We start from the raw sequence: 57,671 nt of genomic DNA, 5'->3' as shown, positions 1-57,671 counted from the left end.
TAATAGTTGCTGTATTTACAGCTTATCCATTATTTGAGGCTTTTAGATTAACTTTTATAAAAAATGGTGAATTCTCACTTGAAATATGGAAAAAGATATTAACTACAAATCAGTATTTAAAAGCTTTTTGGGGAAGTATTAAACTTGGTATCTCTACAGCAACACTTTCAACATTAATAGGATTCTTATTTGCATTTGTATTAACAAGAACAACAATAAAAGGAAAAAAGTTTTTCAGTACTATGGCAACGTTACCAGTGATTTCACCACCTTTTTCTTTAACTTTATCTATTTTATTATTATTTGGGAATAATGGCTTGATAACTAAAAAAATTTTACATCTTCAGAATTTTAGTATATATGGTTTATTAGGATTAACTCTGGTTCAAACAATGGGCATGTTTCCAATTGCTTATTTAACAATGGTCGGGATTTTGCACTCAATAGATTCAACTCTTGAAGATGCTTCTTTAGATTTAAATGCTTCTAAATTGAAAACATTTTTAAGTGTAACACTGCCTTTATCAATGCCGGGTATATTAAGCGCATGGTTATTGGTTTTTACCAATTCATTGGCAGATTTTGCTAATCCTTTAATTCTTTCTGGAAATTATAGAGTTTTATCAGTTGAAGCTTATTTGGAAGTTACAGGAATGAATAGATTAGGGAATGGAGCAGCATTATCAATTTTATTGTTATTACCAACAATAACAGCCTTTTTAGTTCAAAGATTCTGGGTTTCAAAAAAATCTTTTGTAACCGTAACGGGAAAACCATCACCAAGAATTACTGAATTGGTATCAAAACCGGTAAAAATAATACTGATAAGTTTGATTATATTTATAATAATATTTTTGATTTCTTTATATGGAACAATAGTAGCAGGCTGTTTTGTGAAAAATTGGGGTATAGATTATACTTTTACATTAGAAAATATAAAAGAAGCATTACAAAGAGGAAAAGATGCAATAACAGATACGGTTACTTTAGCTTCAATAGCAACCCCGTTTGCTGGTATTATAGCAATGATGACAGCATTAATTTTAGTAAGAAAAAAATTTATTGGGAAAAGAATATTTGAAATTTTAATAATGGCACCATTTGCAATTCCAGGAACATTAATAGGTATTAGTTATATTTTAGCTTTTAATAAACCACCTATAATTTTGGTTGGAACTGGTGCTATTATAGTGATAAATTATATTATAAGAGAACTTCCTGTGGGGGTTGAAGGAGGAATTGCAGCGTTAAGACAAATTGATCCATCAATAGAAGAAGCAGCACAGGATTTGGGTGCAGATGTTCCTACAGTTTTCAAAACTATAGTATTACCATTATTAAGACCAGCATTTATATCTAGTTTATCGTATACTTTTGTAAGATCTATGACAGCTGTAAGTGCTGTTATTTTCCTGATTTCAGCAAAATGGTATCATATTACTGTTTTGATTTATAATTTCTCAGAAAATTTAAGATTTGGTCTGGCAAGCGTATTGGCTACTACTTTAATAATAATAGTATTAGCAGCTTTTGGAATTATGAGATTATTGGTTAAAGAGAGTGAAACGCTGGAAAAAACAGTTTCTCAATGAGAGGTGAAACAATGACTAAAAAACAAGTATCCCTAAAATTAGAAAAAGTTACTAAAATATTTTATGATAAAAAATATAATACAAAAGTAATAGCGGTAAATAATTCTTCATTTGAAATAAAACCAGGAGAATTGGTTACATTGTTAGGACCATCTGGATGTGGAAAAACAACAACATTAAGGATGGTTGCAGGTTTTGAGCTTCCAACAAATGGGAAAATATATATAGGAAATGAGGATATAACTTTTTTGCCCCCAAACAAAAGAGATACTGCAACTGTTTTTCAAAGTTATGGGCTTTTTCCACATATGACAGTTTTTGATAATGTGGCCTATGGATTAAAACTAAAAAAAATGAATAAAGAAGAAATAAAAAAGAAAGTAATAGATACATTGGAAATGGTTGGGTTAAAAGAACTTGCAAATAGGGCGCCGTCTAAGTTATCAGGAGGTCAACAACAAAGAGTAGCTCTAGCGCGTTCAATTATAGTTGAACCATCAATATTACTTTTAGATGAACCATTATCGAATCTTGATGCTTTACTAAGAGAACAAATGAGAATAGAAATTAGAAAAATTCAAAAAAAACTTGGAATTACGGCAATATATGTTACACATGATAGAGTTGAAGCTATGAGTTTATCAGATAAAATAATTGTTATGAAAGAAGGTAAAATAATCCAAATAGGAACACCCAATGAAATATATGAAAACCCTAATTCTAAATTTGTTGCAGGTTTTGTTGGAAAAGTTGCTTTTTTTGAAGTAAAAATTGAAAATATAGAAAGAGAAAAGTGTATAGTAAAATTTAAAAATAAAAATTTAGAAATTCCTAAATATGAAAAAAATGTTTCTGTTGGAGAAAAAGCGATATTAATGGCAAGACCAGAATCTCTAATTTTGAAAGATAATGATGGTTTAATAAAAGGGAGAGTAAAAATAAATGTATATTTGGGAAATACAGTTGAATCATTTATAGATACAGAATTCGGTGAAATAATGGTTCAAATAGATAATCCGTCCTTAAAAAAAATATATGCAGAAGGAGAATCCGTGTACATTGATATTGTTCCAGAGTTGTGTAAAGTGTTAAAAAATTAAATATCCCTTCCTTGATATATATAGTTTATAAAAAAAGCCTCGCTTATTGCGAGGCTTAATTTTTTGAGTTTAATTTTCTTTGACTCTTTTGGCCATTTCTTTGGCTAGATTTCTTAATTTTTCATAATGTTCCTTATGTGCAGAGAATTGTACTTCGACAGGATCGCATACCATTTCCCATTTGTTTTTCTTTATATATTCAACTATACCTTTTACTCCACCACCACTCCAACCGTATGTACCAAACACTCCAAATACCCTATTTTTAATGCCCTTATGTTCTAAATTAATTAATAAGTTTTCCATTCTTGGAAAAATACCATTATTATATGTATTAGTTCCAAATAAAACACCTTTAAATCTCCATATTTCATTGATTATAAATGATTCATGTACTTCAGAAGAATTCATTATCCTAATATTTTTAATACCTTCATCAGATAAACATCTAGCTATATAATCAGCCATTTTTTCTGTATTTCCATACATCGATCCATATGCAATAACCACACCTTCTTCTGTCTCGTATTTGCTCCATTTATCATATAAAGATATAATTCTTCCTGGATTTGTTCTCCATACAGGGCCGTGAGTAGAAGCGATAATCTTTACATCTAATCCTGATAACTTTTTCATAGCTCTTTGAACCATAGGGCCAAATTTTCCAACTATATTAGAATAATATCTTCTTATTTCATTTTCATAATACTCTATATCAACCTCATCATCAAAAACGCCACCATCTAATGTGCCAAAACCACCAAATGCATCACCTGCGAATAAAATCTTTTCTGTTTCTTCATATGTCATCATGGTTTCTGGCCAGTGAACCATTGGAGTCATATAAAATTTTAATTTATGCTTTCCAAGATTTATTTCATCACCATCTTTAACTTCATATAAATTTGATTCAATACCATATAAAGCTTTTAAAAATTCAAAAGTTTTTTTATTACCAACAATTTTTATATCTGGATATGCTCTTAAAATATCGGAGATAGAACCTGAGTGGTCTGGTTCCATATGATTGATAACCAAATAATCTAACTTTTTACCTTCTAGAATATTATTAATTTTTTCAATAAACAAATGCGTTTTTGTAGCTTTTACAGTATCAAATAAAACATTTTTTTCATCTTTTATAATATATGAGTTATAAGTAACACCTTTTGGTAAAGGCCACATGTTTTCAAATAAATGAGTATCTCTATCATTTAATCCAACGTAAAAAATGGAATCTGTAATATTCAAAATATTATCCATATTAATCCCTCCTGATTTGAAATTATTTTAATTTTATTCTTTATATAATTATACTATATATTAAGAAAAAAAAAGTTTAATTTTAAGTGAAAATTTTAGTATATATTATATTATACCATATAAATAATTTTTTATATACTTGTGATTTTAGACACGAAAATTTTGAAAATCTGGTAATATAATTAAATTATTGAAAGATCATAAGAGGAGGATGATTATGAAAAATAAAAATAATATAATAAGGTTTATAATGTATATTTCTGAAATAATATTTTTCATAATATTTTTAATATTATTGAAAAATCAGGTATTAATAAAATGGATTTTTATTTTTCTTGCAGGTCTTTTATTATCTCCGCTATTTGGTAGATTATATTGTGGTTGGATATGTCCTATAAATACTATATTTAAACCTATAAATTTTGTTTATAGAAAAATGAAAATTGATAGATTACGAACACCGTCTTTTTTAAAGTCAAAAATAATTAGATTCATATTTTTATTTTCATTTATACTACTATTTATTATTACTAAAATACTAAAGATTAAATTAAATATTTTGTTATATGTCATAGGATTAGCTACACTGATAACTCTCTTTTTTGAAGAAGAATTATGGCATAAACATCTTTGCCCATATGGCTCGATGCTGAGTATTGCTTCGAAAAAATCATTAAAAAGATTGAATATTGATGAAAATAAATGTATAGGTTGTGGAATGTGTCAAAAAGTATGTCCTACTAATACTATAATTACACTTGATAATAAAAAAAGAAAAATACTATCCAGTGAATGTTTGATGTGTTTTGAATGCCAGAAGATATGTCCCACAAATGCAATAACATTAAAAAATACTATTAAAGTCCATGTTAAATAACATGGACTTTTTTGTTATATAATATTATATACGATGTCCAAAAAGTAAAGTCGCTCAAACCTTGATTGTTAATCCTCAAAAATAGCTCATTCTTGCCGGTCGTATCAGACTCACATCCGTGTTCGGCTTCACTCAATTTTGCATCCGTGCAAAATTGACCGGCTTCATTCGCTATTTTTTCGGACAATCTGCGAGTTTTCGCTTGCTTTACTAATTGGACACCCTATATTATATATTTAGAATAGGAGTGTGTGTAATGAAAATACATGAAAAATTAAAAAAATCATACGATATATTATCCAAACATTATGAATTTGATGTTGATACAAAAACATTTAATGCATATTATGAACGTCCTGCAATGATAAAAGCTATAGGAAAAATTAAAAATTTAAGAGTTTTAGATGCTGGTTGTGGAGCTGGTTATTATACTAAATGGTTGATTGATAATAATGCTAAAGAAGTAGTAGCAATAGATTTTTCAAAAAAAATGGTAGAAGCCACAAAAAGAAAAGTGGGAAATAAAGCACATGTACTTGAATTAGATTTGAATACCAAATTACCTTTTAATAATAATTATTTCGATATGATTATTTCTTCTCTAACCTTGCATTATGTTAAAGATTTAAATTTTACATTAAGCGAATTTAAAAGAGTTTTGAAAGAAAATGGAATACTTATATTTTCAATTAATCATCCAATTATGACATATTTATATTTTTCTTTAGAGAATTATTTTGAGGAAATTCTATTGGAAGATTTAATAAATAAAGTTCCTGTTTATTTTTATCATAGATCATTTGATACAATTTTTGATGCATTATATAATAATAATTTTTTTGTTGTAAATATGTATGAGCCAAAACCAACAAAAGATTTTTTAAAAATGGATGAGAAAAATTATAAAAAACTTATGAAAAAACCAAATTTTCTGATTATTAAAGCTATAAAAAGTAATGTTACAAAATAATTTAATTTTATATTTAACAAAAAATATGATATAATTGTTGTGGTAATTTTATAAATTACTATAAAAAATATTTAGTAAAAAATATTAAAAAGGAGGTAAAAATAAAGGGGATGGGAATATGGAAGAAATAAGAAAAAAGTTTAATTTTGTTTTTCAAAAAAATATTGAAGATTTAAAATTGAAAAAAATGAAAAAAATGAAAAAAGCAGACTCTATTTCAAACGATATTGTAATTTTTGCTGATAAGAATAACGTATCGTATTATGCATCAAGAGATGGGAAAATCTATATTTATTTTGACAGTGTTTATTATATTATTGATAATATAGAAGATATATAAGAGCTGTTAAAAACAGCTCTTATATATTTTTATAGCATCTTCCAATAAACAGTATTATTTTTTATAATATTTGTTATCTTTTTTTCTTCTTTTAAATAACTTAAAAAACCCATAATTGTTGTATTATATAAATAGTATAGAGTAGCATTGTTTATATTTAATCCGTAAGAATATAACATATAAGATATAATTTTTTCAGTACTTTTTTCCGTATTTAAAAAATTCAGTATCTTTTCTTCTATTTCTTCAATTCTTTTATAATTTTCCTTTGCTAAAGTGGAAATGTTATTAAGTAAAGTGCCATGAGATGGAATATAATAATCATAATTCATATTCTGCAAATTTAAGAGAGTTTGCTTAGCATTTTTTATATTTACATTAACAGGTATCTTGTGTTTTTCTAATAATTCTTCAGAAATTAAAGCATCTCCACAAAAAAGTACATTTTCAAAAGCAATACCTTTTTGGAATTCTGTGTGTCCATCAAGAGGTAATAAAGAAATTTTATTATTTTCTATAATAATATTTGAAAGAAGTTCATCAATAATATTAGTAACCTTTGAAGGTTTAGCTAATAAAAATTTATTTCTGAGTTCTTTAATAGGATATGCTCCCGAATATAGAAAATAGGGCATATATATAGGATTTTCTATCATACTTATCTCAGCTCTTGTTGAAAATATTTTTACTTCTGGTATATGCTTCTGAATATAATGATTTCCTCCAATATGATCCGCATGAATATGAGTATTAATAATATATTTTAGATTAAAGCCATTTTCTTTCAAAATTTTTATTATTCTTCTTCCTTTTGAATCATCACTTCCAGAGTCAACTATTAATACATCGTTTTCTTTATTAACTCTTATAACTCCAATATTTGTAGTATCATTGATATAATATACATTTTCTGTAATTTTTTGTAATTTCATACTTTCACCATCCCATAATTCTTTTTGTTCTATTTATTGGAAACTCACTATATACTATTCTAATCTATTAATATTAATGAAAAGTGTTTTTATGTTAATAAAAAGAAAAAGGAATAAAAATGAAAAAATGAAATTTTTCTTATGTTGAATAAATTGAACCAAATTCTAATGTAAAGTGTTTAAAAAAGTTGATTATATCTAATTAAATTTAAATATGATTAAAAATATCAGGAAATGTTTCGTTTATGAATTTTCATAAGATTGTAAAATATGTTATAATATAAAAACCAAAAATCTAAATAGGGGGTGTTTTTTATGAAAAGGATGTTTTTGATACTTTTTTTGATTGTTGCTATTTTCACTTTTTCTGCAGTGAAAAATGTTATTTATATGGTTGGCGATGGAATGGGATTAAATCAGGTTATGTTAGCGAGTTATCTTGAAGGAAGATTAATTAATTTTTTGAAAACGCAAAATCTTGGATTGGTTACGACATTTTCTGCAAATAGTAATGTAACAGATTCAGCAGCTGCAGGAACAGCGTTATTCTCTGGATTTAAAACAAATAATGGAATGATTGGAATGCTACCAGATGGCACAATTGTACCATCAATTGCTGAAATAGCTGCTAAAAAAGGTGTAAAAGTTGGGGTTATATCAACATCAAGAATTACCCATGCAACTCCAGGAGCAGTATATGGACATGTCACAACAAGAAAAGATGAAAATACCCTTGCAGAGCAATTAGTTAATAGTCCAATCACATTGGCTTTTGGTGGTGGATGGAGACATTTTGTAGCTAATGGAGGAAAAAGAAAGGACGGAAAAGATTTAATAAAAATAGCAAAGGAAAAAGGATTTGATTATATAACTACAAAAGAAGAGTTGTTAAATTATGATGGAAATAAAGTATTAGGTTTATTTAACTATAGTCATCTTCCAGCTGCTTCAGATAGAGTTAAAGAACCTATGTTAGCTGATATGACTAAAAAAGCTTTAGAAATTTTATCAAAAGATGGGAATCCGTTCTTTTTGATGGTTGAGGGTTCTCAAATAGATTGGGAAGGACATGGAAATGATCCATATGGCGTTTGGAAAGAAATTTTAGAATTTGAAAAAGCTTTTGATGTAGTTATGGAATTTGTTAAAAATAATCCGGATACTTTAGTTGTTATTACTGCTGATCATGAAACTGGTGGATTGGGACTTTCAACAGGTGGATATTATTTTGACGTTGAAATGGTAAGAAAATTTACAAAAAATACAGATTTCATTTCCAAAGAGGCTAAAGGAGACAAAAATAAAGTTAGAGAATTAGTAAAAAAATACTATGGTATTGAATTAACAGATGATGATATGGAATATTTCGATAGATTAATAAAAGAACAGGCTGGTTCATATTATGCATTTTCAAATGCTATTGGAAGAGTTGTTAGTAGAAAAGCACATATAGGTTGGACTACTTTTGATCATACAGGGGCACCTATTCCGGTGTATGCCTTTGGAGCTGGAGCAGAAAACTTTAATGGTTTTTATGATAATACTGAAATTCCAAGGATAATAGGAAGATTAGCAGGTTATTCATTAACTTATCCCGTTTATGAACTTCCAGTTAGTGGAGCACATTAATATAATAATGTATGTTTTATTGTTGTAAAAAATTCTATAATCTATAAATTTTATACTAAAAATTATAAAAAACCGGCATCTTTAGTTATAACAGATGCCGGTTTTAATTAACTTACGTTAATTAACTTACGTTTTCTGTAACCTGTATTTTTTCTGCTTCCTCAAACATCTTTCTTATCTCATCTATCCTTCGTTTTAATATTAGGTTTCCGCTGGTTAATTCCTTTTCAATCTTTTTTATTGACTGACTTATTGTAGAATGATTTTTTCCTATAAAACTTGAAATATCCTTTACTTTCATTTTTCCATAATTCTTAAGCATAAATGCGAGAATTTGTCTTGCTTCAGATATTTCCTTTTTTCTTGTAGAACTGAATAATTTTTCTCGAGTTAAATTATATTCCTTGATAACAGCTTCTAAAATAAGATTTTTCTTTAAAACTTTTAAAGTTTCTTTTGTTTGAGGAATACTTTTTTTATGAGCCTTTAAAGAACTATATAATTTTTTCACTGTTTCAATATTTACTTTTTCTCCTGTAACTTTACTGTGGAAAAATAGATTTAAAATTAATCCTCTCAACCTTCTAAGGTTATTGTCTATATTTTCAACTAAATATGTAACAACATCATCTGTTAAATAAACTGAACTCATCTCTGCCATTTTTTTAGCTATTTTTAGTTTAGTTTTTTTGTCAGGTTCATCAACATTTACAACTAACCCCATTTCAAACCTGCTTATTAATCGTGGATGAAATGTCGCCAATTCTTCAGGTGTTCTATCAGAACAGATAATTATTTGTTTTCCAAGATTAAAAAGAGTGTTAAAAGTATGAAAAAGTTCACCTTGTGCCATATCTTTGCCAATTAAGAATTGGACATCGTCAATTAATAATATATCAATCTTTTTTCTATATCTCTCTCTAAAATCATCCATTTTTTCATCTCTTAAGGATTTCATTAAATCATTCATAAATTCTTCAGCTGTTACATACATTACTTTTAAGTCAGGCGATGTTTCCATTAAGTGATTACCAATTGCATGTAAAAGATGTGTTTTTCCTAATGCAACATCTCCGTATATAAACAGAGGATTGTATTTTCCTGGATTATTGGCAACCTCTAAAGCAGAATAATAAGCTACACGATTTGCCTCTCCTATAACAAAATTATCAAAAGTATATTCAGAATTAAAATCAGAGAGTTTTAACGGTCTATTTTTTATTAATGGACCAGATTTTTTCTTAGTTGATTTATCAGCCGGGATAAATGTAAATTCAGCTGATATTCTTCTTGAAAGAATATCAGATAAAGTGTTGGAAACTAAAGCTCCATACTTTCTTGCTACAAAATCTTTAACAAACAGGTTTCCTATTCCTATAATTACTTTTTTATCCTGTATTTCCAATATTTGGGCAGAGGTAAACCATTGTTCCCAGGTATCATGATTTATCTTGGATTTTAGCATTTCTAATAATTCTTCGTTTGTCACATCAATTACCCCCTGACCAAAATTAAAAAGAATGTATAGAAAAAATTTTATCTTAAAAAATGTTTAGCATTATATAGGATATCAGATTTAACATATATAATCAAGAAAAAATTTTATGAACTTTGTTGAGATTTGAAACTTAGTGAATAAAGGAATTTAATTAACATAATATGCTATAAAAGTGTATTTTAGAAAATTCCTAAATTTAACCATTTTAATATTTTTTTACTTTCATTAAGAAATATGTCTATTAAATAAGCTTTTTTTCTCATTTTTGTGAATAGGTTAAAAAAGAAAAAGTTCATAAAATTAAAGAAATTTTTTAACAAATAAACTAATAATTTCTTCTAAAAATTGGGTATCCTCTACTGTAAATGGTTCTAATTTATGACTGTCTATATCCAGCTCTCCAAAAACATTTCCGTTTTTATCAATTATTGGAACGACAATTTCGGATTTTGTTTTATCGCTACAGGATAAATAATTTGTTTCCTTTGTTACGTCTTGAACTACAAATGTATTTTTTGTAGATGCTGCCTGACCGCATATTCCGCTACCAAAAGGTATTTTAATATGTTCAGTAGGTTCTCCTAAGTAGCTACCAAGTATCAATAAATTTTTATCTTTATCATCAGTTAAATAAAATCCAACCCAATTATAATAATCAACATTTTCATATAAAGTTTTGACAATTTTTTCCATTACTTTATCTATATTGTTATTGTCATATATGTATTTCTCTATTTGAGATAATAATTTGGCAAATAAAGCTTTTTTTGAATTGACAGGATTTTCATTTATAAATTTTAATATTGCATTTTCAACGGTTTTTCTGATATCAATATTATTTAAAAAATGGTAGAATGCATCTATTAATATTACAGTGCCATAGTATGTCTCAATATAATAAAGAGGTTTTAGTCCGAGTAGTCCTGTTATATAGACAACAAAGTCACCTCTTTTAAGTTGGAAATATTCAGAATTTCTTGAAAGTTTCATAACAATATCTTTTTTTATTTGCAAAAAGTTATTCTCCCAGTATTGTTTGAACATATCAAGATCTTTTCGTTTAATTTCACCAAGATACTTTTTAATTTTTTTATTATTTAGATTTTCTAATTTTTCATATTCTCCTATAATTTTTGGTTTATTCTGTTTGTATTCTCTCCAACCATCAAACCAAAAAATTTTGTCTTTATTTAATATTTTCAAAAATTCTGGTGTAAAGTCCTGTAATATACTTCTCATAAAAAACACCTCCTGATTTTAGTTATTTTTTTTATTTTACCATTTATTTCTTACAGATTTTTTTAAATTATATTTGAATAATAATGTTAAAAATAGTATAATAATATAGAATATAAAAATATGGAGGGATAGAATGACAATAGCAAAAAAACTATATGATATGGCTTTGAAAAACATTGATGATGAAATTATTGAAGATTTTGTGATTGGTATTGGAGAAACTGCGGTTAAATTAAGTGATGGTAGAACAGGATTTGTCGCTACAAATAAAGAAGACACTCTCGGAAAATGTGAAGAATTTTACAAATGTATGGGGTTAGATGGAATGCCTGAAAGTAAAGCAGAAGTTGGTATGAAAGTAAAAGATTTATTAAAAGTAGGCTTGTTTTCTGGAGATCCTCTTTTGAGATCTGTATCTTATGCTGCGGTAAATGCGATTTTTAATAAAAATCCAGAAAGATTTATTGAAGGCGATACGTTGAAATTGATGGAATTTAATAAAAAAGATATAGTAGGAATTGTTGGAGAAATTACACCGTTTGTTGATGCTTTAAGGCCAAAAGTGTGGGATGTTCTTATTTTTGACAGACAGCGAAGACATGACCAGATTTTACCTGACTGGGCAATAATAGAAATGTTGCCTAAATGTACAGCTGTTATTATTACGGGAACGACAATTGTAAATGGTACAATCGATTATATATTAAATTATATAAATACTGAAAGAGTTGCTATTGCAGGTCCTTCGACTATAATGGTTGAGAATGTATTTCCTGTAAAGATTTTGTCTGGTTCATTTATAGAAGATTCAGATAAATTATTTGATTTAGTAAAAAAAGGTGCTGGCACCAGGACATTATTTAGAAGTGGTGCTGCACGCAAAGTAAATTTAATATTTTAAATATTTATATAATTCTTTCAATGTATAGATGGAATCAGAATAGGTTATATTTTGGTTCCATCTTTTTATTAGTATTGATTTTATACCAAAATTGTTTCCGCCGACTATATCAACGTTATAATTATCTCCAACAAAAATTACTTCATTTTTTTGTAAATTCATTTTATTTAATGTATATTCAAAAATTTTTGGATCAGGTTTATACATTTTAACTGAATATGATGTAATTAAAAAATCAAAAGGAAAAGGTTTATTTTTCAATGTAGGAATTACAAAATCATCATCAGCATTAGATAGTATTGCTATTTTTATTTTTGCCTTTTTTATTGTTTTTAAAAATTCAACATCATCATATGGTTTTAATTCAATAAAGGTTTTATACATTTGGTTAATATACCATTCTTCTGAATTTTCTAATTTATAAAACTTTTTTAATTCTTTAAACATCAAATTGTAATATTCTCTTTCGGGTTTAAATGGTTTTAAATGATATGAATTAAAATACTTATTATATACGTTTCTGATTGTTTTTTCTAAATCTATTGCGGGAATATTAATCTCTTTAGAAATAATTTCAGCTATTGGAAGAAAAAGATGATTGGCATTTATCAATGTACCATACAAATCGAAAATAATACCTTTTATCAAATCAATCACTCCTTATTTTTCATTTATTATTATTTGACAGTTCAATTATATCATAATTGTATATAGTCAATGATTAATTATCTAAAAATTTACTAAAATATTATATACTTAGAATTAAAGTATGTTATAATTGTAATGAAAATTAATCTTGGGGAGGGAACTATATGATGGTAGATAGACAGGAATTTTTACAACCTCTAATTACAAAAACTAATTCAAAAATTGTGATGTTAGTAATGGATGGTATTGGAGATACAGTAGTTAATGGAAAAACACCTTTACAGGCAGCTAATACACCAAATTTAGACAAAATTGCAACAGAGTCAGATTTAGGTCAAACAATACCAGTTTTACCAGGAATTACACCAGGTTCAGGACCAGGACATTTGGGTATTTTTGGATATGATCCTATAAGATACCAAATTGGAAGAGGAATTTTAGAAGCATTAGGTATAGATGTTGAGGTTGGAGAAAAAGATGTTGTTGCAAGGGGAAATTTTGCTACAATAGATGGTGATACTGTAGTTGATAGAAGAGCTGGAAGGCCAAAATCAGAAGAATCTGCAAAGATAGTTGAAAAATTAAAAGAAAATATTAAAGAAATTGATGGGGTTAAGATTCAATTTTATGCAGGGAAAGAACATAGATTTGTAGTTAAATTAACAGGTGAAGGTCTTGATGATAGAATTGAAGATGCTGACCCGCAAAAGGAAGGATTGCCTATAAAATGGGCTCATGCAACTCATCCAGATGCAAAAAAAACTGCTGAAATATTTACAAAATTAATGAAAAAAATTAGAGATGTTTTAAAAGATGAACCAAAGATAAATTTTGCTTTAATTAGAGGTTTTTCTAAATATCCAAATATTCCGCAATTTCCAGAAGTATATAAAATGAGAGCAGCTGCTATTGCTGTATATCCTATGTATAAAGGATTAGCAAAATTAGTTGGAATGGATATTTTAAATGTCGACGGAGAAACACCTTCAGATGAGTTTAAGACTTTAAAAAAATACTGGAAAGACTATGACTTTTTCTATATACATATAAAGAAAACAGATTCATATGGTGAAGATGGGAATTTTGATGCAAAAGTTCATGTAATAGAAATGGTAGACGAAGCATTACCTGAATTATTAGAATTAAACCCTGATGTATTAGTTGTTACTGGCGACCATTCTACACCTGTAGCTATTAGCGGGCATAGTTGGCACCCAGTTCCTTTTATGATTAAATCTCCTTATACAAGAGCAGGATTATCAAAATCGTTTGATGAATTTGAAGCAGCAAGAGGTTCTATGGGAACAATTTATGCTGTTGATTTAATGGGATTGTTAATGGCAAATGCAAGAAAACTTGAAAAATTTGGAGCATAATGCCATTTTTTATAAATCTATTTTTTAGTGTAATTGTTTTAATACTTTTTGTAAAATTGAAAATGATAACTACAGCCATAATTTTTATGGCTGTAGTCTTTTTTCTATTTAATTACTCATTAAAAACAAAAGTATTTTTTATACTAATATTGTCTTTAGTGTTAATTAAAACAATTACTTCATATTCAATTCCGACAAATAAAGAACTAGGGATTTTAGGAACAATTATTGATAAATCAAATAACTATTATATAGTAAAAACTAATGAAGTTTATTATGATGATTCTTGGAAAAGTATAAAAGGAAAATTGTATTTTTCGTATAATAAATTTACTACTGATCCTTTTGAAATAGGTAATAATATATACATTGTAGGTAAAAAAACTAATGGTAAATTCGATCCAATTTATATGGCTAACTCTTCAGAAAAAAGTATATATTCTGTAAGGAATTTTTTTAAAAAAAGGATATACAGGAATTTTCAATATGATAATAGAGAAATACTTTTTTCGGTAGTTTTTGGTGGATTAAAAGGAAAAAATGCGGAAATCTTTAAAAATACAGGACTCCTGCATTTGTTTGCTGTATCAGGGTTCCATGTCTATATAATTTATTCCTTGTTATATTTTCTATATTCTTTTACACTTTTTCCCATTAATATTAGAAGATTAATTACTATAATAATATTATTTATATATTTATCAGCATCTGGATTTTCAGATTCAGCAATGAGGGCAACTTTTTTGCTCTCTATAATTGAATTAAATAAATTAATAGGATGGAATGTTAATTCAAAAAATATTCTTGGTCTAATTGGTGTAATAAATTTATTGTATAATCCTAATGTGCTTTTTTCTGCAGGATTTTTAATGAGTTATTTTGCAGCACTTTCAATATTAATAATTATAGAATATACAAATAATCCATTTTTAGTCACATTATCTGCATTTTTAGCTGTGCTACCTTGGAGTATTTTGTTTTTCAAAGGTTTTTCTTTTGTAGGAATATTTTTAAGTGTTTTTTTTACACCAATAATATATTCGCTAATGATTTTATCTGGATTGTATATAATTGTACATTTGCCAGATTTTGTATCCAATTTTGTAAATTATTACATATCCATTATAAAGAGTCTTTTGCAATATATAAATAGATATATACCATATATTACATTAAAAGATAATTCTTATATATTTTTATATTTTATATCCATAATATTATTAATTTTTTTCCATATAGTTATTTATAAAAGATATACGATGTCCAAAAAGTAAAGTCGCTCAAACCTTGATTGTTAATCCTCAAAAATAGCTCATTCTCGCCGGTCGTATCAGACTCACATCCATGTTCGGTATTTTGCATCCGTGCAAAATTGACCGGCTTCATTTTACGCTTAGATTTTTTATACCTAAAAAATCTAAGAGAAAAAAGATATTCAGAGGAGGAATAGAAATGTCTGGAAAATTTATATTAATTGTAGGTCCTATGTATTCTGGAAAAACGTCAGAACTTATATCTTTTGTTGAGATTTATACATTGGGTAGAAAAAAAATAAAAGTATTTAAACCTATTATAGATGATAGATATTCTTCTGAATACGTTGTTTCTCATACAGGAACAAAAATTAAAGCTATACCAATAAAACACTCGAAAGAGATGTATGAACACTTGGATTATGATGAAAAAGCTGTTTTTGTAGATGAAGTTCAATTCTTTGATGAAGAATTGAAAGACGTTATTCTTGATTTGATTAAAAAAGGAATAAATGTATATTGCTCCGGATTGGATTTAACCTATAAAAATAATCCATTTAAAACAACAATTCTACTTTCCGCTTATGCCGATGAAATAATTAAGAAAAAAGCTGTTTGCCATGAATGTGGTGAATATAATGGAACAATCTCATTTAAAATTGTTGGTAATGGTTCTGAGATAGATGTAGGTGGATTTGAAAAATATATAGCAGTTTGTAGAGATTGTTATGAAAAATTGAATTCAGAAAAATAAAACTATGAAAATTATAAGACTGTCTAAAAAGTCAAATTCACTCAGACAGCTTGATTGCTAATCCTTAAAATTATTCATTCTCAGCCGTCGCTCAAACAATACATCGTGTATTGTTTCGCTCAAAATTACTTCCATGTAATTTTGACGGCTTTCATTCACAATTTTAAGGGCAATCTTCGAGTCTTCGTTTCATTTGAGACTTTTTAGACGGCCTAAAAATTATATTATTAATGCAAAAATTAATAATAAGTTTCAAATTTATTTATCTACAGTAGTTGACTAAAACTCAAAGATATGATAAAATATCTTGGAAAGTTAATAAATTTGGAGAGGTGGCCGAGCGGTCGAAGGCGCACGCCTGGAGAGCGTGTGACGGGCAAAACCCGTCCGTGGGTTCAAATCCCACCCTCTCCGCCATAAAACAGAGCGATGTGCTCTGTTTTTTTATTACTATTTACATTTTGTTATATTTTATGATATAATATAAGAAATCTTTGGAGGTATTTGTTATGAGTTTTTTTCAAAAATGGAAAATGCGATGCCCTATTATAAGATTCATTGAACGCTTAAGAATGAAAAAAATAAAAGTAAAAATAGGAAAAATTAAATAACAAAGTGAATTCTGAAAAATTTTTAAGTGAATTTCGTTGTTCGAAATGTAATATTATCGTAATTTTTTATTAATTTTAATTTGTTAAACTACTGCAAAAGTTAATATGTAAAACGAACAAACGGAGGCGCAACCGAGAAGAGTAATCTACCTATCGCTTGGGTAGGCTTGGGGTAGATGAAAGGCGAGGTTGCCGAAGGATGTAAGATATACCCGTCTTACATGCCTGGTTGTATAGGGAATACCTATGCAACTGTCGCATGAAAAACATGCGGAGAGCCGTTTGGGATAATATTTATTGATAATATTATTTCAATTTGGCCTTCCGTTGTGGAAGGCCATTTTTATTAGGAGGGATAATGTGAAAATTGGAATTGTTGGTGCTACTGGAGAAGTTGGTAGAACAATGATAAAGGTTTTAGAGGAGTTTGATTTGGATATTACAGAGTTAAGATTGTTTGCATCAAAAAAATCACAAGGAAAAGAAATAAAATTCAAAAATAAAAATTATTTTGTTGAAGAATTAACTGAAGAAAAAATGAAAGAACATTATGATTATCTACTTTTTTCTGCAGGGAGCACGATTTCAAAAAAATTTGCTATTATAGCTAGTAAAAATGGGAATACTGTTATAGATAATTCATCAGCATTTAGAATGGAAAAAGATATACCATTAATTGTTCCTGAAATTAATGGGGATATTATAAAAAATTATAAAGGAATTATAGCAAATCCAAATTGTTCTACGATTCAAATGGTTTTAGCTTTATCAAATATACAAAAAGAAATTGGTATTTCTGAAATATTTGTAAGTACGTATCAGGCAGTTTCTGGTGCTGGAAATAAAGGAATGAAAGAACTTTTGGATCAAGAAAATGGGAATAATAACATTAACTATTTTCCCGATTTAATACACCACAATGTAATTCCATTGATAGGAAATATAATGCAAAATGGTTTTACAGAAGAAGAAATGAAAATGGTGAATGAAACAAGAAAAATTTTTAATAATAATAAAATAAAAATATATCCAACAGCAGTAAGAGTTCCTGTTTTATACGGACATTCCGAAAGCGTAGCATTTAAAATAAATGGAAAAAGTTCAGTAAAAGAATTAAAAAAACTTATATCAAATGTAGAAAATGTTGTATATACCGAAGAATTAATAACCCCTTTAAATGTAGCTGGAAGTAATATTACTTATGTTTCCAGATTAAGACAAATTGAAGAAGATACTTTTCTGTTATGGATTGTAGCTGATAATGTTAGAGTTGGTGCCGCTACAAATGCTGTGAGGATATTATTAAAACATTATGAGTTGAATGGATGATAATATGAAAAAAATCCCATTTGATATTAATTATTTACTAAAAAATTTTCCAACACCATTTTATGTTTATGATGAAAGAGGAATTTTGAATTCTTTAAAAAAATTACAAAATTCATTTAATTGGTGTGACTTTAAAGAATATTTTGCTGTAAAAGCAACACCTACGCCCTACATATTAAGAATTTTAGGAGAAAATGGGGCTGGAACTGATTGTAGCTCTATGGCTGAACTTATCTTATCGGAAAAATCAGGAATTAATGGAGAAGACATACTTTTTACATCAAACAATACACCTATTGAGGAATATAAAAAAGCATATGATTTAGGGGCTATAATTAATTTTGACGATACAGATCATATAAAAAAATTTTTAAATAAAATAGGCAAACCAGATATAGCTTCAATAAGATATACTCCTAAAAACGCATATGGTACTGAAGTTATAGGTAATCCAAAGAATTCAAAATTTGGTATGCCTTATAAAAAGGTTTTAGAAGGTTATAAGATTATGATAGATTCTGGTATAAAAAGAGTTGGATTTCATGCTATGCTTGTTTCCAATACATTAAGTACAGATATTATTACCAGAAATACTCAAATCATTTTTGAAGCAGTCAAAAATATTTCAGAAAAATTAAATATAGAATTTGAGTTTATAGATATAGGGGGCGGCTTTGGTATCCCTTACAAGCCTGAAGAAAAAGAGTTGGATATTAATTTACTGAGTAAAAATATAAAAGATCTATACAATTATTATTTTAATGATTTTAAACCAAAATTATACACAGAAAATGGAAGATATATTACAGGACCACATGGTTATTTAATAACAAAAGTATTACATATCAAAAGTAGTTATAAAATGTACGTTGGGGTTGATGCGAATATGGCAAATTTAATGAGACCAGCTATTTATGGAGCATATCATCATATTACGGTATTAAATAAATCTGGAGAATATGAAACATATGATGTTGTTGGGTCATTATGCGAAAATAACGATAAATTTGCCATTAATAGAAAATTACCTAAAATCGAAGAGGAAGATATTTTAATAATCCACGATGTCGGAGCTCATGGACATTCGATGGGATTCAATTATAATGGAAAATTAAAATCTGCTGAATTTGTTTATGATGGTGAAAAATTTAAAATGATTAGAAGAGCTGAAACATTGGATGATTATTTTTCAACAATAATATTTTAAGCGAATCAGAAGATTCGTCAAGGAGGGGATATTTATGTTTAATGGTGTTGGCACTGCTATTATTACTCCGTTTAATGAAAACTTTGAAGTTGATTATAATGCATTAGAAGAATTTGTGAATTTCCAATTAGAATTTGTTGATGCATTAATAGTTTTAGGAACAACTGGAGAAGCTCCAACAATAAATGAAAAAGAACGAGAAAAAATAGTTTCAAAAGTAGTTGAGATTGTAAATAAAAAGATACCTGTTATTGTAGGAACTGGATCCAATAATCCAGAGCATGTATTGAATAACAATAAACTTGCGGAAAAGAATGGCGCTGATGGATTGCTTATAGTAAGTCCTTATTATAATAAATCAACTCAAAAAGGTTTAGTCAAATACTTTACCTATATTGCTGAAAGAACTGAATTACCTATAATCTTATACAATGTTCCATCAAGAACAGGAGGAAATATTTTACCTGATACTGCTATTGAGATTTTCGATAAAAATAAAAATGTTATTGGTATAAAAGAAGCAAGCGGAAACATTTCACAAATAGCAGAATTAATATCAAATAAACCCAATGAGATGTTAGTTTATTCAGGAAATGACGATCAAGCATTACCTTTAATGGCATTAGGTGGAAATGGCGTAATATCAGTTTTCTCAAATGTTTTGCCAAAACAAATGAAAGAATTAACTGATGCAATATTAAATGGGAATTTTAAAAAAGCTCAGGAAATTAATAATAAATATAATATTTTAATGAGAAAACTATTTGTTGAAGTAAATCCAATACCTGTAAAATATGCTGTTTCTAAACTTGGATACTGTAAAAATATTGTACGATTGCCTTTGGTAGAACTTAGTGAAAATGGAAAAATATTAATTGATAAATTGTTTGAGGAGTTGAGCATATTATGAAATATGGAATAATTGGAAGAAATGGAAGGATGGGAAACGAAATTTATAATCTTTTTTCTGAAAAAGGGCATAAATTGGTATTTTCGTATGATAAGAATGGAGAGAATTTTATAGAAAATCCTGATATATTAATAGATTTTTCCTTACCTGAAGTTTTTAATAAGGTAATAGAATACACAAAAAAATTCAAATGTCCTTTAATAATAGGAACTACTGGTTTAAGTAATGAACAGATAAATGAATTAAAAACCTTATCACATGAAATACCAATAATTCAGAGCTATAATTTTTCTATTGGCATTCAGGTATTACTAAAGTTAGTAAAATTAGTTGATAAGTTATTAGATGATGCCGATATTGAAATTTTTGAAGTACATCATAGATTTAAAAAAGATAAACCTTCTGGAACAGCTAAAATGATTAAGGAAGTGTTGAATAAAGAGGTTAATATATCTTCTCTACGATTGGGAAATGTTTCTGGTGATCATTCAATATATTTTGGAAACTTAGGTGAAGTTATTACAATTTCACATAGAGCATTATCAAGAAGAACATTTGCTGCAGGAGTTTTAAAGGCTGCTGAATTTTCTTTGAAAGTTGTAGCTGGTTTTTATACATTTCAGGATATCTTTGAACTTACTATGAAGGAGGATTAATATGAATTCTTATGAAATAATTGAATATATTGCCAGATCTAAAAAATCAACACCTATAAAGGTATATCTGCGTGGAAATTTAAAAGATATACCATTTGAAGAATATTATGGGAACGAAAAAGTAGGTATATTATTTTGTGAATTAGAAGAATTTGAAAAATTTTTAAATAGCAATAAAAATATAATTGAAAAGTATAGAATAGAAATGGATAGAAGAAATTCGGCAATACCTTTATTAGATTTAAAAAAAATCAATGCAAGAATAGAACCTGGTGCAGTAATACGTGATCTAGTTGAGATAGGAGATAATGCTGTAATTATGATGGGTGCAGTAATAAATATAGGAGCAAAAATAGGAAAAAAAACGATGATAGATATGAATGTTGTTATAGGAGGAAGAGCACAAATTGGTAATAATTGCCATATAGGAGCAGGTTCCATTATTGCTGGTGTTATAGAACCACCAAGTGCAGACCCTGTAATTATTGAAGATAATGTCTTAATAGGTGCCAATGCAGTTATATTGGAGGGTGTTAAAGTAGGGAAAGGAAGTGTTGTTGCAGCTGGATCTGTAGTAACAAAAAATGTGGATCCGTATACAGTAGTTGCAGGAATTCCAGCAAGAGTTATAAAAAAAGTTGATGAAAAAACAAAAGATAAAACTAGACTATTAGATGAATTAAGAAATTTGTAGGTGATAAAATGAATATAGTTGTACAAAAATACGGCGGTTCATCTGTGGCAACTCCGGATAAAATAAGATTTGTAGCAAATAAAATTAAAAATAAAGTTAGAGACGGTTATAAAATAATTGTTATAGTTTCTGCAATGGGAAAAACTACGGACAATTTAATAAAATTGGCAAAGGAAATTTCTATTAATCCTCATCCAAGAGAATTGGATATGCTTTTAGCAACGGGAGAGCAGGTTTCTGTTTCTTTGCTTTCTATGGCTTTAAATGATTTAAAAATAAGTACAAAATCATTGAATGCTTTTCAAGCAGGTATATTTACTACATCTGATTTTAATAATGCTAGAATACAAAAATTTAAAATATCAGAAATAATAAAATTATTGGAATATTATGATGTTCTTGTAATTACAGGTTTTCAGGGTATAACAGAAGATGGAGATTATACAACGTTAGGAAGAGGCGGTTCCGATACGTCTGCAGTCGCTTTTGCTGCTGCTTTAAATTGTAATTGTGAAATATATAGTGATTTTCCAGGGATTTTCACTTTTGATCCCAAAAGATACCCTGATGCAAAAAAGATAGATTATATAACTTATGATGAAATGCTTGAAATGGCGTCATTAGGAGCAAAAGTTTTACATAATAGAGCTGTGGAGGTGGCCAAAAAATTTAATGTTAAGATTTATTGTGCAGGTACTTTTTCAAATGAGGAGGGAACATATGTGGTTTCTGATAATATTGAGAATCCTGTAGTTACAGGAATGAGTGTTATGGAAAATCAGACTCAGGTCACAATAACTAATTTGCCATTTAATCATGCCATTATATATAATCTTTTTGAAAGTATAGCGCAAAAAGGTTTTAATGTAGATATGATTTCAATTATAAATATAAATGAAAAACTAAATGTCTCATTCACAATTATCGAAGAAGAAATGTCTCATTTTGATAATTATTTAAAAGAGGCTTTAAATACTTTCAATGAATCTCAAATAACGTATGAACACGGATATGCAAAAATTTCTGTAGTTGGTATTGGAATGAAAACTGAAAAAGGTGTCGCTTCAAGATTTTTTAAAGCGCTTGAAGATATTCCAATAAGAATGGTTACTACATCAGAAATAAAAATATCCTGTCTTATTGATAAAGAATATTTAAATGAAGCGACAAAAGCATTAATAAAGGAGTTTGAATTATGATTTTAAAATTATATGATTATTTTAATTTACAAATTGCTACTGCTAAAGGTGTATATATTTATTCAGAAAAAGGGGGAAAATATTTAGATTCATTTGCGGGAATTGGTGTATTATCTTTTGGTCATTCAAATGACAGTTTAATTCATATAATGCAAAGAAAAATGGAAAGATATATGCATATATCCAATTTCTTTTTGGATGAAGATGCTGAATATGTTGCTCGAAAATTAGTTCATTTTACTAGAAAGGAAGGAGCAGTATTCTTTACAAATTCTGGCGCTGAAGCAACTGAAGCAGCATTAAAAGCCATTAAAAAAATATCAACAAATAAAAAAAATAAAATTATATATTTCAAAAATGGTTTTCATGGAAGGACATTAGGTGCTTTATCTATAAATGGCTTTGAAAAATTAAAATTTCCTTTCAGACCTCTTTTGCCTCATTGTAAAGAATTTATTTTCAATGATATTGGTGGTTTTGATGATTACATGAAATATCATGGCAATGAAGTTGTAGCGGTTTTTGTAGAACCTATTCAGGGTTCTGGAGGAGTTCTTCCTTTAACAGATGAATTTGCTGAAATATTAAATAAACATCATAAAGAAAAAAAGTTTATTCTTGTTTGTGATGAAATTCAGGCTGGTCTTGGAAGAACGGGAAAAATTTTTTCGTATGAACATTTTAATTTGAATCCTGATATAATTACAGTAGGAAAATCATTAGGTGGTGGATTACCATTAGGAGCGACAATATTTTTGAATGAAACTATAAATATTTTAAAACCTGGTGATCATGGTTCTACATTTGCTCCTAACCCAATAGCTTTAGCTGGAGCTAAATATATATTGGAAAATATTCCAACGTTACTAACAGATATATCTAAAAAAGGACAATATATTATCAAAAAAATCGAAGATATTAATTCATTAAAAATAGTTGATATAAGAGGGAAAGGCTTAATGATTGGAATTGAATTAGATGATTCGTATCCAAATTTAAGAGATAAAGCTTTTCAAAAAGGATTATTGCTAAATGTTATTTCTAATAATACAGTAATTAGATTATTACCAGCGTTAAACATTTCTTATAATGAAATAGACGAAATTATTAAAATATTGGAGGAATTATTATGATATCTCCTGTTGAATTAAGACATATATTACATCAAAATCCTGAATTAGGATTTGAAGAATTTGAAACAACAAAAATTTTAGAAAAAAATATAATAGCTCTATCAAAACAATATAATACAAAAATTAAAATATTAAAACCTCTAAGTACAGGGTTAGTTGTAAAATATACTCCTTTAAAAAATAATAATTATATTTTATTCAGAGCAGATATCGATGCGTTGCCAATAAAAGAAAAAAATGAAATTAAATTTAAATCAAAAAATAATTTTATGCATGCATGCGGTCATGATATTCATATGTCCATTTTATATGGTCTTATAGAATACGTTTTAAAAAATAATATACAAAAAAATCTTTTATTTTTATTCCAGCCTGCTGAAGAAGGAGGTGGAGGAGCAAAAAAAATATTGGATTCTGGTATTTTCAATAAATTTAATATTTCCAAAGCTTATGCTCTTCATGTTACAGATGAATATGAAAAAGGAACAATAGCTACATCGAAAGGGGGTTTGTTTGCCTCTGCTGTTGAAATAGATATAGAATTTTTTGGGAAAAATGCACATATAGCCTTTCCACAAGATGGAAAAAATGCGTTAAATGCAATGAGAATATTTTTAGATTCTATAGAAAAAATTCCAAAAAATCCAACTTCACCTTTACTATTCGGGATTGGCAAGATTCAATCAGGGGAAGTTCGAAATGTAATACCATCATATGCAAAAATTGAAGGAAGTATTAGATCTTTAAATCTTGATTATACAGAAAGTTATATTAATAAATTGAATAAAATATTAAAATCAATAGAGAATTTTACAGAAGTAAAATATGAAATTACAATAGGATCTAGATATAAAGAAGTAGTTAATGATGAGTATTTATATAATGAATTTATAGAAAAAATAAATAATGAATATCAAATTATTAATTGTGGGTACAAAATGACAGGTGAAGACTTTGGTTTTATTGCTGAAAAATATCCATCATTAATGTTTTGGCTGGGGACGAGAGTTGATAAAAAATTTGGGTTACATTCCCCTTATTTTTTGCCAGATGATAGTATAATAAACATAGGAATCGAAATCTTCAAAAAAATTTTAAAATAAAAATATATGGAGTTTATATATCTTGAAGTATCCATTATTAATTATTGATTTAAAAAAAATAAAAGAAAATACAAAAAATGTAATAAAAATGTGTAAAGAAAGGGATATTGAGGTTGCTGCTGTAACTAAGGTTTTTGCTGGAAATTTGAAAGTTGTAAAAAGTATAGTTGAATGTGGAGTGGATATTTTAGCTGATTCAAGAATTCAAAATCTAACAAAATTTAAAGATATTAAAATTAAAAAAATGCTTATTAGAATTCCTATGATGAGTGAAATAGAAAAAGTAGTGAAATATTCAAATATTTCATTGGTGTCAGAAATTGAAACAATAATTGAAATTAATAAATATGCAAAAAAATCTGGAAAAATCTATAAAATAATTTTAATGATTGATGTTGGAGACTTAAGAGAAGGTATATATTTTGAAAATCAAGAAAAAATATATTCTGTAGTACAAAAAATTATAAAATTAAAAAATATAGAATTAAATGGTATTGGCGCTAATTTTTCGTGTTTTGGTGGGGTAATTCCAACAGAGAAAAAATTGAAGATGTTAGTAGATATAAAAGAAAATTTAGAGAAAAAATTTAAAATAAAGATAAAAACAATTTCAGGCGGAAGCTCCGGGACTCTTTCTCTATTTAATAAAATAAATATTCCAGAAGAAATAAATCAATTAAGATGTGGTGCATCTATAGCTTTAGGAATAGGTCTTAATGATAAACCGTTTAAAAATTTATATCAAAACACATGCACCCTTTTAGTTGAAATTGTTGAGATAAAAAATAAGGCTAAAAAATATGCTATATGTGCAATAGGAGAACAAGAGGTAAAACATGAATATTTAATTCCTATAGATAAAAACATAAAAATTGTTGATGAAAACCAGGATTATTTAATTTTGGATATTACAGACTCAAGAAAATTTTATAAAATAGGAGATGCTATTGATTTTTATGTAACTTATGGTGGTCTGCTTTCTTTAATGACATCAATTTTTGTGGAAAAAACATATATAAGTCATTGTTAATAATCCATCAAAAATAATTTTATAATCATCATGAACTAATTTAATTTTTCTTCCGTCTTTTTTTCGACTAAGGGCAAAGAAATATAAATTTTCATTTTATCCCCCCATTCTTTAAATTGTGTTGCACAATTTAATTATACTATAAATGAAAAGAGGTTGGTACAAATACCAACCTCTTTTTTTAAATCAATTTTGCTTACTTATATCAATATTTAAATCTAAATCAGAATTGTCTATAGTAATAATTTTTGTTGCATCTGGTGTATATAAGCTGAAATCTAAATCAACATCTTCATCTGGTAAGTTAATGTTTGTATAGACATTTATCGTATAATTTCCATTTTTATATTTTCCAAGATGAAAGTTTCCATTTTTGTCTGAAAAAGTTATTCTTAATAATGTTGAATCATCGCTTATAGTAACAATAGCTTTTGAAACAGGGGTTGAATTGTCAGTGATGTTTCCTTTGACTAAGTATAGATCATTGGCATTTCCTCTTCTGAAAGTTGGTTTTAATACGGGTGAAAGTTTATATATATCGTTATTACCCATTTGGTGTAAAGATCTCACAACGTCAAAATCCAATACCAATTCTCCGCCTTCTCCAATATTTATATCCACATTTGGTATTAAGATATCTGATTTCATAAGAATAACGGAATGATCTTCCCCTGCTATCGTAACTGTTGCATCTTTAACCGTCATTTTTAAGTTTACGAGAGTAGAGTTTTCGGGTATTTCAAAGTTAAATAGGGTTGTTTCTGTTCCTGCTAAACTTAGAATATCATATTCTTTTTCAATAGAAATAGGTGTTGAAGTTACAGTTTCACCGTCTACAGTTTCATAAGTATAGGTGAAATCTTTAATATAAACCCATAAACTATCAACTTCACTTACTGGCCTATCTGTTAAAAGAACCTTTACTGTTGAATTTACTACATCTGCATCTTCGTTTACGTTTGCAACACAACTAATCAATGAAAAACTCAAAATCAATAATACTAGTAAAATATATGCTATCTTCTTCATACAAATCCCTCCTTAAATTATTTTTGATGTGTTTTTAGAATAGTTATAAATTGCATTTTTATTATACATAATGAACCTTAGAAATTTCTTAAAAATTTGAAATTAGAATACTAAATAATAATATTACTGAACCTGCAAATTGATTTAATGTGATCTGTTCTTTTAATATAAAAAAAGACAAAAATGCTGAAAATATAGGTTGAACTAAAAACAGTATAGCGGTCAAATTACTTCCTATCTTTTTTTGATATTTCAATTGGAGAAAAATTACTATAATACTTCCTATAATTGCGGAATATAAAATTGTTAAAAAAGAGAACATTGAAATTTTAAAATCAATTTTGAAAAAGAGCATGGTAAAAAAACTAATTATAGTTACAGTAAGAAATTGAAAGGTTAATAAATCCTTTTCATTAATTTTTTTACTGAATTTAGTAATTAAAACTATATGTAATGCGAAACTTATAGCACATAATATCATTAAAAAATCCCCTAAATTAAAACCATTTATACCTCCAGATAAAAGATATGAACCTATAATAGAAAATAAAAATCCCAATCCCTGATATTTATTAATTTTTTCTTTATCTATTAAATAAGAAAACAATGGAATAAGTATTATATATTGAGATGTAATGAATCCTGCTTTTGTTGCTGTTGTATATTTTATGCCAATTATTTGGGATATGTAACCAATAGATAAAACTAATCCTAAGATGAAGGAATAAAAAAATTTTCCTCTTTTAAAAATAAAAAAAGAAATAATGGTTGCTATTAAAAATCTTAACGTAACATAAATTAAAGGGTTTGTATTTGCAAGCCCGATTTTTTGTATTGGAAAGGTGCTTCCCATTAAAACAGCAGCTAATAAAATATATATAATAGATTTTTTCATAATTTCCTCCAAAGTTTGTTATTACTTTTGGAATAACCTATTTGTATACTATTATAACAAATATTATAACAAAAAAACCACCTGATGGGGGTCTTTTTGTTTTTTTGGAATATAATAATCTTGATGTTTTCTTAATATTTTACTTGAAAAAACTAAAAAAATGTGATATCATAAACATATGACTAAAATAATAAACAAAAGTTTAGGTGATATTATGACAAATAGAGAAAAGGAAATATTAGAACTCGTAAAATCAAATCCATTTATAACTCAGGAAGAAATAGCCAGAATACTCAATATTGCCAGATCTTCTGTAGCAGTACATATAACAAATTTAATAAAAAAGGGATATATTTTGGGAAGAGGATATATTATCAATGAAAAAGATTATGTTGTAGTAATTGGTGGCGCAAATATAGATATAAATGGATTTTCGAAAGGAATTTTAAAAATGAAAGATTCTAATCCTGGAAAATTAAATATATCTTTAGGTGGAGTTGGAAGGAATATTGCAGAAAATATTGCAAGAATGAATATAAATGTAAAAATGATAACAGCACTTGGAAAAGATATGTATGGGGAAAAGATTTTGGAACATTCGAAAAATATAGGAATAGATATGAAAGATTCTATTGTCTTAAACGATTATAATACTTCAACATATTTGGCTATTATTGATGAAAATGGTGATATGGCAGTTGCTTTGTCTGATATGGATGCTTGTGATAAAATAGATATTGGTTTTATAAAATCTAAAAAGAAAATAATAGAAAAAGCAAAGTTGTGCGTAATTGACACGAATATTCCAGAAGAAAGCATAAAATATTTAGTTAATAATTTTAATGTTGCTTTTTTTCTGGATACTGTTTCGACTTCAAAAGCAAAAAAGGTTAAAGATATTGTTGGAAAATTCCATACAATTAAACCAAATAGGTTGGAAGCAGAAGTTTTAACTGGTGTCGAGATAAGAAACGATAATGATGCGAAGACAGCATGTAAAATTCTTTTAGAAAAAGGAGTAAAAAATGTTTTTCTAACTTTGGGTAAAGATGGTGTAATTTGTGCAAATAAAAAAGAATTATTTAAAATAAGTATACCAGAAATAAAGGTTATAAATGCAACAGGAGCTGGTGATGCATTTTTAGCCGGTTTGGTATATAGTTATTTAAACAACTATTCTTTAAGAGAATCTGTTGTTTTTGCGATAGGCGCATCTGTCATTACATTGTCTTCAAAAGACACAATTTCAGATGAATTATCTGTAGAAAATATAAAATTAAAAATAAAGGAGTTGGGATTATGTTAGAAAAGTATCTTGTTATATCTGATGAAGTAAGAAAAGCATTGAAAGAACAGAAACCAATTGTAGCTTTAGAATCAACAATAATATCTCATGGAATGCCATATCCACAAAACGTTGAAACAGCATTGAATGTTGAAAGAATTGTAAGAGAAAATGGTGCTGTACCTGCTACAATTGCTATTATAAATGGGAAATTAAAAGCAGGATTAACTGATGACGAAATAGAATATCTCGGAAAAAAAGGCCAAGAAGTAATGAAGGTTAGTAGAAGGGATATTCCATATGTAGTTGCAAAAAAAATGGATGGAGCTACAACTGTTGCAGGAACAATGATTATTGCATCAATGACTGGAATTAAAGTCTTTGCAACTGGAGGAATAGGTGGAGTTCATAGGAATGCTCAAGATACTTTCGATATTTCTGCGGATCTCCAGGAACTTGCAAATACAGATGTTGCAGTTGTTTGTGCAGGGGCAAAATCTATATTAGATCTAGGATTAACGCTTGAATATCTTGAAACATTTGGTGTTCCTGTAATTGGTTATAAAACGGAAGAGTTGCCGGCATTTTATACAAGAAAGAGTGGATATAAGGTAAATTTTAAACTTGATACACCTGAGGAAATAGCCGAATTTTTAAAGGTAAAATGGGAATTAGATTTAAAAGGTGGGGCTGTTATAGCAAATCCAATACCAGAAAAATATCAGATGGATTATGAGATAATAACAAAAGCTATAGATAATGCTATAAAAGAAGCGGAAAAACTTGGAATAAAAGGAAAAGAAACAACACCGTTTTTACTTTCTAAAGTAAAAGAAATTACTGGAGGGAAAAGTTTAGAATCAAATATACAGCTTGTATATAATAATGCGAAATTAGCAGCTCAAATAGCGAAAGATTTATAATTGAATTTGTCAAATCTCTATTATCCAAGAGTGTATAATACGATGTCTAAAAAGTTAAATTCACTCAGGCAGCGATTATCCTTTTACCCACCGTAGGTGTTAATATTTGCGAAGCAAATATTAAAATGTTTTTATTTTAAAATCTTAAATCTTTATCCTATAACCCGCTGTAAGCGTGTAACACCGGAGGTATATCATGAGAATTTTTTGTACATCGGGACCTGTTGATAAAAAAACATGTTATTATATTGAGCGACCAGATATAATGGAAGAAGCACTTGACCATATAGAAAATTGGAGATATTTTAATATTATATCTCCAGAAGAATCAGGTAAAACTACATTTTTGAAAACATTGATAGAAAATTTAAGAAACAAATATTTAACAATATATATATCATTAAATGGATATGGAAAAATAGGTTATGATGAATTCAAAAAAAAATTTATAAATGATTTTAGAAAGTCCCTTAAAGAGATGGGAGCGGATGAATTAAAAATAAAAAATTTAAAAAGAATAAATAATATTATTTTGGAAATAGCAGAAAAAGAAAATAAAGAAATAATATTGATGGTAGATGATTTTGAAAAATTAAAAACTTTAGAAGTATTAAATGAATTTTTGCATACAATAAGAGCGATGTTTCATATGAAAAAAGAATATAAATTGAGAAGTGTAATATTTTCAGGTGCAAAATATATTCCTATAATGCCTGATGATAAAGGGAGTCCTTACAACATAGCAGAACACATGGAAATACCCTACTTTACCAAAGAACAAGTATATGATTTACTTTCACAACACGAAACAGAAACAGGACAAATATTCGATGAAAAAGTAAAAGAATTAATATGGCATAACGCAGCAGGACAACCAGGACTAACCAATGGACTTGCATATGATTTAGTAATGAAAAAAGCAAAAGGAGAAAAAATAATAACAGAAAAACATTTTGAAAAAACGTTATATGATTACATGTATGTTTATATAGACAAAAACATAGCAAATATAATAAACAAAGCAAAAAATGAAAAGGATTTAATAATGAAAATATTATTTGAACCAAATAATGTAGAATTTAATATATATGACGAAAACATAAAATTCTTATATTTAAATGGTTTAATAGACAATTGTAATGGAAAGTGCTGTGTAAGGGTACCATTATACTATAAAGCATTATATGCAAGGTTTAAACCAAAAGTAAATATTGATAATAGTTGATTAACGATGATTGAAATAATAGTGATTATCTATATAATTTTTGTGAGGTGCGTCTAAATGAGACGAGCTTTCGGATTATTAAGCATAATAATATTTTTTATTTTTACAAGTGTTAGTATTTTCATTAATAAAAATTGGTGGAATATTCTCAACTATACTTTCAGCAAACTTGGAAAACCAGCGCTCGCTTTATCGCCATGGATTTTTTCTGTAGGAGTCATAATCGGTGGAATTTTTATGAGTATCCATGGATTTCTTGTTATTTCACACTCCGAAAACAAACTTTAGATTGTTGGAGGCTCTTATGTTATACTATCAGGAATTTTTATGATTCTTTCTGGGGTTTTCTCTGATGGGACGAAATCACACGATTTTATAGCGCTTTCTACATTCTTGTTTTTCTATACTGGAAACCTATTATACGGTCTTGGAAGCTATGACAAGAAGATTAGAAATTGCTTTATAACCATTTTTATTGCCGCAATTGTTGGACTTTTACTCCCAATATGGCCGTCACTCGGGATCCTTGAAGTTTACGGTTTATCTTTGGTTGTTATTGAATGTATACTAATTATCTATGAAAAAGACCCTGTTTTATCCTTAAAATAATATGTTTTGTCTTATATCATAATTATATTTTAATTAATAACAAAAAATCAGGCTTTTTATGCCTGATTTTTTATTTCTACATTCAGAGGTTTCTTTCTAAATGGTCCCTCACAAGAAAGGTAACACCATTACAATGCTTGTTTTGTTGTATAATATATAATATTATATACATTATATAATAAATATTATTTGAAATTTTCTACTTTTATATAAAATATATTATATATTTTATATAAAACAATGAATAATATAAATAAGATTTTATAAATAGAAGATTTGATATTTATATTATATATAAATTATAATATATTTTATATAGATAAATTATATTTATAATATAACATATGAAAGATATACAATTTATAAAATATATACAATGTATAAATTTACTTCTGAAAAAACTGTGTATTTTCAAAAAAGTAAATCATTTATTTTAAAAATCACTACTTTTATAAGCGATAAAAATAGTTAATAATGTCTATTTTATGCTTTATTAAGGCTTTTTTATTAACTTCGGTAAATTTTGATTTACCGAAGTAAAAGGAGGAGATTATCAATCAATACTGCTAAAAAATTTATTTATTTAAAATCTGCGATTTTAGACACTATAAAAAAAATCGGATGATTATTTTATCATCCGATTAATAAAACACCTTTTATATCGCAAAATTCTTTTTAAGAAAATATTACATAAATTTTACTACAAAATGAATAAAAATCATATAAACAACTTTCTCTTTTGAACTTTTATAAGATTATTAATATTATTTTTTTTCTGATATATCCATATTAACAACAAAATAATCCATTAAGAATTTAAAAATCAAAATATCCAGGGATTGCTTATATGTGAAATGTGAAAAATATCCATAAATATAAAATACAACTCCATATAAAAAAACAGAAATTATAAAATTCTTAAAATTTCTCTTATTCTTTTTCGTTCCCATATATTTTTCTCTGATTATTGCAATTATTATAATCATAATACTGGTTAATAAAAATTTAAGAGATATAATAGAAGGATATTTATATGTAAAAGGAAATTTTGTAGTCAAAAAACTTGGCATCAGATACCAATAAAAAAAAATTTCAAAAATAGTGTATAATATTGTAGCTTTATTTTTCTTATCCAATAAAAATATTTTTTTTATATCAATCACCTCAATAAGTATATAATACTTTTTTAAATTCTATTTTAGTTGAAAAAATTTCGTATCCTGCTATATAAAAATCAATGTTATATAATCCTAAAAATTTTTGTGTATTTTGTTTAAATACTACTGTAATGTTTTTATTTGGATTTGTGAAATCTGGAGATATAACATTATAATATGCATTATATATTATATCATCTTTTGTTAATACACAAAAAACAGGTAAATATTTATCGCTTGTCTTCACTATCTTAACATCCGACAAAAAATATCCATCTAAAAACCCGCCTGCAAATCCTCCAGCAGCACCTCTTACTGCTCCGACTATAGCACCTCCAACTGCGCCACTTATAGCTCCTTGAACTCCACCATTAACACCATTCGCAGTTCTCTCAGCCACTTCCCTTGTTTTACCAGTTGCATAATCATGCAATTCCATATTATACAACTTCCAGTAATCACTTGATTCGTGAGAAATACCATCGTTAATATACATTCTATCCCTCCTATTTGATAGTTTCTAAAAGTGTAATAAAAAGAATGGATTTTTAAAGTTATCATTTTCACTTATTTAATTCATAATAATTTTATCAAAAAAAAAAAAAAATCAACAACATTGAAGTAAATTATTTCTAAATTTTTCTTTTCATAAATTTAATAAATTTACACAATTATTATATCATTTGATATATTATTATTGTTAAATTTTCGTTTAATATGAGTAATATTAATCAAATATGTCCTTTTTAAAACCAGGCTATTTTAGACTCGATAAAAAAATCGGATGATTAATTTATCATCCGATTAATAAACACCTTTTATATCGCAAAATTCTTTTTAAGAAAATGTTACACACAAATTATTTATAATTTAATGAATACCATCACTATTCTTTAAAATTTCCCATCCTTTTTCGGCTGTGAATTCAATGAGAATTACTTTTTCTTCTTCTAATAACCTTATTAAATTTTCTTCAAATCCACTTTTTGAAACAAGAATAAAATTATCTATCTCCATCTTTAATCTTTCTGTTTTAAGTTTTAGATTATAAAAATCCTTTACATTCATCTTTCTATTTCTCCATTTTATTTCCGCTGCATAAATTTTATTTTCAAAATCCTTTCCCATCATATCTATTTCAATGTCCTTATTCCAATAATTGCCTGCTTCGATTAAATTAAATTTTTCTTTTAAATAATTTATACTCTGTTTTTCAAATTCAAAGGATACATATTGTGGTAAATCTTTTTTTATAACTTCCAGAACATTTGAGTAGTCATTTAAATCCACATTTTCCTTATATGGAAAAATATATCTATACCAAAAATTAAATAATTGATCATCTATCTTATACAAAAAATTTTTTATTCTATGTGGATTTTTCGTAAATGCTGGATATATTCTTTTTACTATCTTTAGAAGTTGAAGGGATTTTAAATATGGTTGTATTTTCCTGGAGTCTTTTTCTCCAATAAATGTTGTTATCTCATTGATCCTTGTCTTTCCGTTAGCAAGTGCTTCAAGAATAGATTGATATACAGAAGTTTCCCTTAATTCTTGAGTTAAAATAAAATATGGTTCTTCTTTCAATGGAGCGCCAAGCGTTAAAAATAGCTTTTCTATATTCTCAAAAATATCGATATTATTATCCCATAATTGTAAATAATATGGAACGCCTCCTATAATTGAATAAACAATCATTAAAAAATGATAATCATAATTCGGAAGAAACAAACTAATATCTTTAAAAGCAATAGGATTCAACATTAAATTTCCTGTTTTCCTTCCATATAATGGATTATTATAACTCAAGATACCTTCCATAAAACTTATGCTTGATCCACATAAGATTAGTTTGATTTTAGAATTTTCAAATTCATCAATCAATAATTGAAGTATTGAAAGCATTTCCTGATTCTTTTCAACCATATACTGAAATTCATCTAAAATTAAAATTAAATTTTCTTTTTTTGATAATTCAAACAGAATTCTAAATGCATCTTCCCAGTTTTCAAAAGTAATTTTGCCAAAATTCAAAAATTCTCCTACTTTCATTGAAAAAATTTTTAACTGTTCTTTTGGAGAAATTTTTCTTGCAGTATAATATAATGTATTTTTGTTTTTTGATACTTCTTTTAATAAAAAACTCTTCCCAATTCTTCTTCGGCCATATAATATAAAAACTTCTTTTCTATTGGAATTCAAAATCTTTTCAAAAAAATCTCTTTCTTCAAATCTATCTATAAAAATAATTTCACCTCCAAATTAAATTATACTAAACTAAATTAGTATAATTTAAATTAGTATAATTTCAATGTAATTATATCACAAAAAAATCAATTTTACTATATTGTATACAAAAAATAAAAGCTTTCCAAAAATGGAAAGCTTTAGAAATAATTTTTAGAAATATGCTTTTATATTAAGAGAAATTGAGTTTGTTGTTTCAAGTGATTTCATCGGATGATTTTCATTTTCTGCATATGCATATTTAAAAGAAATTCCTGGTTCAAAATTATCTATTCCAGAATAATAAATTTTAACATTTGCCATATATCCTGGAAGATATGCATCATTAATTTTCGCAAAATCAATAAGACCTAATCCTTCTAAATTAAAATTGTTAATCTTCATTTTTATATAAGTATCTCCACCAAATGAAATATGATCCTTTAATTCCTCATTTGGAAGTCCATTAAATCCTTCAATCCCAAAAGTAAACTCTTCACCTGAAGTATATTCTATTCCAAAAACCCCTTTTACATAATATTTCTCAAAAATCTCAACATTTGTTGATGATGTTGTTAAAACAGTTTCAGTTGGTTTTGATGTATCAGGTACATAATAAGATGTATTTACAATAACATAATTTCTTTCAGGCATTATAAATGCTGCCTCACCATGATAACTTATAGAATCAAAGAAGTTTGAAACTCCTTGAAGATCTATTGTTATTGAATTTCTCTTTGGTCTGTAAAATACAGTTTTTGATATACCTGTTCCATCTCCAGAGTATGAAATATCAATTTTTTCTGGAACCATAAAATGGTAATGATCATGAACAAATCCAAGTTTTATGTCATAATCCATAATATTCATTGAAATCTTTGATTCAAAATTTGAATTATAAATTGACAATTCATCTGTTGATGTTGAATTTGCTGTAATTGTATTTACTTTATATGCATCTGATAATGATAAAAGTGTTTGACCAAGATATATTTCGTTTATCTGTTCATCAGTAAAACCTATTGTCTTTAATGTTGATGGATTTGCAAGGAATTGATTGATTTGATCCTGAGTTAATCCTTTACTTAAAAGTGTTTTCATTAATTCTTCTGTTGCACTTTCTACTTCTTCGTGTTTTGCTTTAAAGATATATGTTAATGTAGCCTCATTTTCTGCAATTATATTTTCGTTGATTGTTTTTGGATATAATATAAATTGAGGTATATCATCATAAACTTTTGGTGTAAAGGTTAATTCATATCCATAATCGTTTATATAACCATTTATTGTTATTCCATCTACAGGCAATGGTTTTAAGTCTTCAAAGATATTTATTCCATTATGTGCATTTAAAAGAACAGATGGACTATATAATGTTGCACTTCCGTTATCCTGAATAAACCTTCCAAATCTTATTGTCGTATCATTTAAATAAACATCTGCATATCCTTCATTTAAAATATATAATGCCCATGGAAGTGAAGGTTTTATTATATAAGAAGGAATTAAAGATTTATATGTATCTCCAAGATCTATTTCATAATCAAAACCATCTATTTTAAAGAAATCTATTGACAATTTGTAATAAAGAGTATCGAGTTCATTTTCAATTGTAATGTTTGTTTTTAATCCACTAAATGTAGTTGATGCATCATTTGAAAAATTATATCCATATATATAATTTATATCCCCTGCAATTGCAAATATTGAAAAAATTAATAGCATTATTATAATAATTGATTTTTTCATAATTATAACCTCCTGATTATTGATATTTCAACACAGGTTTTGAAATATTCCTTTTGTTGAAAAATCTTTTTGTAATGGAAATATCGAACTCTACATTTTTAATAATCAATATGGTTGAGTGATTTTCTTCGAGATTATTCAATTCAATTTTTGTTGCAAGAATATGTCCAGAAAAATTCTTTACGTCACTAAAATTCATAACTTTTATCAATTTATTAGCTTTGTTATAAAATTCAATCTTTTCAAATAAAAGATCTTTTTTAACAATAGTAGCAACTATCTTTCCATAATCGCTATCTGATTCGTGTGGAATTATTTCCACAATATATTCCTTTTCTGTTTCATTGATCAAATTAGCATCATAATCACCATTTTGTTCGTTATAAAGTAAAGATATATCGTTGTATTTAAAGTCAGAGCCCACGAATTTTCCGTTTTTTGCGCCACCGGATATTCTCTTTGTTTTTCTGTATGCAGGCATATAAAGGTATATTTCATCGTCAGAAAGTGTTAACAAAGTTATCCTTTTAACTTCTGCAGGTTTATTAAATCTTACAAGTGCTAACGTATCTTCTCCATCATGCATAAGATACATATCAAACTCTCTTTCTCTTATTTCACCGTTTGAATTCTTTAATTGCATGGTTACAAGTGATTTTTCTGTTTTGAAATTATCATGTGCATCTTTAACTTTATCAAGTACATCCTGCCCTGTCATTGAAAAAATCGAAATTACAAAAGTCAATAAAATTACAATACTAATCTTTTTTCTCATAAATTTCTCCTCCTCACTTTTTTTGTTTTAAAATAGAATCTTTTGAAAATTTATTTAAAAGATTATTATTTAACATAGTCATCAATATAGGGAATATTGTTAATGTTAAAATTGGGGCAACAAGCATAGCTGTAGCTGTTAGAATTCCAAATTGACTTAACATTCCTATTTCAGAAAAGATAAATGTTGCGAAACCTAAGATCACTGCAAAAGAATTTATAACTATTGCTCTTCCAGATGTTGCAGATGTTCTTACAGCAGCTTTAAATTTATCTTTACTTAATCTATACTCTTTTTTAAATCTTGTAAGATAATGAATAGTATAATCAATACCTGTTCCTATTGTTATTGATGCAATTGTTACTGTTGCAGCGTTTAACGAAATTCCGGTAATTCCCATAATTCCAAAATTTACAATTATTGTTAAAGTAATAGGTATTAATGCGAGTAATCCCAATATAATGGAATGCATTTGCAAAGCGAACAATATAAATACAAGAACATATGCAAGAATCATACTTTCTTTTTGATTTTCAAATACCATATCATTTACTTTGTTCGTAAGAACTGGAATTCCCGTAATTCTAACCTTTAAAATTCTTTTTCCTCCAGGAATTGGAACTTCTTCATCATTTACATATTGTGAAAGTTCTTTTATTTGGGCATTTGAAATACCTAAATCCATATTTTTTAATTTTGTTTCAATATAATTTGCTCTTAATGTGGGTTCGTAATCATATATAAAGTATTCATAATATTCTGAAATATATTCATCTACTTCTTTTCCATTTAAGTAATTTTCAAATGTTTTTATGCTGATTTGTTCCTCACCATATTCTTCAAGATATTTATTAAATAACTTTAAAATATAGTTTTTATCAAGTTCATTTATTATATTTTCTATATTTATTTTTTTTGTTTTTATAAATAGATCTGTTATCTGTGATATATATTTGCCTTTTCTTGAAATAATAAATTCCTTTATTTCATTTCCAAAAGCTTTAACATGTTCCGGATTGTCTATATCAAATTCTTTAATTGTGTATTCTGTTAGTATATTTTCATTAATATAGTTCTTTAATTCTTTTTCAAATATTTTTACCTTGCTAAAACTTTTTGTGTTTACCATCATTTGAGAAATTGATTCATTTGCTTCTTCAGAAAGTATCTTATCTATACCTTCGCTACCTTCAATCAACATATAATCTTGCTCCATGGCTGAATTAGAACCTGGAATATATTTTATGCCGGTAAATCCTTCTGTTAAATTGGCAACAACATCTCCAATATTGGTAACCTGTGAAATTATTTCATAATTTTTAGAGAATTCAGATACATCTCTTATGGCTCTATTAAAATAAAAGTCTCTAAAATTATTTTCATTTTTTGCAAGAAAATCTACAAATATATAATCATTACCTCCAAAGTTTTCTCTTAAAAATTTAGAACTCTGAACCATATTTGTTTTTGCGCTCATAAAATTTTCAATTTGCATATCTGATTTGATTTTTGGAATAAAGAATGTTGTAATTAAAACAACTCCTATAATCAATGAAAGTGTGAGAGATCTATGATGAACCAGTTTTTCTGTTATATATTTTAAAATATGGCTTTCACCGTCTTCAGAGAGATTTATTTTTGATTTAGGTTTAAAGATTATAAGCATCGATGGAACAAATACTGTTGCCATTAATAAAGCCAAAGCTATACCAAGAGAAGTAAAGATACCAAGTTGCCACACTGGTGTTAGGTCAGCAGTCAACAAAGATAAAAATCCAGCAATTGTAGTAAATGCACTTAAAATAACAGCAGTTCCAACATGTTTTAATGTTTCATTTACTGCTTGTTCGGCAGAAATACCTCTATGCAATTCTTCATAATATTTACTTATTATATGTATTGAATATGCAGTTCCTATACCAACTACCGCTATAGGCACGGCTGATGTTGTTATATTAAAATCTATTCCAAGTAATTCCATTATTCCAACTGTCCATATATCTGCAAGCAATACAGAAATAATTGGTAATAAAACGCCTGCTATATTTTTGTAACTAAAATAAAGTACTCCCATAACGAGAATTAAAACAATAGGAATAAGTTTTAAAAGATTATCCTTTACTATTTCTTCTATTTCTCTGTTGGCAATAGCAGTTCCGAAGATATAATAATTAACATTTGCATTTTTAAAAACATTTTCCACTTTTAAGCCTGCTGATTTTTCTTCTACATTTTTCTTTAATCCTATAGCAAATAATACGCTTTTCCCATTTTCAGAAATAAATTTTCCTTTTATCATTTCATCATTTTTAAGCTCTTTTTTTAATAATTCAGGTTCGTATGAATTCTTATTTGAAAAATCATATGTTGATTTAAGATTTCCAACAGAAATGTCTCCATCTTCTGTGGTACTTATTCTTGGGGCATTTACAGGTGATATAACATTATCCACAACATCTAGTTTTTTTAATGTTTCAGTTAGTCTATAAATTTCATCAAAATGTTTATAAACATCGTCGTATTTCACTGCTGTCAAAATCATACCGTTTAATCCAAACCTATCTGCGACTTCGTCATAAATTAATTTGTCTGGATCGTTCTTTGGTACATAACTTGAAATGTTGTCCCTTACGCTAACTTTTGAAGCATAAAGACTAAAAAAAGCTGTTAATACTAACATAGAGACAACTATAACAGAAGCTTTTTTGCTGTTTAACTGCATTTTCATCCCTCCTTATATTTGGTGGCAAATATTGAATAGTTTTACGTTTGTATTTATACCCCTTATTTGTTTCATTAGTGTTTAAAAATAAAGAATTTTTTGGTGGCAAATAATTAAGACTTAATTAATGTGGTAAAATATATATAGAAAGGGATGAAAGGAGTATTGAAATGATAATAGTAGATAAGATAAAAGATGATAAAAAAGCTGAAGAGTTTTTAATGGAGATTGGTGTTTTAAAATTAAAAAAAGAATGTCCATATTGTGGTTGCAAAGAAATTTATTCAATTAGAAGAAATCATTTTAAGTGCAAATCATGTAGAAGAGAATGGTCTAAATATAATGAGAGTATTTTTAAAGATATAAGAATAAAGCCTTTAAAATTTATAAAAATAATACATGAACTTGCTAAGGGGAAGATGCTAAAAAGAATCTCTGAAGATCTAAAAGTTTCATATAACACTGTTTTGAAGATCAGGAAACTGCTTTTAAAAAGATTTATAAAGAAAATTTTTGGGATAGACAAAGTCAAAGAAAAATTTTCAATTGGTATAAGATTTAAAAATAATGATATTGAGTTAAAATATATAGAAGAGTTGTATATAGAAGGATTAGAAAATATAACCAATGAAAAACTCGGAAGATTGTATATATTCAAAAATATACATGGATATGATTTATATATAGTTTTCTCTGAAAAGGTTATTAAAAGTCTGGAAAAGAAATCAAAAAAAATAAATCTTAAAGAAGCGAGAAAAGAATTGCATAATTATATCAAGCATTTTTCAGAAAAAATTTTACGTGGAAAAATTTCTAATAAACACACATTGCTTTTTACTCTCGCTCAATCATATGTCATTCAAACTTCTGGAAGTGAAAATCTTTTTTTGATTTTTATGGAATTACTAAAATCAAATGAAGAGATTCCAGAATAACTGGAACCTTTAAATATAGTCTTCAATTGAAATAGAGGATTTTGAATATGTATTATAAGAAAAAAATGAAATAAAGATTATTTATGGACATAATATTATATTTCTCCACCATATACAATCTGCACAGGATGGTGTATTTCCCCAGCAATCCTGTTCTGTTGATTCGACAAATTGACATCCGTTTTTTAAATCACAATCTGTGCAAGAGGGGAAAAGTGCATTTTTTACTTTATACCTAAACCAGGAATAATCTTTTGATATCCAGATATTCGAAAGTTTTTCCTTTAAAATATTTCCAAAAGAATAAGATTTTATTTCTTTTTTTTGACCGTATACATATTCTATGCCATTATGTAAAAATCTATAGCAAGGCACAACTTCTCCGTCCCATCTGATAACAGTTGAATTATTCTCTATAAAATTACAATGTCTTTCAGTTTTTAATCTAAAATTAGGAATTATTGCACTAACTTTTGCTGTTACAGCATCTGAAATTTGTTTTCTTAAACTTATATCTTTTTCCTTATCATCCTCTTTATACAATTCTAAGCCGAGAAAATGTTCATATACAGGAAGTATGTTTGAAATTACCACTTTTCTAATACCATATGGCAAAAGCGCTTGAATAATACCTTTAAAATCATTATAATTTTTTTCAGTTAATACAGTTTCTATTGATAATGCAGGTTTTCCTGTTCCCTGCATTTTTTTTATATTATCAATTTTTTCAAGTAATTTTCTAACGTATTTAAAACTCGGATGACCTACATCACCCGTTTCAACAGAAATTATTATTTCATCTACTTTTAAATTTATTAATTTCACTAACTGCCAATCATTCAAAAAATATCCATTGGTTGTTATTGTTAACATATATCCAGCATCTTTTACCTTTTTCACCATATAAAAAAAATGTGGGTTCATTGTACATTCCCCAATACCTCCAAAAACAACATGATCAACATCAGAAAAATCTTTTAAATCGTTCATAACTTTTTCAAAAATATTCTTTGTCATAATCCCTTCTGAGTCAGTAAATGTATTTTTAAAACACATAGGACAATCAAGATTGCATCTAGATGAAAGTTCTAAATATATTTTTTTCAAGTTTAATTTTGGTTTTAAAATTAATTGAGCAGAACTCATTTCAAAGATATACTCTTTTTTCACTTTTCCATCTCCTATTATTTAAAACTATAGAATTCACAAATCTCATCTTTATAAAGTCCTTCTTTGCCAAGGGGAATTCTTATAATTCCATCTGACATTCTAAAAGGAGAAGCTATGCCAGATTCACCAAGAATAGGATGAGCTATAAATTCGTTTTCTCTGTTTTCTAGTTTCGCAAAAATAAATCTTTCTCTACCTTGAACAGATGGAACATTCGTAGAAACTCTAACATAATTTGAAATTTGCGGTAAATATTCTTTATATCCAGTTATCTTTTTCAATATTGGAAATAAAAATAAATATGAACTCACAATAAATGATGTTGGATTTCCTGGAAGACCTAAAATAACTTTTTCATCTGTTTTTCCAAAAATAACAGGTTTACCCGGTTTTACCTGAACACCATTATAAAACACTTCACCAAAATATTCTATTGTAGATAAAGAATAATCTCTTGCTCCTAATGAACTTCCACCAGAAATTACCACAACATCTCCATTTTCAAGTCCCCATTTGACAGCTTCTTTAAATTCATCCGGATTATCTTTTACTAATTTATACCTTTTTGCCTGATATCCCTTACTTGTTAACCATGCCATTAATGTGTAAGAATTTCCATCTCTTATTTGAGTTTTTTTTCTAGAAACTGATGGTTCTACAACTTCATCACCAGTTGGCACAATACATACTATGGGTTTTTTATAAACTTTTATTTTTGTTATTCCTAAACTCATTAAATTGTGAACATGTCCAATATTAATTATTTCACCTTTTGAAATTATAATATTACCCTTTTTTACGTCTTCGTCTTTTTTTAAAACATTTTCTCCAGGAGCTACAGATTTATATATTTCAACTCTTTTTCCAATTTGATTCGTATTTTCAACCATAACACATGCATTTGCCCCTTTTGGCAACATACCTCCTGTTGGGATTTTTACGCATTCTCCGGATTTTATCTCTTCACTATACTCTTCACCCATAAAAACCTCTCCAACAACCTTTAAAAACGCAGGATTGCCGTCACTTGCGCCAAATGTATCTTCTGCAAATACTGCATATCCATCTATTGTTGATTTATCAAATCCAGGCAAGTTTTCTGGAGAATATATATCATCTGCACTTGCAAATCCTATTGTGTCTTCTGTATTTAATTCAAAAGTTTCCCCATAAAAATTCAATTTAGATATGAAATTTTCATATATTTCTGTTCTTGGAACAAACTTCTGGAATCTTTTTTTCATGAAATTACCTCCTCAATAATTTTCAAATAAAGGAATAGATTTTCACCAAATTTTTTTTAAAAATACAATCATTTATCTTAATTCTTTATATGCAATAAAAATACTTCTATTTTGAATTATATCATTTTTCATTTTTTTTACAAAATCCTGTATTTTTTCTCACGAAAATTAAAATAAAAATAAAGTTTATTTTTTTGTCATTTTATTGTATAATTAAAAATAAAAAGATTTTTTCAGGGGGTGGAATTTTGAAAAGACGTTTTTATTTAAATAAAAAAGATTTAGAAGAAGCTATTAGCATTTATTTTAAGGAATTAAAATATTATTTTTCAAATGATGATGTAGAAATTATACATTCAAGAAATGCATTTAATAGAGTTACAGGGAAACCAATTTTTGCAAATGAAAATGTACCATCATACAATAGTAGCGCAATGGATGGTGTAGCTGTTATAAGTAAAAAAACATATGGTGCAACAGAATCAAATCCAATAATTTTAGAAAAAGGAAAGGATTTTGAATACATAAATACAGGTTTTCCAATAATCCAGCCATATGACGCAGTGATAATGATCGAAAATGTTGAAATTTTAGATGAAACCAGAATTAAAATACGAAATAGTGTTTTTCCGTATAAAGATGTAAGAAAAGTAGGAGAAGATATTTGTGTTGGTGAAATGCTGTTTCCAAGATATCATACACTAACAGAATCTGATATTTCATTCCTCCTAATGGCTAAAGTTTTTGAAGTACCTGTGATAAAAAAATTAAAAGTTTTACTTATTCCAACAGGAAATGAAATTGTTGAACCAGAGAAAAAAACAGAAGAGTTTCAAATACCAGAAACTAATTCATTAATGATAAAAAATTATATAGAAAAATTCAATGCAGAGGTTGATGTCAATGAAATTTTGCCAGATGATTTCGAAATTATCAAAAATACTATTATTTCAAAAATTGAAAATTACGATTTGATATTGTTAAATGCAGGTTCTTCTGCAGGTTCAAAGGATTTTACATATTATGCGATAAATGAAGCTGGCAGAGTTATTATACATGGATTAAATATTAAACCTGGAAAACCTGCTATTTTAGGAATAATAAAAGAAAAACCCATAATTGGTCTTCCAGGTTTCCCTGTTTCGTGTAATATAATTTTAGAAGATATAATAAAACCATTGATATTAAAAAAGTCCAAAATGGAAATTTATTATGATAATCAGTTTGTAAATGGAATTTCAGGAAAAAGAATACATTCATCAATTACAGAAAAAGAATATTTGAGAGTTGGGATTGGAAAGGTTAAAAATAAATATGTAGCAATACCTTTAAAAAGAGGAGCGGCTAATATTTCCGCTGTTTCTAAACAAGATGGAATCGTTTATATAGATAAAGGTATAGAAGTTTTAGAGGATGGCGAAAAAGTAAAAATACAATTAAAAAGAGAAAAAAAATTAATAGACAAAAATATTTTAATTATAGGAAGTCATGATTTATTAATAGATTTACTGGCTGATTTTGTAAAAATATATGATAAAGACATAAATATTGTTTCTGCCAACGTAGGAAGTCTGGGTGGGATAATATCAATAGCGAAGGGATATGCGCATCTTGCAGGAATGCATTTACTTGATCCAGAAACGGGAAAATATAATATCAGTTATATAAAAGATTATTTAGATAAATTTACACTGGTAAATTTATCATACAGAGAACAGGGATTTATTGTTCAAAAAGGTAATCCAAAAAATATTAAGAATTTTGAAGATCTAACAAAAAATGGAATCAGGTATATAAACAGGCAAAAGACAGCCGGCACACGAATTTTGTTGGATTATTATCTGGGAAAAAATAACATCTCTCCAGAAAATATACACGGTTATGCTGACGAAGAATATTCTCATGTAAATCTTGCCTTAAAAATCAAAAAAAATATGGCTGATGTTGGTTTGGGAATTAGAGCTGCAGCTAAAATATATGATCTGGATTTCATTCCTGTGGCTTTAGAAAGATATGATTTATTAATTCACGAATCATTTTTGAATGATGAAAGATATAATCTTGTAATGAAAATAATCACTTCAGAAGAATTTAAAAAAGAAGCAGAAAAACTTGGTGGATATATATTGAAAAATACAGGAGAAATATTATAAATATGTTTTTCAAAAATTTAAATTTTAATTGATTAATTATTAATTTTTGTGATAAAATATTATTGGGCAATACCCCTTCCGAGCCTTTATACCTAAAGCATATGCCATGGTAAAAGGCCAATGGGTATAACTGGAAACGGTTATGCCTCCCGTGTTTGGAAAGGAAGGAGAATAAAAAGGAGGGGTAAAATGTCTTTTAATGGCAAAATTTTAAGAGTTAATTTAACAGAAGGAAGTGTGAAAGTTGAGGAGTTGCCTAAAGATGCAGAGTTATATTTAGGCGGAAGAGGTCTTGCAACAAAAATGTTTTATGATGAAGTAGGCCCGGAAATCGATCCTCTTTCACCTGAAAACAAGCTATTTTTTGCTACAGGGCCATTAACAGGAACAGCAGCACCTACTGGGGGAAGATACATGGTTGTAACAAAAGGTCCGTTAACAGGGACTATTGCATCAAGCAACTCAGGAGGGTATTTTGGGGCTGAATTAAAGTTTGCAGGTTATGACATGATAATTGTTGAGGGAAAATCTGAGAAGCCCGTTTATTTATCAATTAATAATGAACATGCAGAAATTAAAGATGCAGAACATTTATGGGGAAAGGATGTATTTGAAACTACTGATAAAATGTTGGAAGAATTTGGCGACAAAAAGGCAAGAGTTGCCTGCATTGGACCGGCTGGTGAAAAATTGGTAAAATTTGCTGCAATAATGAATGATAAACATAGAGCAGCCGGAAGAACAGGCGTTGGTGCTGTAATGGGAAGTAAGAATTTAAAAGGTATTGTTGTTAGAGGAAAAAATAGACCATCTGTAAAAGTTCCTGCCAGATTTATGGAAGTGGTAAAAGAAAAAGTAAAGAAACTTAAAGAAAATGGTATTACAGGTGAGGGATTACCAAAATTAGGAACTAAAGTTTTGGATAATATAATAAATCAAAACGGACTTTATCCAACAAATAATTTTCAAGATTCTGTATTTGAACTTACAGATGAAATTTCAGGTGAAGCATTAGTTGAAAAAGGCTATTTAATTAAAAATATGCCATGTTTTGGCTGTCCAATAGCCTGTGGAAGAAGAGTTACATTACCTAATGGAATCGAAACTGAAGGCCCCGAATACGAAACAGGTTGGGCCTTTGGTGCGGATTGTGGAGTTTCAGATTTAATTGCTATCGTAGAAGCAAATCATCTATGTAATCAATATGGTTTAGATACAATATCTACTGGAGCTACAATTGCCTGTGCTATGGAAATGTATGAAAAAGGTATTATTAAAAAAGAAGAGTTGAATAATGGACCAGAATTAAAATTTGGAAGTTCCGAAGCAATAGTATTTTACACAAAACAAATTGGTATGCGTGAAGGTATCGGAGATAAATTGGCTGAAGGATCATATAGATTCGCTGAAAGTTATGGTCATCCAGAATTTTCAATGACAGTTAAAAAACAGGAAATACCTGCATATGATCCAAGAGGGGCTCAAGGACATGGATTAGAATATGCAACAAGTAATAGAGGAGGATGTCATGTAAGAGGATATATGATTTCTCCAGAAATATTAGGAGCACCAGAAAAATTAGATCCACAAGTGCTCGATGGGAAGGCTGCATGGGTTAAGGCTTTTCAGGATTTAACTGCAGTAATAGATGCTGGAGGGTTATGTTTATTTACATCATTTGCACTTGGAGCAGACGACTACAGAGATTTAATAAATGCTGCTTTAGGCTGGGATTTATCAACGGAAGAATTATTAAAAATAGGTGAAAGAATATGGAATTTAGAAAGAAAATTTAATCTGGAAGCTGGTATAGATCCATCACAAGACACATTACCAAAGAGATTACTTAAAGAACCGGTAAAAGAAGGTCCAAATAAAGGTCAGGTAGTTCATTTGGAACAATTATTGCCAAAATATTATGAAATTAGAGGTTGGAATAAAGAAGGGAAACCAACAGAAGAAAAACTTAAGGAGTTAAAGATAATATGAAAGTAGAAATCAAATTTTTTGCTACTCTGAGATTATATCTCGGAGTAGCTTCTTTGACTTTAAATTTGGATAAACCAATTATAGTAGACGAATTAATAAATATACTTGTTGAAAAATTTAATGATAAAAATGTTAGAGAATATTTAGTAGAAGGTAAAAAAATAAAAACTGGAACAATGATCTTAATAAATGGGAAAAACATATTGCATATTAACGGATTAAACACAGTGGTAGAAGAAGGTGTGATTTCAATATTTCCTCCAGCAGGTGGGGGATAATATTGTTATGACAATGGTGGCATAATATAGTTATAATTTCAAAATGCAAAAACATAAAAGCAGCTTTATTTTACGCTAAAAAAACTATAAACGTAATTATAAGCTAACCGGGGTTTTCCCAGGTTAGCTATTTTATTATTTATTATGAATATGCTGTTAAGTTGAGTAACCCATGACCGGATAGCGTAAATACTATAACTTTTTTCTAAAGCTTCACTTATAGCTATTCCAAGACTACCTGGATTTTCTTTATCTATATCTAACATTTTTTTACCAAAATTAGTATCTAAACTCTGGCTTGGTGTTACCTTACCTCCAAAAAGATTTATGAGATGTTTTCTCATCTGATATTATCCCTTTTTTTCCACTCTTTTTGGAAGAGAGCCTTAATTATATTTCATTCTAGAAAAATTATAAAGGGTGTCCAAAAAGTAAAGTTGCTCAAACCTTAATTGCTAATCTTCAAAAATAGCATATTTTCGCCGGTCGTATCAGACTCACATCCATGTTCGGCTTCACTCAATTTTGCATCCATGCAAAATTGACCGGCTTCATATGCTATTTTTTCAGGCAATTTTCGAGTTTTCGCTTACTTTACTAATTGGACACCCTAGAAAAATTATATTTAAATAACAAATGTTATTTAATTTTCTCAATACGTTTAGAAATATTTGGTTTTATGAATAATCTTACTAGTTCAGTAATAAAAATAAGTACTACTATAAAATGTTTCCAGATAAGAAAATATGTAATGCTAAAAAAAACAATAAGATAGAAAAAATTTATTATATTACTTTTTTGATTATATTTACTTTTTATCAAAGAAAAAATAATATAAGAAAAAATTAACAATACAGAAGATATCAAATAATTTACTGTATTTTGTCTTATTATAAAATTATCTGATATCTTTGATAATAATAAAAATATATAAGGATATAATCCTAATATTATTGTAATAACTATTTTTTTAGCCATTCTACAACATCAACTCCTATAGCTCCTTGAATTGCTCCTATAGCAATACCGGGTACTATACCAGGTCCCCCACTAGCAGCTGCTCCCCAAAGATCACCAACTATAGCACCGGCTGCTGCGCCATATGCAGTTTCTTTCCATCCTTCAATCCCTTTTTGGTTAAATTCTTCAATTTTTTGAGCACCATATTAAAATTATACTAAATCTTCATTTTAAAATTTTATTCACAAGTATTATATAAAAAAAAAAGAAAAGTCAATACAAATAAAAAAATTTACAGTATATTTTCAATAATTAAATTGATAATTAATATATCAGGTGATCAAACTTATACTGGAAAATCTTGAAAAACCAGTTATAAGTGAGGATGAAAAAATGAGTGATCTATTAAAAGAAAAAGATTATACCAACTGGTTAAGAGATTTAAAGAAAAAATTAAGGGAAAACCAGCTAAAAGCAGCAGTTAAAGCTAATTCAAAACTGTTTAATTTCTATTGGGAACTCGGAAAAGAAATAGTTGAAAAACAAAAAAGCAAAATGGGGAGATAAATTAATAGATAAGTTAAGCAAAGATTTAATTTCTGAATTTCCTGATGTAAAAGCTTTTTCACGTAGAAATTTAATGTATATTCAAAAGCGGTATTTATTTTATTCTGGAGATAAAAAATTAGTGCAACAAGCTGTTGCACTAATTACAAAAATTCCATGGGAACATAATCTTGCAATAATTTCAAAATATAAAAATCCAAAAGAAGCTCTATTTATATGTAAACAAGGTTATAGAAAACGGATAGTCAAGAAATGTCTTGACTCATCAAATAGAAGCGATTTATATAAAAGATCAGGAAAAGCAATTACAAATTCTGAAATAACCTTACCTTTAATCCAATCTGATCTTGCTAAATAAACGTTAAAAGACCAATATTGTTATGAAACATAAGAATATAGCTATTGAAATTCTTAAAAAATTGATAAATGATGAAATAAAGGTGAAAATTAGAAAAAATCTTGTAAAAAGCAAATCATTAGAGGAAATGCTTAAAAATTCTATAAAAAGGTATCATAATAATATTTTAACAGCGGTAGAGGTAATTGACGAATTAATTGATATTGTAAACACAGTTATAAACTAACCGGGGCAAAAAAAAAGCTCCGGTTAGTTTGTTTTGTAAACGATGAAATAATTATTTTTATTCTTAATTTTACTTAAACAACATACAAAAATTACACGAAAATTAAATTTGTAATGTTTTCGAAACTTTTAATTCCGATGAAAATGGTAGAATTTAAATGGAAATAAAATTAAAATCATTACAAAAAAGAAGGAGAAACAATGAAATTATATATAATCGAATCAAAAAATACAAATGTTTATTATAACTTGGCTATTGAAGAATATTTAATAAACAATACCAACAACAATATTTTTATTTTCTTTTGGAAAAGTAAGAATTCTGTGGTTATAGGAAAACATCAGAATCCTTGGAAAGAAATTAATTTTAATTTTGAATTGGTAAAAAATGGAGAAATCAAAATTGCCAGAAGAATTTCTGGTGGAGGAACAGTTTTTCATGATTTTGGGAATTTAAATTATTCTTTTGTTTCGCCCAAAAATTATTTAAATAGCCAGGAAATATTTGAAATTATAATAAAAACACTTAAAAACATGGATATAGATGTGGAAAAAAATTATAAAAACGACCTGATATATAAAGATTACAAATTTTCAGGTAGTGCTTTTTCAATAAAAAAAGATAAATTTTTGCATCATGGAACATTATTAATTGATTCGAATCTTGAGTTTTTAAATAAGGTCTTGGGAAAAAACGAGAAAATCGAAACAAAAGCTACAGAATCTAAACCTTCTAAGGTAATAAATCTTAAAGAAATTAATTATTGTATAAACGAAGAAATGATAAAAAACAATATTATAAGAGAAACATCAAAATATCTAAGATTAACAACTATTAAAGTTTCTACAAAATATTTTAGAGATGAAAGTTTAATAGAAAAACACAAATCATGGGAATGGGTATATGGAAATACACCTAAATTTATTTTTAAATTTGAAGATAATGAATTTAATGTTGAAAATGGTTATATAACATATATTAATTCAAAAAAATTAAAAAATCCATTGAAGTTTGATTTGATGAATTTTGAAAATTTAAATTACCAAAAAGTTTAGGAGGCGCTTATTATGGATAAAAAAGAAGTTATGAAAAAATTAGGAAAATTTCTTGCTGAAACAAAAACCGGTGTTTTAGGATGGGTTAATAAAGACGGTTATCCAGAGTTGAGATGGATGTCACCATGCTTGATGCCTTATAACACAGACTGTACTTACGCAATCACATTAGAAGATTTTCCAAAAGTAAATGATCTAAAAAATAATGGTAAAGTTCAATGGTTAATTCAAAACAAAAGTCTAACAGAGGTTATAAATATTTATGGAAAAATAAACATCATTGAAGATGCTCTGTTTAAATCAGAAGTTTTAGAAAATTTATCCTCAAATTTAGTAGCTATATGGAAATTAGAAGATGATGCGGAATTTGTTGTATTAGAAACAATAATAGAAGAAATCGTATATTACGACACAATGAAAGGAATAAAGGAAAGAATTAATTTTAGGGAGGAATAATTATGAAAGATTTAAAAAATTACGATACCAAATTACTTAAAGATTTATTATTTAAAATGCTTTTAATAAGAAGATTTGAAGAAAAAGCTGCTCAGGCATATGGATTAAAAAAAATAGGTGGATTTTTACACCTATATATAGGTGAAGAAGCTGTAGCAGTTGGTTCAATTTCAAATTTAGATATGACAAAAGACTATGTTGCCGCAGCATATAGAGATCATGGACATGCATTAGCAACAGGTTTAGATCCAAATTCTTTAATGGCAGAACTATATGGAAAAATAACTGGTTGTTCAAAAGGGAAAGGTGGATCGATGCATTTTTTTGATTATAAAAAACATTTCTTTGGCGGAAATGGAATCGTAGGTGCTCAAATACCTGTAGCTACAGGTATTGGTTTAAAAATAAAATACAATAAGGAAGATGGTGTTGTATTGTGTTACTTTGGTGATGGTGCAATTCACCAGGGAGCTTTCCATGAAAGTTTGAATTTAGCAAAAATATGGAATTTACCTGTTGTGTATATCTGTGAAAATAACCATTACGGAATGGGAACTGATTATAGGAGAGTTTCAGCAATAGATGATTTTTCAATAATGGCCGATTCATATGCAATGAATGGAAAACAAGTAAATGGAATGAATGTTTTAGAAGTTTACGAAGCAACTAAAGAAGCTATTGAAATAGCAAAAAATGGAACTCCAGTTTTACTTGAAGCTAAAACATACAGGTTTAAAGGTCATTCAATGAGTGATCCTGCAAAATATAGAACAAAAGAAGAACTTGAAAAATATAAGCAAAAAGATCCAATAATAAGTTTTAAAGAGTTATTGAAAGAAAATAATATTATTAGTGAAGAAGACTTTCTTGAAATGGACAAACAATGCAAAAAGATTGCAAAAGATGCTGCTAAATTTGCAGAAGAAAGTCCTGAACCGGATTTAGATGAATTATATACGGATATTTACGCTTAAAAGGGAGTGAGAAAGATGCCAATTATTACTACGAGAGAAGCCATTAGGCAAGCTATGGATGAGGAAATGTCAAGGGATGAAAATGTAATTTTAATGGGCGAAGAAGTCGCGCAATATAACGGAGCATATAAAGTTAGTCAAGGACTATATGATAAATATGGTGAGGAAAGAGTTATAGATACCCCTATTACAGAAAGCGGATTTGCTGGTGTCGGAATTGGTGCTGCTATGGCAGGGTTAAGGCCTATTGTTGAATTTATGACATTTAATTTCGCACTTCAAGCCTTTGACCAGATTGTAAATAACGCTGCAAAAATGAGATATATGTCAGGTGGACAATTCAAGGTTCCGATAGTCTTCAGAGGACCTAATGGACCTGCAGAATATTTAGCTTCCCAGCATTCACAGGCTACACAAACTTTTTTTGCACACGTGCCAGGTTTAAAGGTTGTAGCTCCAGCTACACCATATGATGCAAAAGGACTTTTAAAAACCGCAATAAGAGATGATAATCCAGTTATATTTTTAGAAGGGGAATTAATGTACTCCTGGGAAGGTGAAGTTCCTGAAGAAGAATATACAATAGAATTTGGAAAAGCAGATATAAAACGAGAAGGAAAAGATGTAACTATAATTACCTATTCTAAACCTTTAAAAGTAGTATTAGAAAGCGCAAAAGAACTTGAAAAAGATGGTATTGATGTCGAAGTGCTAGATCTAAGAAGTATAAGACCTCTAGATGAAGAAACAATATTAAATTCTGTAAAGAAAACAAATAGATGCGTAATTGTCGATGAATCGTGGCCATTTGTAAGTGTTGCTTCTCATGTTGGATGGCTAATTTCAAATAAAACATTTGATTACTTAGACGCACCAGTTGAATTGGTAACAAATGAAGATGTACCTATGCCTTATAACCACAAATTAGAATTAGCAGCACAACCATCTGTTGATAAAATAATAAAAGCTGTTAAAAAAGTTTTGTACATTTAGGAGGACGATATTATGGCTGAAAAATTACTAATGATTGCCTTATCTCCCACAATGGAAAAAGGCACTATCGTAAAATGGGTAAAAAAAGAAAATGAATCTTTCACAGAAGGAGATGTTCTCTGTGAAGTTGAAACAGATAAAACAACAATGGAATATGAAGCAACAGAAGAGGGAACATTATTAAAAATACTTGTTCCTGAAGGTGAAAAGGCTGCTGTTGGTGACCCTATAGCAATATTTGGTGAACCTGGAGAAGATATTTCTAGTTTATTAAATGAAAATATTGAGAAAGTGAAAAGTGAAGAGATAAAAAGTGAAACAACAGAAAGAAAAACTGTTGGAGAAATTGAAAATATTAAAGCTAAAGAAGCTAAATTTGAAAGTATTTCAGACAGAATTAAAATATCGCCTTTAGCAAAAAAAATAGCATTAATGAAAAACATTGATATAAGAAGAATAAAAGGAACTGGTCCAGAAGGAAGAATAATCAAAAGAGATGTTGAAGATTATAGCACTGCAACAGTTTCTCAAGCAACAATGCCGCAAGATAAACCTATCTATGTTGAGACAAGTGATGAAGATAGAGTAATTCCATTATCAGACAAACGCAGAATTATTGGTGAAAGATTATCAAAATCAAAATACACGTCACCACATTTTTATTTAACTCTTAGCGTAAATATGGAAAATATAATGGAAAATAGAAAGACGATAAACAACAGATTGAACGAAAAAATATCAATGAATGCATTTTTGATAAAAATAATTGCCAATACATTGAGAAAACACAGAAGAATAAATTCAACTTTGCAAAATGACAAAATAATTGAATTTGGCAGAATTGACATTGCTTTAGCGGTAGCTCAGGAAAATGGGTTAATTACACCTATTGTAAGGAATGCTGATAAAAAAGGAATTTTACAGATAGAGAATGAGTTAAGAGAATTAATAGAAAAAGCAAAAAATAATAAATTGGAACCAGAAGAATATACAAATGCAACATTTACAATTAGTAATCTTGGGTCATTTGGAGTAGATGAATTCACAGCGATAATCAATCCACCAGCTTCAGCAATACTTGCTATTGGAATGATAAAAAAGGTACCTATTGTCGAAAATGATGAAATAATTATTAAACCAATGATGAAAATGACTTTATCTTCAGACCATAGAGTAATAGATGGTGCAGTTGCTGCTACATTTATGAAAGATTTAAAAGAAACTTTAGAAAATCCAATATTAGCAATACTTTGAGGTGATAATATGAAATATGATTTAATTATTTTAGGTTCAGGTCCAGGTGGTTATGTTGCTGCAATTAGAGCTGCACAATTTGGATTGAAGACTGCAATAATAGAAAAAGATAAAGTTGGTGGAGTTTGTTTAAATATAGGTTGTATACCATCTAAATCTTTAATACATCAAGCTGAAACTTTTTCAAGAATAAAAGAATTAGAATATATGGGAATAAAAGTTAATAAAAGTGAGTTTAACTATAAAAAAATATTTGAAAAATCAAGAAAAGCGGCAGATACGCTTTCAAAAGGTGTTCAGTATTTACTAAAGAAAAACAAAATCGATTTAATTTCAGGCGAAGGTAAGTTATTAAATAAAAATGAAATAATAGTAAATGATAAAGATATATACACATCAAAATTCATTTTACTTGCAACGGGTTCAAAACCCAAATCTATCCCTGGATTTGAAATAGATGAAGTGCAAATATTAAGTTCAAATGGTGCTTTAATGTTAGAGAATTTACCTAAATCAATAGCTATTATAGGCAGTGGAGTAATTGGAATTGAATTTGGTTATATAATGAACTCTTTTGGAGTTGAAGTTCATATAATAGAAATTTTAGACAGAATTTTACCAACTGAAGATTTAGAAATAGCAGAATTCCTTGAAAAAGTATATAAAAAAAGAAATATAAAAATCCACAAATCTACAAAGTCAAGAATAATAGAAAAAACAAAAAACAAAATTACATTAGAATTAGAAAGAAAAGATAGAAAAAATATTATTAATGTTGAAAAAATACTTATAGCCGTTGGCAGAGAACCAAATACCAAAAACATTGGTCTTGAAAAAAATGGTATTGAAACAGAAAAAGGTTTTGTTAAAGTTAGAGAGTATTACAAAACAAATGCAGATAACATTTATGCAATTGGCGATATTGTAAAAACACCACAATTAGCTCATGTTGCTTCAAAAGAGGGTGAAATTGTTGTAGAACATATTGCTGGACATAGTACAGAAAAATTTGTAGATATTCACAAAATCCCATCTGCTATATATTCAGAACCTCAGATAGCAAGTCTTGGTTATACCGAAGAATTGTTAAGAGAAAAAAATATTCAATATAACAAATTTTCTTTCCCATACAGAGGCGTTGGAAAATCTGTTGCAATAGAAAAATCAGAAGGATTTATTAAAATATTAACAGACAAAGAAACTAATGAAATTTTAGGAGCTCATATAATAGGTGCTGAAGCTACAGAATTAATTCATGAAGTATTGTTAGCTAAAAATTCTGAATTGTTACCTGAAGATATATCCAAAATGATACACGCACACCCCACACTCTCCGAAGGTATTATGGAGGCATTTAGAGGAATAGAAGGTTGGGCAATTCACATTTAATCTGCAATTTTAAAATGACGTCCACAATTTTTGTAGACGTCATTTTATTATCAAAACATTTCTTTTGTCAGCTTTCTTTGGAAAGAGACCCTTTTTTGTACATTTTTATTTTCCCTTATTGTTTTAATCTTCGATTCATCCATGTGAAAATATAAATAAATAAACTTATTATTAGGTATAACAAAAACAATTCGTATATTAAATATTTATTTGTTGTAGAATCAATTTTCAAAATGAAATTCAAAAAAATAAATCCCAAAGAAAAGAGAGAGATAGCTATTGTACTCTTATATATTGAAATAATAAAATAACTTATTAAAATTAAAAATATTACGTATAATGATAAAATTTTCGTAACTCCAAATATTGTGAATTCAAAAAATAGGCCAGTAACAATTAATACAATTCCTAGTAAAATTCAAGTAAAATTACAATCAATTTTTCTTTTCCTAAATTCAATAAATTTACATAATTATTTTATCACCTGATATATTTTTATGGTTAAGTTTTTGTTTAATGTATTGATGCAATTTTATATTCTTGCTATTATTTGATGTTAATGATTAATTGGTTTTATCTTATTTGATTAATTCCAGTAACCTTTCTTCATTTTCTTTTGTTGTTTTTTTGAGTATTTCCTCTGTTTTTTTGTCTGCCACTATTTTTTTTACCCTATTATCCTTTCTGTTTTTTCTATTTCACTTACGTCATGACTGGCTAATATTATCGTTTTCCCTTTTTGCGACAATTCTTCCATTATTTCATATATTTTTATTAAGGTTTAGTCTATTTTTCATCCAAATTAAGAATTAAATCCACATTTTTTAC

At 27.6% G+C, this 57,671-nt stretch carries 53 protein-coding genes, 1 tRNA gene, 1 pseudogene and 2 riboswitches (1 of these 57 running past the window's edge); of the genes and pseudogenes, 38 read left to right on the top strand and 17 right to left on the bottom strand.

The window, feature by feature from the left end:
- On the top strand, positions 1-1,592 hold the 3' portion of the coding sequence (locus XO12_RS06630; RefSeq protein ID WP_175419957.1) for an iron ABC transporter permease. It extends 607 nt beyond the left edge of the window; the window shows 1,592 of its 2,199 coding nt (coding positions 608-2,199); its start codon lies beyond the left edge, outside the window; its stop codon occupies positions 1,590-1,592.
- An 11-nt stretch (positions 1,593-1,603) separates the two neighbouring features.
- Positions 1,604-2,692, top strand: a complete 1,089-nt coding sequence (locus tag XO12_RS06625; protein ID WP_175419956.1) for an ABC transporter ATP-binding protein — start codon at positions 1,604-1,606, stop codon at positions 2,690-2,692.
- Positions 2,693-2,761: 69 nt separating this feature from the next.
- Here the strand turns inward: XO12_RS06625 and XO12_RS06620 are convergent, their stop codons facing one another.
- Positions 2,762-3,955 (bottom strand): FprA family A-type flavoprotein, encoded by a 1,194-nt coding sequence (locus XO12_RS06620; protein ID WP_047265471.1) that lies wholly within the window; start codon positions 3,953-3,955, stop codon positions 2,762-2,764.
- A 217-nt stretch (positions 3,956-4,172) separates the two neighbouring features.
- On the opposite strand from XO12_RS06620, the gene XO12_RS06615 reads away from it, so the two are divergent.
- The 3 genes from XO12_RS06615 (at position 4,173) to XO12_RS06605 (ending at position 6,142) form a co-directional block, all read left to right on the top strand.
- Positions 4,173-4,832, top strand: a complete 660-nt coding sequence (locus tag XO12_RS06615) for a 4Fe-4S dicluster domain-containing protein (protein ID WP_175419955.1) — start codon at positions 4,173-4,175, stop codon at positions 4,830-4,832.
- A 256-nt stretch (positions 4,833-5,088) separates the two neighbouring features.
- Entirely contained in the window at positions 5,089-5,802 is a 714-nt protein-coding gene (locus XO12_RS06610; RefSeq protein ID WP_175419954.1) for a class I SAM-dependent methyltransferase, read from the top strand.
- A 118-nt stretch (positions 5,803-5,920) separates the two neighbouring features.
- A complete protein-coding gene (locus XO12_RS06605; RefSeq protein ID WP_175419953.1) occupies positions 5,921-6,142 on the top strand; it encodes a hypothetical protein in 222 nt (73 codons plus the stop codon).
- 29 nt (positions 6,143-6,171) lie between these two features.
- Here XO12_RS06605 and XO12_RS06600 read toward each other — a convergent pair whose 3' ends face one another.
- Entirely contained in the window at positions 6,172-7,074 is a 903-nt protein-coding gene (locus XO12_RS06600) for an MBL fold metallo-hydrolase (protein ID WP_175419952.1), read from the bottom strand.
- A 315-nt stretch (positions 7,075-7,389) separates the two neighbouring features.
- Here XO12_RS06600 and XO12_RS06595 point away from each other — a divergent pair, with 315 nt between their 5' ends.
- A complete protein-coding gene (locus XO12_RS06595; RefSeq protein ID WP_175419951.1) occupies positions 7,390-8,703 on the top strand; it encodes an alkaline phosphatase in 1,314 nt (437 codons plus the stop codon).
- Positions 8,704-8,824: 121 nt separating this feature from the next.
- Here XO12_RS06595 and dnaA read toward each other — a convergent pair whose 3' ends face one another.
- Both dnaA and XO12_RS11235 read right to left on the bottom strand, forming a co-directional pair.
- The gene (gene dnaA, locus XO12_RS06590) at positions 8,825-10,192 is read right to left on the bottom strand and encodes a chromosomal replication initiator protein DnaA (RefSeq protein ID WP_052913162.1); all 1,368 of its coding nucleotides are present in this window, start codon (positions 10,190-10,192) and stop codon (positions 8,825-8,827) included.
- A 309-nt stretch (positions 10,193-10,501) separates the two neighbouring features.
- Positions 10,502-11,440: a GAF domain-containing protein gene (locus XO12_RS11235; protein WP_217683661.1), complete on the bottom strand. Its 939-nt coding sequence runs from the start codon at positions 11,438-11,440 to the stop codon at positions 10,502-10,504.
- A gap of 133 nt (positions 11,441-11,573) precedes the next feature.
- On the opposite strand from XO12_RS11235, the gene XO12_RS06580 reads away from it, so the two are divergent.
- Complete coding sequence (locus XO12_RS06580; RefSeq protein WP_175419950.1) at positions 11,574-12,341, top strand: DUF364 domain-containing protein; 768 nt, start codon at positions 11,574-11,576, stop codon at positions 12,339-12,341.
- On the opposite strand, the gene XO12_RS06575 is transcribed toward XO12_RS06580, so the two are convergent.
- The gene (locus XO12_RS06575) at positions 12,330-12,989 is read right to left on the bottom strand and encodes an HAD family hydrolase (protein WP_175419949.1); all 660 of its coding nucleotides are present in this window, start codon (positions 12,987-12,989) and stop codon (positions 12,330-12,332) included. The two genes, XO12_RS06580 and XO12_RS06575, sit on opposite strands and share 12 nt — an antisense overlap.
- A gap of 167 nt (positions 12,990-13,156) precedes the next feature.
- On the opposite strand from XO12_RS06575, the gene XO12_RS06570 reads away from it, so the two are divergent.
- The 13 genes from XO12_RS06570 (at position 13,157) to XO12_RS06510 (ending at position 26,244) form a co-directional block, all read left to right on the top strand.
- Positions 13,157-14,365, top strand: a complete 1,209-nt coding sequence (locus XO12_RS06570; RefSeq protein WP_175419967.1) for a 2,3-bisphosphoglycerate-independent phosphoglycerate mutase — start codon at positions 13,157-13,159, stop codon at positions 14,363-14,365.
- Positions 14,365-15,639, top strand: coding sequence for a ComEC/Rec2 family competence protein (locus XO12_RS06565; RefSeq protein WP_047265480.1), 1,275 nt, complete (start codon positions 14,365-14,367; stop codon positions 15,637-15,639). The genes XO12_RS06570 and XO12_RS06565 overlap by 1 nt, the downstream gene beginning before the upstream one ends.
- A gap of 178 nt (positions 15,640-15,817) precedes the next feature.
- Positions 15,818-16,372 carry a thymidine kinase gene (locus tag XO12_RS06560; protein ID WP_047265481.1) on the top strand — a complete coding sequence of 185 codons (555 nt, stop codon included), beginning with the start codon at positions 15,818-15,820 and terminating at the stop codon, positions 16,370-16,372.
- Positions 16,373-16,698: 326 nt separating this feature from the next.
- A tRNA-Ser gene (locus tag XO12_RS06555) sits at positions 16,699-16,789 on the top strand.
- Positions 16,790-17,096: 307 nt separating this feature from the next.
- A riboswitch (Lysine riboswitch) is annotated at positions 17,097-17,272 on the top strand.
- Between the two features lie 71 nt (positions 17,273-17,343).
- On the top strand, positions 17,344-18,312 hold the full coding sequence (locus XO12_RS06550) for an aspartate-semialdehyde dehydrogenase (protein ID WP_047265482.1): 969 nt from the start codon (positions 17,344-17,346) through the stop codon (positions 18,310-18,312).
- Positions 18,313-18,316: 4 nt separating this feature from the next.
- Positions 18,317-19,519, top strand: coding sequence for a diaminopimelate decarboxylase (locus XO12_RS06545; protein ID WP_047265518.1), 1,203 nt, complete (start codon positions 18,317-18,319; stop codon positions 19,517-19,519).
- A gap of 34 nt (positions 19,520-19,553) precedes the next feature.
- Positions 19,554-20,429 (top strand): 4-hydroxy-tetrahydrodipicolinate synthase, encoded by an 876-nt coding sequence (dapA, locus tag XO12_RS06540; protein WP_175419948.1) that lies wholly within the window; start codon positions 19,554-19,556, stop codon positions 20,427-20,429.
- Complete coding sequence (locus XO12_RS06535; protein ID WP_047265484.1) at positions 20,426-21,085, top strand: 4-hydroxy-tetrahydrodipicolinate reductase; 660 nt, start codon at positions 20,426-20,428, stop codon at positions 21,083-21,085. Before dapA ends, XO12_RS06535 begins: the two co-directional genes overlap by 4 nt.
- A 1-nt stretch (position 21,086) precedes the next feature.
- Entirely contained in the window at positions 21,087-21,779 is a 693-nt protein-coding gene (gene dapD / locus XO12_RS06530) for a 2,3,4,5-tetrahydropyridine-2,6-dicarboxylate N-acetyltransferase (RefSeq protein WP_047265485.1), read from the top strand.
- A gap of 8 nt (positions 21,780-21,787) precedes the next feature.
- Entirely contained in the window at positions 21,788-22,978 is a 1,191-nt protein-coding gene (locus tag XO12_RS06525) for an aspartate kinase (RefSeq protein WP_175419947.1), read from the top strand.
- Positions 22,975-24,111 (top strand): aspartate aminotransferase family protein, encoded by a 1,137-nt coding sequence (locus XO12_RS06520; RefSeq protein WP_047265487.1) that lies wholly within the window; start codon positions 22,975-22,977, stop codon positions 24,109-24,111. The genes XO12_RS06525 and XO12_RS06520 overlap by 4 nt, the downstream gene beginning before the upstream one ends.
- A complete protein-coding gene (locus XO12_RS06515; RefSeq protein ID WP_047265488.1) occupies positions 24,108-25,214 on the top strand; it encodes an amidohydrolase in 1,107 nt (368 codons plus the stop codon). The genes XO12_RS06520 and XO12_RS06515 overlap by 4 nt, the downstream gene beginning before the upstream one ends.
- Positions 25,215-25,236: 22 nt before the next feature.
- Positions 25,237-26,244, top strand: a complete 1,008-nt coding sequence (locus XO12_RS06510; RefSeq protein ID WP_175419946.1) for an alanine racemase — start codon at positions 25,237-25,239, stop codon at positions 26,242-26,244.
- A gap of 186 nt (positions 26,245-26,430) precedes the next feature.
- Here XO12_RS06510 and XO12_RS06505 read toward each other — a convergent pair whose 3' ends face one another.
- Both XO12_RS06505 and XO12_RS06500 read right to left on the bottom strand, forming a co-directional pair.
- Positions 26,431-27,273: a DUF4382 domain-containing protein gene (locus XO12_RS06505; RefSeq protein ID WP_175419945.1), complete on the bottom strand. Its 843-nt coding sequence runs from the start codon at positions 27,271-27,273 to the stop codon at positions 26,431-26,433.
- An 88-nt stretch (positions 27,274-27,361) separates the two neighbouring features.
- Positions 27,362-28,168 (bottom strand): DMT family transporter, encoded by an 807-nt coding sequence (locus XO12_RS06500; RefSeq protein WP_175419944.1) that lies wholly within the window; start codon positions 28,166-28,168, stop codon positions 27,362-27,364.
- Positions 28,169-28,382: 214 nt separating this feature from the next.
- Here XO12_RS06500 and XO12_RS06495 point away from each other — a divergent pair, with 214 nt between their 5' ends.
- The 5 genes from XO12_RS06495 (at position 28,383) to XO12_RS06475 (ending at position 32,210) form a co-directional block, all read left to right on the top strand.
- Positions 28,383-29,474 carry a PfkB family carbohydrate kinase gene (locus tag XO12_RS06495; RefSeq protein WP_175419966.1) on the top strand — a complete coding sequence of 364 codons (1,092 nt, stop codon included), beginning with the start codon at positions 28,383-28,385 and terminating at the stop codon, positions 29,472-29,474.
- The gene (locus XO12_RS06490) at positions 29,468-30,376 is read left to right on the top strand and encodes a pseudouridine-5'-phosphate glycosidase (RefSeq protein WP_175419943.1); all 909 of its coding nucleotides are present in this window, start codon (positions 29,468-29,470) and stop codon (positions 30,374-30,376) included. The genes XO12_RS06495 and XO12_RS06490 overlap by 7 nt, the downstream gene beginning before the upstream one ends.
- A gap of 196 nt (positions 30,377-30,572) precedes the next feature.
- Positions 30,573-31,601, top strand: a complete 1,029-nt coding sequence (locus XO12_RS06485; protein ID WP_175419942.1) for an AAA-like domain-containing protein — start codon at positions 30,573-30,575, stop codon at positions 31,599-31,601.
- Between the two features lie 57 nt (positions 31,602-31,658).
- Complete coding sequence (locus tag XO12_RS06480) at positions 31,659-31,889, top strand: hypothetical protein (RefSeq protein WP_175419941.1); 231 nt, start codon at positions 31,659-31,661, stop codon at positions 31,887-31,889.
- Positions 31,890-31,928: 39 nt separating this feature from the next.
- On the top strand, positions 31,929-32,210 hold the full coding sequence (locus tag XO12_RS06475) for a hypothetical protein (RefSeq protein ID WP_175419940.1): 282 nt from the start codon (positions 31,929-31,931) through the stop codon (positions 32,208-32,210).
- A 764-nt stretch (positions 32,211-32,974) separates the two neighbouring features.
- On the opposite strand, the gene XO12_RS06470 is transcribed toward XO12_RS06475, so the two are convergent.
- From XO12_RS06470 to XO12_RS06445, 6 genes are all read right to left on the bottom strand, one after another.
- Positions 32,975-33,280: a hypothetical protein gene (locus XO12_RS06470; protein ID WP_175419939.1), complete on the bottom strand. Its 306-nt coding sequence runs from the start codon at positions 33,278-33,280 to the stop codon at positions 32,975-32,977.
- 94 nt (positions 33,281-33,374) lie between these two features.
- Positions 33,375-33,863, bottom strand: a complete 489-nt coding sequence (locus tag XO12_RS11230; RefSeq protein ID WP_217683659.1) for a hypothetical protein — start codon at positions 33,861-33,863, stop codon at positions 33,375-33,377.
- Positions 33,864-34,237: 374 nt separating this feature from the next.
- Positions 34,238-35,611 carry an ATP-binding protein gene (locus XO12_RS11635; protein WP_368493432.1) on the bottom strand — a complete coding sequence of 458 codons (1,374 nt, stop codon included), beginning with the start codon at positions 35,609-35,611 and terminating at the stop codon, positions 34,238-34,240.
- A gap of 159 nt (positions 35,612-35,770) precedes the next feature.
- Positions 35,771-37,345 (bottom strand): hypothetical protein, encoded by a 1,575-nt coding sequence (locus tag XO12_RS06455; protein WP_175419938.1) that lies wholly within the window; start codon positions 37,343-37,345, stop codon positions 35,771-35,773.
- 16 nt (positions 37,346-37,361) lie between these two features.
- Positions 37,362-38,120: an outer membrane lipoprotein-sorting protein gene (locus XO12_RS06450; protein ID WP_175419937.1), complete on the bottom strand. Its 759-nt coding sequence runs from the start codon at positions 38,118-38,120 to the stop codon at positions 37,362-37,364.
- Between the two features lie 13 nt (positions 38,121-38,133).
- Positions 38,134-40,848 carry an RND family transporter gene (locus tag XO12_RS06445; protein ID WP_175419936.1) on the bottom strand — a complete coding sequence of 905 codons (2,715 nt, stop codon included), beginning with the start codon at positions 40,846-40,848 and terminating at the stop codon, positions 38,134-38,136.
- A gap of 164 nt (positions 40,849-41,012) precedes the next feature.
- Here XO12_RS06445 and XO12_RS06440 point away from each other — a divergent pair, with 164 nt between their 5' ends.
- Positions 41,013-41,777 carry a transposase gene (locus tag XO12_RS06440; RefSeq protein WP_175419935.1) on the top strand — a complete coding sequence of 255 codons (765 nt, stop codon included), beginning with the start codon at positions 41,013-41,015 and terminating at the stop codon, positions 41,775-41,777.
- 81 nt (positions 41,778-41,858) lie between these two features.
- Here XO12_RS06440 and XO12_RS06435 read toward each other — a convergent pair whose 3' ends face one another.
- A complete protein-coding gene (locus XO12_RS06435) occupies positions 41,859-42,947 on the bottom strand; it encodes a tungsten cofactor oxidoreductase radical SAM maturase (protein WP_175419934.1) in 1,089 nt (362 codons plus the stop codon).
- A 14-nt stretch (positions 42,948-42,961) separates the two neighbouring features.
- On the bottom strand, positions 42,962-44,191 hold the full coding sequence (gene glp / locus XO12_RS06430; RefSeq protein ID WP_175419933.1) for a gephyrin-like molybdotransferase Glp: 1,230 nt from the start codon (positions 44,189-44,191) through the stop codon (positions 42,962-42,964).
- Positions 44,192-44,439: 248 nt separating this feature from the next.
- Here glp and XO12_RS06425 point away from each other — a divergent pair, with 248 nt between their 5' ends.
- The 3 genes from XO12_RS06425 to XO12_RS06415 all read left to right on the top strand — a co-directional run bounded on the left by XO12_RS06425 (position 44,440) and on the right by XO12_RS06415 (position 48,611).
- Positions 44,440-46,344: a molybdopterin biosynthesis protein gene (locus XO12_RS06425; protein WP_175419932.1), complete on the top strand. Its 1,905-nt coding sequence runs from the start codon at positions 44,440-44,442 to the stop codon at positions 46,342-46,344.
- Between the two features lie 64 nt (positions 46,345-46,408).
- A riboswitch (molybdenum cofactor riboswitch) is annotated at positions 46,409-46,526 on the top strand.
- A gap of 7 nt (positions 46,527-46,533) precedes the next feature.
- Positions 46,534-48,333, top strand: a complete 1,800-nt coding sequence (locus XO12_RS06420; protein ID WP_175419931.1) for an aldehyde ferredoxin oxidoreductase family protein — start codon at positions 46,534-46,536, stop codon at positions 48,331-48,333.
- On the top strand, positions 48,330-48,611 hold the full coding sequence (locus XO12_RS06415; protein WP_175419930.1) for a MoaD family protein: 282 nt from the start codon (positions 48,330-48,332) through the stop codon (positions 48,609-48,611). The genes XO12_RS06420 and XO12_RS06415 overlap by 4 nt, the downstream gene beginning before the upstream one ends.
- Before the next feature lie 65 nt (positions 48,612-48,676).
- Here XO12_RS06415 and XO12_RS11225 read toward each other — a convergent pair whose 3' ends face one another.
- On the bottom strand, positions 48,677-48,955 hold the full coding sequence (locus tag XO12_RS11225; protein WP_047265506.1) for a hypothetical protein: 279 nt from the start codon (positions 48,953-48,955) through the stop codon (positions 48,677-48,679).
- A gap of 295 nt (positions 48,956-49,250) precedes the next feature.
- On the bottom strand, positions 49,251-49,589 hold the full coding sequence (locus XO12_RS06400) for a hypothetical protein (protein ID WP_047265507.1): 339 nt from the start codon (positions 49,587-49,589) through the stop codon (positions 49,251-49,253).
- A gap of 318 nt (positions 49,590-49,907) precedes the next feature.
- Between XO12_RS06400 and XO12_RS06395 the strand changes: the two genes are divergently transcribed.
- From XO12_RS06395 to lpdA, 9 genes and pseudogenes are all read left to right on the top strand, one after another.
- A complete protein-coding gene (locus tag XO12_RS06395; RefSeq protein WP_175419929.1) occupies positions 49,908-50,138 on the top strand; it encodes a hypothetical protein in 231 nt (76 codons plus the stop codon).
- Positions 50,107-50,496 carry a DUF1016 N-terminal domain-containing protein gene (locus XO12_RS06390; RefSeq protein WP_052913163.1) on the top strand — a complete coding sequence of 130 codons (390 nt, stop codon included), beginning with the start codon at positions 50,107-50,109 and terminating at the stop codon, positions 50,494-50,496. The genes XO12_RS06395 and XO12_RS06390 overlap by 32 nt, the downstream gene beginning before the upstream one ends.
- A 22-nt stretch (positions 50,497-50,518) precedes the next feature.
- Positions 50,519-50,701 (top strand): annotated as a pseudogene (locus XO12_RS06385) (type I restriction enzyme endonuclease domain-containing protein); the annotation flags it as partial.
- A gap of 221 nt (positions 50,702-50,922) precedes the next feature.
- Positions 50,923-51,777 (top strand): lipoate--protein ligase family protein, encoded by an 855-nt coding sequence (locus tag XO12_RS06380; protein ID WP_175419927.1) that lies wholly within the window; start codon positions 50,923-50,925, stop codon positions 51,775-51,777.
- Positions 51,778-51,789: 12 nt separating this feature from the next.
- Complete coding sequence (locus XO12_RS06375; RefSeq protein WP_052913165.1) at positions 51,790-52,233, top strand: pyridoxamine 5'-phosphate oxidase family protein; 444 nt, start codon at positions 51,790-51,792, stop codon at positions 52,231-52,233.
- A 2-nt stretch (positions 52,234-52,235) separates the two neighbouring features.
- Positions 52,236-53,207, top strand: coding sequence for a pyruvate dehydrogenase (acetyl-transferring) E1 component subunit alpha (pdhA, locus tag XO12_RS06370; protein ID WP_047265509.1), 972 nt, complete (start codon positions 52,236-52,238; stop codon positions 53,205-53,207).
- A 15-nt stretch (positions 53,208-53,222) separates the two neighbouring features.
- Positions 53,223-54,200, top strand: a complete 978-nt coding sequence (locus XO12_RS06365; RefSeq protein WP_175419926.1) for a pyruvate dehydrogenase complex E1 component subunit beta — start codon at positions 53,223-53,225, stop codon at positions 54,198-54,200.
- A 12-nt stretch (positions 54,201-54,212) separates the two neighbouring features.
- A complete protein-coding gene (locus XO12_RS06360; protein WP_175419925.1) occupies positions 54,213-55,454 on the top strand; it encodes a dihydrolipoamide acetyltransferase family protein in 1,242 nt (413 codons plus the stop codon).
- A gap of 9 nt (positions 55,455-55,463) precedes the next feature.
- Complete coding sequence (gene lpdA / locus XO12_RS06355; protein WP_175419924.1) at positions 55,464-56,843, top strand: dihydrolipoyl dehydrogenase; 1,380 nt, start codon at positions 55,464-55,466, stop codon at positions 56,841-56,843.
- Positions 56,844-57,671 lie beyond the last annotated feature (828 nt).

It is taken from the genome of Marinitoga sp. 1154 (genome assembly GCF_013363285.1).
Classification (GTDB): Bacteria; Thermotogota; Thermotogae; order Petrotogales; family Petrotogaceae; genus Marinitoga.
Note: the sequence above shows the minus strand (reverse complement) of the source record. Positions and strands in the feature narration are given on the sequence as shown.

Coding starts and splice junctions, on each gene's coding strand:
- XO12_RS06625 (WP_175419956.1), top strand. CDS start 1,604: ATGACTAAAAAACAAGTATCCCTAAAATTAGAAAAAGTTACTAAAATA.
- XO12_RS06500 (WP_175419944.1), bottom strand. CDS start 28,168: ATGAAAAAATCTATTATATATATTTTATTAGCTGCTGTTTTAATGGGA.
- XO12_RS06400 (WP_047265507.1), bottom strand. CDS start 49,589: ATGGCTAAAAAAATAGTTATTACAATAATATTAGGATTATATCCTTAT.
- dapA (WP_175419948.1), top strand. CDS start 19,554: ATGTTTAATGGTGTTGGCACTGCTATTATTACTCCGTTTAATGAAAAC.
- XO12_RS11235 (WP_217683661.1), bottom strand. CDS start 11,440: ATGAGAAGTATATTACAGGACTTTACACCAGAATTTTTGAAAATATTA.
- XO12_RS06565 (WP_047265480.1), top strand. CDS start 14,365: ATGCCATTTTTTATAAATCTATTTTTTAGTGTAATTGTTTTAATACTT.
- XO12_RS06615 (WP_175419955.1), top strand. CDS start 4,173: ATGAAAAATAAAAATAATATAATAAGGTTTATAATGTATATTTCTGAA.
- XO12_RS06515 (WP_047265488.1), top strand. CDS start 24,108: ATGATATCTCCTGTTGAATTAAGACATATATTACATCAAAATCCTGAA.
- XO12_RS06360 (WP_175419925.1), top strand. CDS start 54,213: ATGGCTGAAAAATTACTAATGATTGCCTTATCTCCCACAATGGAAAAA.
- XO12_RS06560 (WP_047265481.1), top strand. CDS start 15,818: ATGTCTGGAAAATTTATATTAATTGTAGGTCCTATGTATTCTGGAAAA.
- dapD (WP_047265485.1), top strand. CDS start 21,087: ATGAATTCTTATGAAATAATTGAATATATTGCCAGATCTAAAAAATCA.
- XO12_RS06545 (WP_047265518.1), top strand. CDS start 18,317: ATGAAAAAAATCCCATTTGATATTAATTATTTACTAAAAAATTTTCCA.
- XO12_RS06595 (WP_175419951.1), top strand. CDS start 7,390: ATGAAAAGGATGTTTTTGATACTTTTTTTGATTGTTGCTATTTTCACT.
- XO12_RS06495 (WP_175419966.1), top strand. CDS start 28,383: ATGACAAATAGAGAAAAGGAAATATTAGAACTCGTAAAATCAAATCCA.
- XO12_RS06480 (WP_175419941.1), top strand. CDS start 31,659: ATGAGACGAGCTTTCGGATTATTAAGCATAATAATATTTTTTATTTTT.
- XO12_RS06380 (WP_175419927.1), top strand. CDS start 50,923: ATGAAATTATATATAATCGAATCAAAAAATACAAATGTTTATTATAAC.
- lpdA (WP_175419924.1), top strand. CDS start 55,464: ATGAAATATGATTTAATTATTTTAGGTTCAGGTCCAGGTGGTTATGTT.
- XO12_RS06445 (WP_175419936.1), bottom strand. CDS start 40,848: ATGAAAATGCAGTTAAACAGCAAAAAAGCTTCTGTTATAGTTGTCTCT.
- XO12_RS06415 (WP_175419930.1), top strand. CDS start 48,330: ATGAAAGTAGAAATCAAATTTTTTGCTACTCTGAGATTATATCTCGGA.
- XO12_RS06520 (WP_047265487.1), top strand. CDS start 22,975: ATGATTTTAAAATTATATGATTATTTTAATTTACAAATTGCTACTGCT.
- XO12_RS06455 (WP_175419938.1), bottom strand. CDS start 37,345: ATGAAAAAATCAATTATTATAATAATGCTATTAATTTTTTCAATATTT.
- XO12_RS06375 (WP_052913165.1), top strand. CDS start 51,790: ATGGATAAAAAAGAAGTTATGAAAAAATTAGGAAAATTTCTTGCTGAA.
- XO12_RS06580 (WP_175419950.1), top strand. CDS start 11,574: ATGACAATAGCAAAAAAACTATATGATATGGCTTTGAAAAACATTGAT.
- XO12_RS06600 (WP_175419952.1), bottom strand. CDS start 7,074: ATGAAATTACAAAAAATTACAGAAAATGTATATTATATCAATGATACT.
- XO12_RS06450 (WP_175419937.1), bottom strand. CDS start 38,120: ATGAGAAAAAAGATTAGTATTGTAATTTTATTGACTTTTGTAATTTCG.
- pdhA (WP_047265509.1), top strand. CDS start 52,236: ATGAAAGATTTAAAAAATTACGATACCAAATTACTTAAAGATTTATTA.
- XO12_RS06525 (WP_175419947.1), top strand. CDS start 21,788: ATGAATATAGTTGTACAAAAATACGGCGGTTCATCTGTGGCAACTCCG.
- glp (WP_175419933.1), bottom strand. CDS start 44,191: ATGAAAAAAAGATTCCAGAAGTTTGTTCCAAGAACAGAAATATATGAA.
- XO12_RS06365 (WP_175419926.1), top strand. CDS start 53,223: ATGCCAATTATTACTACGAGAGAAGCCATTAGGCAAGCTATGGATGAG.
- XO12_RS11225 (WP_047265506.1), bottom strand. CDS start 48,955: ATGAGAAAACATCTCATAAATCTTTTTGGAGGTAAGGTAACACCAAGC.
- XO12_RS06570 (WP_175419967.1), top strand. CDS start 13,157: ATGGTAGATAGACAGGAATTTTTACAACCTCTAATTACAAAAACTAAT.
- XO12_RS06475 (WP_175419940.1), top strand. CDS start 31,929: ATGATTCTTTCTGGGGTTTTCTCTGATGGGACGAAATCACACGATTTT.
- XO12_RS06535 (WP_047265484.1), top strand. CDS start 20,426: ATGAAATATGGAATAATTGGAAGAAATGGAAGGATGGGAAACGAAATT.
- XO12_RS06505 (WP_175419945.1), bottom strand. CDS start 27,273: ATGAAGAAGATAGCATATATTTTACTAGTATTATTGATTTTGAGTTTT.
- XO12_RS06620 (WP_047265471.1), bottom strand. CDS start 3,955: ATGGATAATATTTTGAATATTACAGATTCCATTTTTTACGTTGGATTA.
- XO12_RS06605 (WP_175419953.1), top strand. CDS start 5,921: ATGGAAGAAATAAGAAAAAAGTTTAATTTTGTTTTTCAAAAAAATATT.
- XO12_RS06420 (WP_175419931.1), top strand. CDS start 46,534: ATGTCTTTTAATGGCAAAATTTTAAGAGTTAATTTAACAGAAGGAAGT.
- XO12_RS06610 (WP_175419954.1), top strand. CDS start 5,089: ATGAAAATACATGAAAAATTAAAAAAATCATACGATATATTATCCAAA.
- XO12_RS06490 (WP_175419943.1), top strand. CDS start 29,468: ATGTTAGAAAAGTATCTTGTTATATCTGATGAAGTAAGAAAAGCATTG.
- XO12_RS06470 (WP_175419939.1), bottom strand. CDS start 33,280: ATGCCAAGTTTTTTGACTACAAAATTTCCTTTTACATATAAATATCCT.
- XO12_RS11230 (WP_217683659.1), bottom strand. CDS start 33,863: ATGTATATTAACGATGGTATTTCTCACGAATCAAGTGATTACTGGAAG.
- XO12_RS06485 (WP_175419942.1), top strand. CDS start 30,573: ATGAGAATTTTTTGTACATCGGGACCTGTTGATAAAAAAACATGTTAT.
- XO12_RS06440 (WP_175419935.1), top strand. CDS start 41,013: ATGATAATAGTAGATAAGATAAAAGATGATAAAAAAGCTGAAGAGTTT.